Genomic DNA, 55,012 nt, shown 5'->3' with positions numbered 1-55,012 from the left:
TTTCATCCAGCGGATACTGGCCGCGCCAATGCAGCAGATAGAGGTCGATGTAATCGGTGTCGAGCCGGCGCAGGCTGCGCTCGCAGGCTTGGGCGATGCCTTTGCGGCTGGCATTGTGCGGGTAGACCTTGCTCACCAGAAACACTTGGTCGCGCAGACCGGCAATGGCTTCGCCGACCACGCTTTCGGCACCGCCCTCGGCGTACATTTCCGCCGTGTCGATGAGGGTCATGCCCAGTTCAATGCCTTGGCGCAGCGCGGACACTTCACGCGGGTGCGCCGAGCGATCTTCGCCCATGCGCCAGGTGCCCTGGCCGATCACTGGAACCTGCACGCCTGCCAGTTCGAGGGTACGCATTCAAACCTCCTGTGCTGATGGTCGATACCTTAGTGGGCAGCAGGATAGCGCAGGGGTTCCAATGGAGGGCGATGAACCTGTGGCGAGGGAGCTTGCTCCCGCTGGACTGCGCAGCAGGCCGCTGCTTTCCAACTTAATGAAAAGCGAGGGCCGCTTCGCGCCCCAGCGGGAGCAAGCTCCCTCGCCACAGGAGATGAGTGAGGTCAGTTATTTTGTGGTGAATTTCAAGACGACGCTTTGTGTATAAGCCTGTCCCGGATCCAGCCGCGTACTTGGGAAATCCGGCTGATTCGGCGAGTCCGGATAATGCTGAGTCTCCAGGGTAAACGCGCCCCAGTGCGGATAGACCTTGCCACCCTTGCCCTTGACCGTGCCGTCGAGGAAGTTGCTGGTGTAAAACTGCACCCCCGGCTCGCTGGTGAACAGCTGCAAATGCCGCCCGGACTGCGGATCGCTGACCTCGGCGGCGACCTTGCTCAGATCACCCTTGGTATCCAGCACCCAGTTGAAATCGAAGCCGCCCTGTTTCGGCTCGGCGAATTTCAGCTGCGGGTGATCAGCCTTGATGTGCGTGCCAATCGCGGTGGGCGTGGTGAAGTCCATCGGCGTACCGGCCACGGGTGCCAGTTCGCCGGTCGGGATCAGCTTGGCCGTGACCGGGGTATAGCGGCTGGCGTGCAGGGTCGCGACTTGTTTCAACACGTCGCCATTACCGGCGCCGGCGAGGTTGAAGTAGCTGTGGTTGGTCAGGTTGAGCACTGTCGGTTTATCGGTGCTGGCCTTGTAGTCGATGCGCAGTTCGTTGCTGTCGGTCAGGCGATAGGTCACTTGCGTGGTGAGGTTGCCAGGGAAGCCCATTTCGCCGTCCGCCGACAGGTAGGTCAGGGTCACGCCCACCGAATCCTTGTCTGTGACGGGCTCGGCTTTCCAGACCTTTTTGTCAAAGCCCAAAGTGCCGCCATGCAAGGCGTTGGACTTGTCGTTCTGCGGCACCTGATACCGCTTGCCGTCGAGTTCGAACGCGCCGTCGGCCAGTCGATTGCCGAAACGGCCGATGGTCGCGCCGAAATAGGCCGTGCCTTTCTGGTAGCCCTGGACATCGTCGAAGCCCAGCACCACATCGGCGGCTTTGCCGTGTTTGTCCGGCACCAGCAGCGATTGCAGGGTGGCGCCGTAGGTGATGACGGTCGCCTGCATGCCGTGGCTGTTGCGCAGGATGTATTGCTCGACGGGGGTGCCGTCATTGGTTTTGCCGAAGGCTTTGTGTTCGGCGCTGAGGCCGGCCGCGTTGGCGGAGAGGGTGGCGATCATCAGGGACAGTCCGAGGCCGGAGAGCAGGTGACGTGATTGAAGCATGGTTGACCTTCCTTTTTGTTGTTGTTTTCAAAACAGGTTAATAGTCATGCTAATTGTGAGTTGAGTCAGAATTTATAGCCGGTTAAAGGTTTAGCGCAAATATAAAGTCATACTAAATAGTTGCCGAAGGTCGGGAAATCGTGCCAGCGCTGCACTTTTCCGGATTCGACGGCTCTATCCATGGCCAGGATGCGGCGACGCCCGCCGCGCAGGAATGTGCCTGTTCGAGAATTCATGCCGAGAGTTTTTCCCCCGATCGCCCGATTCGTTCGCCGCCCGTGCCTGTTGCTGGCCTGCCTGTCGTCGCTGTTTGTCAGCGGTTGCACGCATCAGGACGGCAATGGCTTTTTCGCTCAGATGCGAGAGGGGCAGCCGCAGGAATTCCTGCAAACCAGCGTCGACCGCATGGCCACATTGGCGATGCGCGACAACCTCAACAGTCTGTATCGCCTGATGGGCAAGCTGTATTTGCGCAACCCGGAAGAACTGCGCAAGTCGGGCTTCCTCGACATCAACACGGCGGTGAAACAGGTGCGCCTGGCCGTCGAACAACAGCAACCGTTACCGGTATTGGGCGGGCGCAAAGATCTGGCGGCGCTCAGCTATGCGATGAGTCCGGAGTTTCTCGGGGATCGGGTCGGCGCCTTCATCTATGCCATCGGCAGCATGCTGGTCACCGCCCATGGCAATCGCATCGAGTTCTACATGACCGATGCGATCAACCCGACCTTCGTCCACAACGCCGCGCGCAACATCGAGAAAGCCACGTGGATTCTGTCCCAGCGCCAGAACAAGGAAGGCCAGCCTTTGTTGTTCTCCAACGAAATCTCGGAGGAGGGCAGCAACCTGAGTTTCGCCACCGAATTCGGCAAGATCGTCGCGCGCCTCGACTTGCTGACGCAGATGCTTGATGAGCGCTACCGGCGCATCGGCCTGAACTACGCGCAGAGTCTGCTGTTCTTGAATTTCCTTCCGGTGCAGTAAGTGCGGAGATCCAATGTGGGAGCGAGCCTGCTCGCGAAAGCGATCTGCCAGGCGCTGAATCTCTGATAGATCCACCGCATTCGCGAGCAGGCTCGCTCCCACATTGATCAAATTGTGAGTGGAATTTTTGTATACAATCCATCGCTGCTATTGATCCAAAGGGAGCTGCACCTGTCATGACCGACTCCGCAAGCACCGAATTCACCCGCCTCGACCACGCCACCCGTGCAGAAAAACTGCCCTATGCCGCGTTGCTGGCGTTCGCCATGACCGGCTTCATCGCCATCCTCACCGAGACCCTGCCTGCCGGGCTGCTGCCGCAAATTGGCGGCGGGCTTGGGGTCAGCGAAGTGCTCGCCGGGCAACTGGTGACGCTGTATGCGCTGGGCTCGATCGTCGCGGCGATTCCTCTGACCGTCGCCACCCGGGGCTGGCCACGGCGGCGGGTGCTGCTGATGACGGTCGGCGGTTTCCTGGTGTTCAACACCATCACCACGTTCTCCAGCCATTACGGTCTGACCCTCGCTTCGCGGTTTCTGGCCGGGATGGCAGCTGGCCTGTCATGGGGGATCATGGCCGGTTACGCCCGCGGGATCGTGCCGGCGCATCAACAGGGGCGGGCGTTGGCGATCGCCATGCTCGGCACGCCAGTGGCACTGTCGCTGGGCACACCGGCGGGGACTTGGCTGGGCAACCTGATCGGTTGGCGCGCTTCGTTCGGGATCATGTCGGCGCTGGCATTGGTGTTGGCGGCGTGGATCGTGCTGGCGGTGCCCGATCGTCCCGGCCAGACCAGCGCCGAACGCCTGCCGCTGCTGCAATCGCTGCGTCTGCCGGGCGTACGGCCGGTACTGTTCGTGGTACTGACCTGGATGCTCGGGCACAACATTCTCTACACCTACATTGCACCGTTCCTGATGCAGGCCGGGCTGGCCGAGCGGGTCGATCTGGTGCTGCTGGTGTTTGGTCTGTGTTCGCTGGTCGGGATCTGGATCATCGGCCTGCTGGTGGATCGCTGGTTGCGCTGGCTGACCCTGATCAGCCTCGCGGTGTTTGCCGTGACCGCCCTGGTGCTGGCGCTGATGTCACCGTCGCCGTGGCTGATCTATACCTGCATGGCCGTGTGGGGCTTGTCGTTTGGTGGCTCGGCGACGTTGCTGCTGACGGCTGCAGCGGATTCGGCTGGCGAGCATGTGGACGTGGTGCAGGCGATGCTCACCACCTCCTGGAACGTGGCGATTGCCGGCGGCGGTCTGTTTGGCGGGCTGCTGCTGGATCGGGCGGGGGCGATGTCGTTTCCGTGGGCGCTGTTGATCCTGTCGCTGATTGCGCTGGCGACGGTGTGGATCAACCGTCATCACAGTTTCAAACCGGGCCGGCGCGTGCATTGATCTACCTGGCACCCTATAACCCCTGTGGGAGCGGGCTTGCTCGCGAAGAGGGCGTGTCAGTCGATATCTATGTGAATGACACACTGCTTTCGCGAGCAAGCCCGCTCCCACTCAGATAAAGGCGGTGTAGCTGGAAGGCATAACGATAGACCGCATTGATATATGTGGTTATATGAAAAATCGCTATGCTGCGGGCCAGATTTTTCCTGTCGTTTTTTCTGGACGTCTTAATGGAATTGGCAAATTTCGGCCTGGTGATTGCCGGGCTGGTGGTGGGGTTTATTGTCGGCATGACCGGTGTCGGCGGTGGTTCCTTGATGACGCCGATCCTGCTGTGGTTCGGCATCAACCCGGCAACAGCGGTGGGCACTGATCTGCTGTATGCAGCCATTACCAAATCCAGTGGCGTGCTGGTGCACAAGAAGAACGACAACATCGACTGGGCCATCACCGGTTGGCTGACTCTCGGCAGCGTGCCAGCGGTGGCGATGACCTTGTGGTTTCTCAGCAGTCTGCACACCGCGCCCGAGGCGATGAACGCGATCATCAAACAAGCCTTGGGTTGGGTGCTGTTCGCCACGGCGCTGGCGATTCTGTTCAAGAAGCGCCTCCTCGAATTCGCCCACAAACGCGCTGGCGGCAACTACAACCCGAGCGGCGCGCGCCTGAATGTGATGACGGTGATCACCGGCCTGATCCTCGGCACCATGGTCGCCCTGACTTCAATCGGCGCCGGCGCCTTGGGCACGGTCGCGCTGTTCATCCTCTACCCGCTGTTGCCGACCCGGCGTCTGGTCGGCACCGAAATCGCCCACGCCGTACCGCTGACCCTGGTTGCGGGGCTGGGGCATGCGAGCATGGGCAACATGGATTGGGGCGTGCTGGGCTTCCTGCTGATGGGTTCGCTGCCGGGCATCTGGCTCGGCAGCCACCTGACCGGGCGCATTTCCGATGAATTGCTGCGCCCGTGCCTGGCGACCATGCTGCTGTTGATCGGCTACAAACTGGCGTTCTGATGTAGGAGCTGCCGCAGGCTGCGATCTTTTGACCTTCAAAATCAAAAGATCGCAGCCTGCGGCAGCTCCTACACTGGGGTATGAATGATGTTGAATTTCATGACGGTCACCGGCAGGTCTTCGTAAACCAGATCCTCGACCACCTCCCATCCCAGCCGCGCATACAGCGATTGTGCCGCGTCGGTGTACAGATACAACTCGGTCACTCCCAGCGCCGCGGCTTCATCGACGATCCTGTTGACCAGTTGCGAAGCAATCCCGCGTCCACGCTCTTCTGATTTCACGTAGACGCCCGCCAGCCATGGCGTCAGTTGGGGACGGATCTTCATGTCACTGTCGATCAACAGCGCGCCACCGAGCAATCTGCTGTCTTCAATGGCCACCACCACGCTGGGAATTGCACCTTTGCCGCAGGCGGCGCGCATCCGTTCGGTGCGGGCTGCAAGGGTGTCGCCGGGACGGAACTCGCCCCATTCCTGGAAATTGAGTTCGGCCAGTTCCTCAATCAAATGCGGGTGATCGCACAGGTAGTCGATGTGCATGGGGTGAACTCCATTTCGTGGGCAGAACGGCCACCCTAATGCGCTCATAAAAGGTAATCAAATCCGCGTCACGATTACGCCGATGCGGTTGCGCAATGACGGGGCTGACCTAAGCTTCTGACAAGGCGAAACATATTTGCCGGGCACGACCCCGGAACAATCGCCACGATGCGCAATCATTAGAGCGTGGATATCAAAAGGAGATGCGCATGCTCATCAGGTCACTGACCCTGACACTCTTGCTGGCGATTGCCGGCCCCTTGTTCGCCGCTGACAACGACTCGCCCATAGCCGGGGATATGGGACGGGCCCGACCGTTGATCGTGATCGCACAAAGCACCGCCGACCCGGTGTGGGTGGGGCTGAAAAAGTCGCTGGACGATCCGGCGAGCAAGAAAGGTGTGACTGATCGCAACATCAAGGTCTACACCATCCTCAATATGGCCGGTCAGCTCGATGGCAAAGACCTCGGCCAGCAAGACACCATGGCTTTGCTGCGTTCGCTGAAACTCGGTGCCGGCGCGTACCCGAAAGTGTTCCTGATCGGCAAGGACGGCGAAATCAAACTTTCGGCCTCGGGCGATGAAGCGAAGTCGGTGGACCTGAAGAAAATCTTCGACACGGTTGATGCGCTGCCGGCCAGCGAGAAAGACATCACCGTACCAACGGTCGCCGAAACCAAGGCCACTGCCGCCGAACCGGCAGCCAAGAAAGGCGAGAAGGGCGCCAAGCCAACCAAACCCGCGAAACCGAGCAAGCCGCCGGAAATGCCGGATGATTGACGGCATGGCCTGAATCAAAAAAATGGGCGACCTCTGCAGGGTCGCCCATTTTTATTGCCCGTTTGTGGAGAGGGGATAAATCCCCTCGCCACCGTTTCAACATCAGTCAGTCAGGGCGCTGAATATTTCGTGGACAATCTTCACCCGTTCCGCATTCGGGTAATTCTTGTTCGCCAGGATCACGATGCCGAGATCCTTCGACGGTACAAACGCCACATAGGCGCCGAAGCCTCCAGTCGCGCCGGTTTTGTTGTAAAGCACGTTGTCCGGTTCAGGCTGTGGCGAGGCCAGCCATTTGACCTTGTGCGCTTCCATGGCCATCGGCGTCGAGTTGCCGTTCTGCAATTTATCGAGGCTGATCGGATAGGCATAACGCTCCCAGCCCAAGCCTTGGGTCATGTCGCCAACGGTGTAGTAACCGGTGTGGGTCGCGGCGATAGCTTTTTGCAGCGGCGCTTCAAGGCTGGCCGGTTTCAGGTTGGCCTCGACATACCGCAGCAGATCCGCAGCACTGGTTTTAATACCGTAGGCTTCGGAATCCAGTGCGCCTGGACTGACCCGAACCGGTTGGTCTTTCTTGTCGTAACCTTGGGCGTAAAGCTTGGCTTCGGACGCGGGCACCTGGATGAAGGTGTGCTTGAGGCCGAGTTTCGGCAGCAGGGTTTCGCTCATCACCTGATCATATGGCTGACCGAGGGTCTTGGCGGCCAGATAACCGAACAGGCCCAGGCTCGGGTTGGAATACAGACGCTGGCTACCGGCCGGGAAGCTCGGTTTCCACTGTTTGTAGTAGCCGAGCATCTTGTCCGCCGAGTCCCACTCGTCAGGGAATTGCAGCGGCAGGCCGCCGGCGCTGTAGGTGCCCAGTTGCAGCACGCTGATGCCATCGAAGGCGCTGCCCTTGAGCTCTGGCCAGATCTGGCTGGCCTTGGTCGACAGGTCCAGTTTGCCCGTCGCCTGCGCATAGCCCGCCAGGGTCGCGGCGAAGGTTTTGCTCGCCGAGCCGATTTCGAACAGGGTGTTTTCGCTGACTTTCTGCCCGGTATCCTTGGCGGCGACGCCGTAATTAAAGTAATGCGGCTGGCCGTTGACGGTGATGGCCACGGCGAGGCCGGGGATGTTCTGCTGCTGCATCACCGGGGTAACGGCTTTTTGTACCAGGGCTTGCAGTTGCTCGTCGCTGGGCGTGGCAGCCATGCACGCTGCGGCGCCGAAAAACAGGCCGAATGCGCTGCAGGAAATGACTTTGCTCGGATTGATGAATGACATAAATGAACCACTCTCCATGAGTGTTGAGGGTGTTATCCCGCTAGACTGCGGGCAATTGTAATGTTGGGCAGCTGATCAGCGCCGACAATTTAGGCAGTCTGGCACTCGTCGACAAACGATGATATTTCGCATGAGCCATTAGAAAAATTTGGGACTGGGCATGATTCGACCTCAACTGCCGCTCAATGCACTGCGCGCGTTCGAAGCCTCGGCGCGGCATTTGAGCTTTACCCGCGCTGCCGTGGAACTGTGCGTGACCCAAGCGGCGGTGAGCCATCAGGTCAAAAGCCTTGAGGCGCAGCTCAATGTCACCCTGTTCAAACGCCTGCCCCGTGGGCTGATGCTGACCAGTGAAGGGGAAACCCTGTTGCCGGTGTTGACCACGTCGTTCGATCATATCGCGCAGATGCTCGAGCGGCTGGCCGGCGGTCAGTATCGGGAAATGTTGACCGTGGGCGCCGTAGGAACCTTTGCGGTCGGTTGGCTGCTGCCGCGACTGGCAGACTTCCAGGCGAAACATCCGCTCATAGATTTGCGGCTGTCGACCAACAACAATCGGGTCGACGTCGCCGCCGAAGGTCTGGATTACGCGATTCGTTTTGGCGCCGGAGCGTGGCATGGCATCGAGGCAACGCGTCTGCTCGACGCTCCACTATCGGTACTGTGCGTACCGGAAATTGCCCGGCAGCTGCACACCCCGGGCGATCTGCTGCAACAACGCTTGCTGCGTTCCTATCGCACCGATGAGTGGCCGGAGTGGTTTCACGCCGCAGGCCTGGCCACCCACGCGGCACCGCCGCAGAGCATTGTGTTCGATTCGTCGCTGGCGATGATGGAAGCGGCGCTGCAGGGCAGCGGGGTGGCCTTGGCGCCGCCGCTGATGTTCGCCCGGCAACTGGCGGCGGACGTGATTCGCCAGCCGTTTGCGATTGAAATCACCACCGGCAGTTATTGGCTGACGCGCTTGCAGTCGCGGCCGGAGACGGCAGCGATGACGGCGTTCAAAAACTGGCTGCTACAAATCTCTGCCTGAGACAAATCCCCCCTGTGGGAGCGGGCTTGCTCGCGAAAGCGGCGTGTCAGTCAATATTTGAGTTGAATGACACACCGCTTTCGCGAGCAAGCCCGCTCCCACATTTGAAGTACGGTGAGCTTGAGAATGTCAGCGCACCAGGCACGGCCGCTTGTTATCGAACGTCCATCCCGGAATCAAAAACTGCATCGCCACGCTGTCATCCCGCGCACCGAGGCCCATGCCTTTGTAGAGTTCGTGGGCCTTGGCCACCTGATCCATGTCCAGCTCCACCCCAAGACCCGGCTTTTGCGGCACTTGCACGCAGCCGTCGACAATCTGCAGCGGCGCCTTGGTCAGACGCTGGCCGTCCTGCCAGATCCAGTGCGTGTCGATGGCGGTGATGTTGCCCGGTGCCGCTGCCGCGACATGGGTAAACATCGCCAGCGAGATATCGAAGTGGTTGTTGGAGTGCGAACCCCAGGTCAGGCCCCATTCATGGCACAGTTGCGCGACACGCACCGAGCCTTGCATGGTCCAGAAGTGCGGGTCGGCCAAAGGGATGTCCACCGACTGCAACTGGATCGCGTGGCCCATCTCGCGCCAGTCGGTGGCGATCATGTTGGTCGCCGTCTTCAGTCCGGTGGCGCGGCGAAATTCGGCCATGACTTCACGCCCCGAGTAACCGTTTTCCGCACCGCAGGGGTCTTCGGCGTAAGCCAGCACGTGATGCTGGTCGCGGCACAGACGAATCGCTTCCTTCAATGACCAGGCGCCGTTCGGGTCAAGGGTGATGCGCGCCTCGGGAAAACGTTCGGCCAGGGCCGTCACCGCTTCGATTTCCGCATCGCCACTGAGCACGCCGCCCTTGAGTTTGAAGTCCTGGAAACCGTATTTCGCCTGGGCCGCTTCAGCCAGACGCACTACCGCTTCGGCGCTCATGGCCTTCTCGTGACGCACGCGGAACCAGTCGTTATCGGCATCCGGTTCGCTGCGGTAGGCGAGGCTGGTTTCGCGCTGGTCACCGACGTAGAACAGATAACCGAGCATCTTCACTTGATCGCGCTGCTGGCCTTCGCCGAGCAACGCCGCGATCGGTACGTCGAGGTGTTGGCCGAGCAGGTCGAGCAGGGCGGCTTCGAGTCCGGTCACTGCGTGAATGGTGATGCGCAGGTCGAAGGTCTGCAGGCCACGGCCGCCGGCATCACGCTCGGCGAAGGTCTGACGCACCTGATTGAGGATTTTCTGATAGTTGCCGATCGAGCTGCCGAGCACCAGACTGCGGGCGTCCTCCAGCGTCTGGCGGATGCGCTCGCCACCGGGCACTTCACCGACGCCGGTGTGCCCGGCGTTGTCCTTGAGGATGACGATGTTGCGGGTGAAAAACGGCCCATGGGCGCCGCTCAGGTTGAGCAGCATGCCGTCGTGGCCGGCCACCGGAATCACCTGCATGTCGGTGATGATCGGCGCTTTGGCGGTGTCGTGTGCGGTCATGATTTTTATCCTAATAAGACAGAATTCAGGCGTGCTTCGGCGCGGTTTCGGCCACGGCGAGGTCTGCAGCGGGTTTGGGCGTGGTGCGCGCGGCGAAGACGATGATGGCGGCGATGATCGAGGTCGCGGCCAGGCCATAGAGGCCGCCCTGAATCGAGCCGGTGTGCTCTTCGAGCAGGCCGAAGGTGGTCGGCGCGACGAAGCCGCCGAGGTTGCCCACCGAGTTGATCAGCGCGATCACTGCCGCAGCGATTCGCGCATCCAGATAGGCCTGTGGAATCGGCCAGAACAACGATGAAGCGGACTTGAAGCCCAGCGCGGCAAAACAGATCGCGACAAAGGCAAAAATCGGCCCGCCGGTGGTGGACATGAACATCCCCGCCGCCGCAATCAGCAGCGCGGTCGCCACCCAGGCCTGCTGGTGCTTCCACTTGGCCGAGAAAGCGGCGAAGGCGTACATGCCGACGATCGACAGCAACCACGGAATCGAGTTGAACAGCCCGACCTGGAAATCGCTCATCTCGCCCATTTTCTTGATGATGCTCGGCAGCCAGAACGTCGCGGCGTAGATCGTCAGTTGGATGAAAAAGTAGATCAGGCAAAACAGGATGATCTGCCGGTCCTTGAGCAGTTTGCCCATCGACGGGCGGATCGGCGTCGCGGCTTCGCGGGCCTTCTGTTCATCATCGATGGCGCTGACCAGTGCGTCCTGTTCGGCGCGGGTCAGCCATTTTGCGTCGTGCGGTTTGGCGTCGAGCCAGAACCACACGAACACACACAGCCCCACGGAAAACATCCCCTCGATGAAGTACATCCATTGCCAGCCGTGCAGGCCCAGGCCATTGATCTGCAAGAGCAGGCCGGACAGCGGGCCGGAGATCAGCGAGGCGACCGCTGAGCCGCTGAGGAAAATCGCGATTGCCTTGCCGCGTTCGGCACCCGGCAGCCAGCGCGTGAAGTAGTAGATCACCCCGGGAAAGAATCCGGCCTCGGCCACACCGAGCAGGAAACGCAGGATGTAAAAGTGCGTTTCGTTCTGGATGAACGCCATGCCGGCGGCGACCAGACCCCAGGTGAGCATGATGCGGGTCAGCCAGATACGCGCGCCGACTTTCTGCAGGAGCATGTTGGACGGGACTTCGAACAGCGCGTAACCGATGAAGAACAGACCGGCGCCGAAGCCGTAGGCGGCAGCACCAATGCCCAGGTCATGTTCCATGTGAGTGCGGACGAAACCGATGTTCACCCGGTCAATGTAATTGACGATGAACATGATCACGAAGAGCGGCAGAACGTGGCGTTTCACTTTCGAGATGGCGGACGCGAGTGTCGAATCGACGCCCTCGTTCATCCCGGAGACGGAGGTTTTCACTTGTTTTTCTCCCACTGATTATTTTTATGCGGGGGTAGTGCTGGGTGCTGCTTTGTTGATAGACATCATACAACCTGAATTTTTTGTCCTACAAGTGGGGTGGGGCGATTAAATTCATCTGGCAGGCAAGTTTCTTATGTCCTTTTTCGCAAAAGTAGTCGGTTTTATTGGGGTTTTTCGGTCATGGCTTTCTTTTCTCAGCGAACATATTCAGAATTTTTTAAATGTGCTTAACCGACTCTTTGAGGATAAAATCCCGATTTCCTGCATGTTGTCATACAAGATGGAGGCGATTTCAGCGCTAAAATCAATCTCGTCAGCGACTGCGTAGTGCTACGATCCGCGAGCCCCGATGCCCGGAACCGATCATGCAAGAAGACCTCGACACCCCTGCGCCTAAACGCACGCATAACCTTGCGCACGACCTGGTGGAAAAACTCACCCAGAAGATCCTGCTCGGCCAGATGTCACCCGGCGACAAGCTGCCGTCGGAGAACGCCATCGTTCAGGAGCATGGTGTGAGTCGCACAGTAGTGCGCGAGGCGATTTCCAAATTGCAGGCGTCGGGACTGGTCGAAACGCGGCACGGCATCGGCACGTTCGTCATCGAGCGCGCTGCGGAGCAGGGCTTGCGGCTGAATGTCGATACCGCTCTCGGGGTGCGCAGCATTCTTGAATTGCGCATGGGCCTGGAGACACAGGCCGCGGCGTTGGCCGCGTTACGGCGCAGCGAGCAGCAATTGCTGCAAATGCGTCAGGCGCTGGATGACTATCAGCGTCTGCTGGACAGCAACGACAGTTGCGTCGAGGCCGACCGACGCTTTCATCTGCTGATCGCCGAAGCCACCGGCAACGTCTGCTTCAGCGAAATCATGCAGCACCTGGGCAGCGCAATGATTCCGCGTCAGCGGCTCAATGCCGCCGAGCGGGGCGCGGCGGATCTGAGCAAGCTGGGGCAGTTGGCCAATCTCGAACACGAAGCGATTTTGAATGCGATCAAGCGCCAGGATCCGGATGCCGCGCGCGCGGCCATGTGGCTGCACCTGACCAACAGCCGCGATCGCTTCAGTGCTCAAGGCTGATTGCCGTTGGTCTGCTCGATAGCACGCCGTTTAGAGGCACGCTTCCAAGCTGTATGGCCCGGGTTTTCCGGACCTCCTCGGTGAGGTGTGTCATGGCTAATGATTTGCTGTTTCAGGGTGGTGTGCTGCCGACCGATCCAACCCGTCCGGTGCCCGGCACGGACGAGCCGACGCTGGCCGATCACGATGCGCCGCCGGGCATGAGCCCGGGGCGTGATCCGCTGAGTGATGCCGATCGGCCGGAAGACTGGAAGGATCCACCGGCTGCCGATGATGTGCCGTCGGCGGATGAGCCGACGCCGTTGTCGGATGACAGGCGCTGAGGCTAACTCGGCATGAGATATTTATAGTTTGTACCGAACCTTTTGCGAGCAAGCCCGCTCCCACAGGTAGAGCGCATCCCCCTGTAGGAGTGAGCCTGCTCGCGATGGGGTCATCAGCCTCAGTAAAATACCTCGATCAGACCTCAACCGGTCGACCCTCCACCCGCCGCTCCAGATTCAACGCCAGCACACTGAACAACACCACCGCCGCGCCAATCAGAACCATCAGCGCCGGCTGCTCGCCAAGGCCCACTGAAGCAATCCCCATCGCCGTCGGCGGTATCAGATAAAGCGTCATCGTCGCCCGGCTCAAATCCACATGCCTGAGCACAAAGCCCCAGGCCAGATAGGCCAGTGCACTGGGAAATACCCCTAGCGCCAGCACCGCCCACTGCACTCGAAGCGGTGCTTTGACTACCGCCGCACCCAGCCCTGGCAGATAAATCAGCAATAGCAGCGTCCCCGACCACACCGCATAACAGGCCAGACTGAAGCCGTCATAACGCCGGGCGTGATGTTTTTGCAGGGCGAAATAAACGCTCCATGACAGCGCCGCCAGTAGAATCAGCAAGCCATGCGCGTCGATCTGCCCCAGACCCTGATCGGCGCTGACTACTATCACCACGCCGACCAGTCCCAGCAACACGCAGCCCCAACGCCAGACACTGACCTGATCTTTGAACACGTAGCGTGCCAGCAGCGTACTGAACAACGGGCTCGACTGCGCCAGTACGCTGGAGGCGCCGGCACTGACGCTTTGCTGGCCGATGTTCAGCGCCACGTGATGCAGGCTGACGGCAAAAAATCCCAGGGCGAACAACAGCGGCACGTCGCGCCGTTGCGGCAGGCGAATGCCATTGAACGCCGCGATCACAGCCATGAACAGCGACGCCAGGAGAAACCGCAGTAACGCCAGATGCCCGGGGTCGTAGGCCAGCAGGCCGATGTGAATGCCGGTCGGCGAATAGGCCCAGCAGCTGACCACGAAGGTCATGGCCAGAATGATTTTCAAGGGAGAAGGAGACGGCATGATCGGCGCACCGCAGGGGTTGATGCGTCGAGTATCCGGGCGGCCAACAAGTCTCCACAACTGACTTATACTGCGCTGAATGTTCACTTTGAGTGATGAGTATGGAGCTGGCGCAGATCCGCATGTTCAAGACCGTGGCCGACGAGGGCAGCATTGCCCGGGCCGCTGAAAAGCTGTTTTGTGTACCGTCGAACATCACCGCACGGATCAAGGCGTTGGAAGCGGAACTCGGTGTGGCGCTGTTTCTGCGCGAGGGGCGCGGGCTGCGGATCAGCCCGGCGGGGCAGACGTTCCTGGCGTATGCCGAGCGGATTCTGGCGCTGACCGCCGAAGCCAAGCGCGCGGTGGATCCCGCCGCCGAACCGTCCGGTCCGCTGCGTATCGGCGCGATCGAGTCCTCGGCCACCGGGCGTTTGCCGCGGCTGTTGGCCAAGTTTCACCAGCGCTATCCTCAGGTGGCGCTGGAGTTGACCACTGGCACCTGGGGCCAATTGCTCGACGATACCGTCAGCCATCGCCTGGACGGCGCCATCGTCGCGGTGGACGTCGAGCGCGCGCAACTCAAACGCACGCCGATGTACCGCGAGGAGCTGCTGCTGATTGCTTCGACGTCGTTCGGCCCGGTGCGTGACATCCACGACTTGCAGGATAAAACCGTGTTCATGTGGCCGCAGGGTTGCCCGTATCGGGCGGCGCTGGAGCACTGGTTGTTGCGTCAGGGACAGGCGCTGCCGATTGTCAGCCTGGCGAGTTACGGGGCGATTGTCGGTTGCGTGAGTGCTGGCGCCGGCGTGGCATTGGTGCCTAAAGGCGTGTTCGAGCAATACGCCAAAGGCGCTGGATGCGTGGGCTATGAGTTTCCTGAGCTGACTGCGATCGACAACCTGTTTTACTGGCACGAAAACGCCGGGGTACACCCGGCGCGTGAGGCGTTCGTGGCGATGTTGCGCGAGGAATTCCTCTGAATACAGTGCTTCACTGTGGCGAGGGAGCTTGCTCCCGCAAGAGTGCGCAGCACTCTCAAAAAAAGCGATGATTGCGAAATCTTGGGGGCGCTTCGCCACCCGGCGCGAGCAAGCTCGCTCGCCACCGTTTATCCACGTATTTCAGTTCGATTGAGCAGTCAGGTCGCGCATCAGCAGGCCAAAGCGTAGATCTACTGCATCCGGAATTGGCAGGTAAACCGTGTGCCCGTCGCCGGGGGCGACTTCAATGGCTTCGCCCCTGGCACTCTGCAACTGGTGCAGATCGAAGTGGAAATTGCCCTTCGGAGTCATCAATTCCAGATGATCGCCCAAGGCAAAACGGTTCTTCACCTTGACCTCGGCCAACCGGTCGCGGCGCTCGCCGGTGAGTTCGCCAACGAACTGCTGGCGCTCCGACACCGAGCTGCCGTTCTGATAATTCTGGTATTCGTCATGCACATGGCGGCGCAGGAAACCTTCGGTGTAGCCGCGCTGGGCCAGTGATTCCAGGTCGGTCATCAGGCTGCGATCAAACTCGCGCCCGGCCATCGCGTCGTCAATTGCCCGGCGATAGACCTGAGTGGTGCGTGCGCAATAGAAGTGCGACTTGGTGCGGCCCTCGATCTTCAGCGAATGCACGCCCATGCGTGTCAGGCGCTCGACGTGCTGCACGGCGCGCAGATCCTTGGCGTTCATGATGTAAGTGCCGTGCTCGTCCTCAAAAGCCGGCATCAACTCTTCGGGCCGATTGGCTTCCTGCAGCAGGAACACCTGATCGGTCGGCGCGCCGATACCGAGGGTCGGCTCAAGCTGGAAGGTCTGCACGATCTCGCCGAGCTGATTTTCGGTGGCATCCTGCGCCGAATATTTCCAGCGACAGGCGTTGGTGCAGGTGCCTTGATTGGCGTCGCGCTTGTTCATATAGCCCGACAGCAGGCAGCGTCCGGAGTAAGCCATGCACAGCGCGCCGTGGACGAACACTTCCAGTTCCATGCCCGGCACCTGCTCGCGGATTTCACCGATTTCTTCCAGCGACAGCTCCCGCGACAGGATGATCCGGCTCAGCCCCTGTTGCTGCCAGAACTCGACACTCGCCCAGTTCACCGTGTTGGCCTGCACCGAGAGGTGGATCGGCATCTGCGGAAAGTGCCGGCGCACCAGCATGATCAATCCCGGATCGGACATGATCAGGGCGTCCGGTGCCATCTCGATCACCGGTGCCAGATCTTTGAGGAAAGTCTTCAGTTTGGCGTTATGCGGGGCGATGTTGACCACCACGTAGAAGCGCTTGCCCTGGGCCTGCGCTTCGCGAATGCCGAGGGCGAGGTTGGCGTGGTCGAATTCGTTGTTGCGCACCCTCAGGCTGTAGCGCGGCTGCCCGGCGTAAACCGCATCGGCACCGTAGGCGAAGGCGTAGCGCATGTTCTTCAGGGTGCCGGCAGGGGCGAGCAGTTCCGGGGCGGCGAGGGGGAGTTCTGGCTTCATGGCGGCATCGGTCGCAAAAGCGCGGCAGGGTAGTGCAGTGGCAAGTGCGGTTTATTGATCTGGATCTACGTTTGAGTCAGCGAGGCTGATCTGTGCAGCTCATTTGTGTAGGTCCTGCACAAATCATGTGGCGGTTTCACTGTGTTCGGTGCGACGGTGGCTTCTTAACATTCGCTCATCAAATCAACCGAAACAGGACTCTCCCATGCAGAACTTTACTCGTCGCTTTCTCACCGCTTGTGCGTTTTCCGGTGTCTTGGCCAGCACCGGGGCAATGGCTGACAGCCACCCGACCATTCGTGCGATGTCCGGCGCCACAGCGGCCGATCATTTGCCGGCCGGCAAATCCGCGCTGGTGGTGATCGATTTCCAGAATGAATATTTCAGCGGCCGGATGCCGATCCCGGACGGTGCCGCCGCTCTGGCGAAAACCCGTGAGCTGATCAGCTTCGCCGACAGCCACAAGATCCCGGTGTATCACGTGCAGCACGTCGCGCCGGCTGGCTCGCCGGTATTTGCCATCGATGGCGAGACCGTTAAATTTCACAAGGACATGCAGCCACGCCCGCAAGACGTGGTTCTGCAAAAGACCACGGTCAGCGTATTTGCCAGCACCGACCTTGACGAACGCCTGAAGAAGGCCGGCATCAATACGCTGATCATTTCCGGGTTGATGACTCACGCCTGCGTCGCCGGCGCCGCGCGGGATGCTGCGCCGCTGGGTTACAACGTGATCGTCGCCTCCGACGCCTCGGCCACCCGTGCGATTACCCGCGTCAATGGCTCGTCCATCGACAAGGATTCCCTGCACCAGGCTGCGCTGGCGGAAGTGGAAGACACCTTCGGTGACGTCATGACCACCGAGCAGATCGTCAAGCTGCCGGTGCGCTGAATGCTGGCCGTGATCGGCAACTATGCTCCATGAATAAAGATGGCACTCGTGCGCGTCCCGGCGGACTAAGGATCGGGGCGTGCACGACGCCTGACTGACATGGATCGGACATGAACGAAAAAAGCCTTCAATTCAAATCCCTCACGGTACTGCTGGTATTGGTGACGGTCGCTTTCATCTGGATTCTGCTGCCGTTCTACGGCGCGGTGTTCTGGGCGGTGATCCTCGGCATCCTGTTTGCGCCGATGCAGCGCCGGTTGCAGCAGAAGTTCGGCTGGCAACGCAATCTGACTTCTCTATGCACCCTGGGCATTTGTCTGGTGATCGCGATTTTGCCGGTGATCATCCTCAGCGTGTTGTTGGTCCAGGAAGGCGCGACGCTGTACACCAACATCGAAAGTGGCCAACTGGACATCGGCGCCTATATAGCGCAGTTCAAACACAGCCTGCCGCCGTACTTCCAGCATCTGCTCGATCGCTTTGGCATGGGCGAACTCAATGGTCTGCGCGAGAAAATCGTCAAGGCATCGATGCAGGGCAGTCAGGTGCTGGCGAGTCAGGCGTTCAGTTTCGGTCAAGGCACATTCGAGTTCGTGGTCAGCTTCGGCATCATGTTGTACCTGCTTTTTTTCTTTTTGCGTGACGGCGCCGAACTGGCGCGCAAAGTGCGCACCGCCGTGCCGCTGGAGGAACACCAGAAACGTCGTTTGCAGTTGAAATTCAATCGTGTGGTGCGCGCGACGGTGAAGGGCAATCTGGTGGTGGCCATCACTCAGGGTGCATTGGGCGGGGCGATTTTCTGGTTTCTCGGCATCCCCAGCGCATTGCTGTGGGCGGTGATGATGGCGTTTCTGTCGCTGTTGCCGGCGGTGGGCGCGGGGATTGTCTGGGCGCCGGTGGCGGTGTACTTCCTGCTCAGCGGGATGATCTGGCAGGGTGTGGTGCTGGGATTGTTCGGGGTATTTGTAATCGGTCTGGTGGACAACGTGCTGCGCCCGATCCTGGTCGGCAAGGACACGCGCATGCCGGATTACATGATCCTGATCTCGACCCTCGGCGGTCTGGCGGTGTTCGGCCTCAATGGTTTCGTGATCGGACCGCTGATCGCGGCGCTGTTCATGTCGAGCTGGGCGCTGTTCATTGAGACCAAACCGAAAATCCAGCTGCCTTAGGCGTGGAACGGGGTGCTGACGATTTTCCGCGACAACGCCTGCGCCGCCGGTAATGACGTGAGCGGGCCGCTGATCGGCTCGCCATCGCGCACCAGATACCAGCAGGCGAGCAATCCCGATGCTCTGAGCGATGCGGGAACAGCGCTGCCAACTACCGACATGATTTGAACCTGAGCCATGACAAGTACCTCCATCAATCTGTGGAGCTACCTTAGGGATTCGCTGCGCTCAGGGACAATCAACGCTTTCGATAGTGGTCATTGATAACAGTGAGGGCTGTTTCAATCGACAACCTGGTCGAGCATGTGCACCACTTCGCGCTCATTGAGCAAGCCCTTGTGCACCAGATGCTCCGCCAGCAGCGAAAGAAACTTGGCGCAGCGGTGGCCTTCCAGGTGCTTGAGCTCAGTCAGCGTGTTGTACACCTTGCCTGAGGTGCATAAACCGACAATGCGATGCGGGTTTTGTGTAGGCATATCGTCGTCCTTGTTGTTATCAACCTGTTGTTTACGGACGGATTCAGATTGCGGCTCCGTCATGACAAATAGATGACCGTTTTCCCCAGCATCAGGAAAGGGCGCTGTATTCATCATGCCGATTCTAGTCGCCAGCATTGTCCTGGTAGCGACCTTCGCAAGATTTATTCAGACATACCTGAACGAAAACAGGCCCCGCCTTGCGGCGGAGCCTGTTTCATTTACAGCCTTTACGCTACAGACGTCGGCCTTAGTAGCGAGGCTGAACGTAATAGCCCGGTGGCTGGTAGTAAACCGGTGGAGGTGGTGGCTGGTAGTAGACCGGTGGCGGTGCGTAAACCGGCTGCGGCTGTACATACACCGGTTGCTGTACGTAAACCGTGCGCGGTGAGGACATCACCGAACCCGCTACCACTGCGCCCAACACTGCACCGACAGCGGCCGGACCAACCCAGCCAGCGTGCCCGCCGCCCCAGCAGCAGCCGCCGTGACCGTGATAATAGTAACCACCGGCTTGCGCCTGTCCGGTAACAGCCAATGCACCGATCAGCAAAGCTAAGACAGGAAGTTTACGGATCATGATAATTCCTCGTTATTCAACCCGGCGCTTGAATCTGCAATTAGACCCAAGGACTATCGCGGGGATACTTCTAAGACAACGTGTTTTTGTAAATCAGCACAGCGTCTGGGTAAAGTTTGTGTAAGGTCTGTACCGGCTTCTTTACCGTAGGGCCAAAGCCTCGCGAAGCCCGTTGCAGATAGTGCTTATGATCGTTCACAACACGATGGAATGGCTAACTCCGTCCATCCGAAAGTCGGTTTTCAGGAGAAGTTTCATGCAGATGAATCCCAACAAAGACACCCAGCTGTGCATGTCCCTGTCCGGGCGCCCCGGGAACTTCGGTCTGCGGTTTCATAACCATTTGTATGAGCAGTTGGGCCTGAACTTCTATTACAAGGCGTTCAGCAGTCAGGATCTGCCGGGGGCCGTTGGCGGGATTCGTGCGCTGGGGATTCGCGGTTGCGGTGTGTCGATGCCGTTCAAGGAAGCGTGCATCGCGCTGGTCGATGAACTGGATGCGTCGGCGGCGGCGATCCAGTCGATCAACACCATCGTCAACACCAACGGCCACCTCAAGGCCTACAACACCGACTACATCGCCATCGCGCAATTGCTGGAAACCCACGCGGTGCCGAAGGATTCGACGTTCGCCCTGCGCGGCAGCGGCGGCATGGCCAAAGCGGTGGCCAGTGCCTTGCGCGATGGTGGTTACAGGAATGGGTTGATCGTTGCGCGCAATGAGCGTGCCGGACGGGCGTTGGCGGATTCGCTGGGCTATCGCTGGCAGGCGGAGCTGGGCGAAGAGCGGCCGCAGATGCTGATCAACGTCACCCCGGTGGGTATGGACGGCGGCCCGGAGGCCGGGCAACTGGCGTTCGAGCCTGAAGTGATCCAGTCTGCCGAGACCGTATTCGATGTGGTGGCGATTCCGTCGGAGACACCGCTGATCGTGCGGGGTCGGGCCGAGGGTAAAAAGGTCATCACTGGGCTTGAGGTCATTGCGATCCAGGCGCTGGAGCAGTTTGTGCTGTACACCGGGGTGCGGCCGAGTGAAGAACAGTTTGCGGCAGCGGTGGCGTTTGCTCGCAGCTGATCATTGAGTTTTGCGCTGAGCCAGCGGGCCCCTTCGCGAGCAAGCCCGCTCCCACAGAGGAATGCATTTCAATGTGGGAGCGGGCTTGCTCGCGAAGACTGCGACTCGGTTGTGAGTCGGGATGCCTATACTGCGGCCTCAGCAAGCCAAGACTTGCCCCTCACAAAAACCTGATCGAGGCGCCACCATGCATCCGCCCATCCTCAACCTGCACCAGGTCGAACTCGAAACCCTGCCCGAAGCTCTGGCCCCGGAAGGCGAAACCGCTGGTCGCTATCAACAACGCATGGCCCGCATCGGCCAGCATCTCGGCGCACAGAAGCTCGGTTATCGGCTCTATGCCCTGCCGCCGGGCATGCGCGGCAGTCCGTTTCACAGCCATCGGGTCAACGAAGAGATGTTCTACGTGGTAGCCGGGGAGGGCGAGGTGCGGCTGGGTGCCGAGCGCTTTCCGATCCGCGCAGGCGACGTGATTGCCTGCCCGCCGGGCGGCCCGGAAACCGCGCATCAGATCATCAACACCAGCGACGCGGAGCTGCGTTACCTCGCGGTCAGCACCCAGCAGCAACCGGATATCTGTGAGTACCCGGACTCCAACAAATACGCGGTGATGGACAACTTCAAGGTTGATGCCGAGGGCAATACGTCAGGCTTTGTTGCCGTGGCGCGGCAGGCGGACGGGGTGGATTACTGGGAGGGTGAATAAACAGACCCTGTGGGAGCGGGCTTGCTCGCGAATGCGGTGGGTCATTCACAGGGATGTGACTGACACGGCCTCTTCGCGAGCAAGCCCGCTCCCACAATAGGATTGTGGTGATTATTCGAGACGCGCCAGACGTTCTTCCAGCGCTGCAATCCGCGCTTCCAGTTCTTCGATGCGCTCAACCGAAACACCGCCGCTAGAGCGTTCCCCGGGATTCTGCCGCGCCGCCAGGATCGCCTCAATATCCGCCGGATCGCCCAGCGCATGGGTGTAGCGGTCTTCGCGTTGCCCGGCCTGACGCGGAATCAACACCGCCAGCCCGCGCGCGATCAGGCGTTCAAGCTGATGCACCACCTGCTCGGCATCTTCGAAGTCATGCATGCGACCGCTGCGGGTCAGCAGCTCATTGACCGTTTGCGGGCCACGCAGGAACATCAAACCGGTGAGAATCACTTGGGCCGGCACCAGTTCCAGCGCCTTGTCGAGCTTGTGCTCCCAGCGATCGGCGCGACTGCCCATGACCAGTTTGGCGTAACCGTGGCTTTCCAGCGCCCGCAGGCTCTGGCCAACCTGGCCTTGAGTCAGGTTCATCACCGGCTCGCGGCTGGTTTTCTGATTGCAGGCCAGCACCAGTGCATTGAGGGTCAGCGGGTAGGTTTCCGGGCTGGTGGCCTGTTTTTCGATCAACGAACCCAGAATGCGGATTTCCGTGGCGTTGAGCCGGGGTTCGTCGGTGGTGGTTTCAAGTTCGGTGGTCATCGCGCGTTCCCTCTGCAGTCGAAGGCGCCTAGCCTAATCCTTGGCTAACAAAAGGCAAGCCGTGTGGTCATCAAGCATGGCTATAATCGCCTCCACGTTCCACCCAGCCATCATACGAGACTGCCATGACCATTTCCCTGTACGCCGCATCCGTCCCGGTTTTTCAACAAATGCTCAACGCCCTGAGCGATGTCCTGAAAAAGGCTGAAACCCACGCCACCGAGAAAAACATCGACCCGAACGCCTTCCTGCAAGCACGCCTGTACCCGGACATGTTCCCGCTGGTGCGTCAGGTGCAGATCGCCGTCGACTTCGCCAAGGGTGTTTCCTCGCGTCTGGCTGAAGTCGAAATTCCGAAATATGACGACACCGAAACCACCTTCGCCGAGCTGCAGGCGCTGATCGCCAAGGTCCTGGCTTACATCGGCGAGATCAAGCCAGAGCAGATCAACGGCAAGGAAGGTATCGAAATCGTGACCCGTCCGGGCACTCCGAAAGAGAAGCGCTTCAGCGGCCAGGCTTACCTGCTGAGCTACGGTTTGCCGCAGTTCTTCTTCCACGTCACCACCACCTACGCGCTGCTGCGTCACAACGGTGTTGAAGTGGGTAAACGCGATTTCATGGGCGCGTACTAAAACACCCAGCTACAAAAAAGCCCGCCAAGGTTTACGCCTTGGCGGGCTTTTGTTTTTTGTAGGGGTTATGCGGTGCGCTGGGCTTTCGCCTCTTCACCCAGGCAAGCCGCCGCCGTAAATAGCACATCGGTGGACGAATTCAGCGCAGTCTCCGCCGAATCCTGCAACACGCCAATGATGAAGCCCACCGCCACCACCTGCATGGCAATCTCGCTCGGAATGCCGAACAGGCTGCACGCCAGCGGAATCAGCAGCAGCGAACCGCCGGCCACACCCGAGGCGCCACAGGCACAGATCGCCGCGACGACGCTGAGCAGGATCGCGGTCGGGATGTCCACGGCAATGCCCAGCGTGTTCACCGCCGCCAGGGTCAGCACGGTAATGGTGATCGCCGCGCCGGCCATGTTGATGGTCGCGCCCAGCGGGATCGATACCGAGTAGGTGTCTTCATGCAGGCCCAGACGCTTGCTCAGTTCCAGGTTGACCGGAATATTCGCCGCCGAGCTGCGGGTGAAGAAGGCGGTGATCCCGCTTTCGCGCAGGCACTTGAGGGTCAGCGGGTACGGGTTGCGACGCAGTTTCCAGAACACGATCAGCGGGTTCATCACCAGGGCGACGAACAGCATGCAGCCCAGCAGTACGGCCAGCAGATGTGCATAACCGATCAGCGCGCCAAAGCCCGAGGTCGCGAGAGTCGAGGCCACCAGACCGAAAATGCCCAGCGGCGCGAAGCGAATCACCACGCGCACGATCAGTGTCACGCCGTTGGACAGATCGCCGAGCACTTCGCGGGTGGTGTCACCGGCGTGGCGAATGGCAACGCCCATGCCGATCGCCCAGGCCAGAATGCCGATGAAGTTGGCATTCATCAGGGCGCTGACCGGATTGTCGACCACGCTCAAAAGCAGACTTTGCAGCACCTCGGCGATGCCGCCCGGCGCGGTGACTGACACGTTGTCGGTGGACAGCACCAGATGCGAGGGGAATGCCATGCTGGCGACAACCGCGACTACGGCTGCGGCGAAGGTGCCGAGCAGGTACAGGAACAGGATCGGTCGAATGTGGGTTTCCTGACCGTGCTTGTGGTTGGCAATCGACGCCATCACCAGCACGAACACCAGAATCGGCGCCACGGCTTTCAGCGCCGAGACAAACACTTTGCCGATGAACGCCGAACCTTTCGCCGCTTCCGGAGCGAACAGCGCCAAGGCAATACCGGCAATCAGGCCGATCAGGATCTGTGTGACCAGGCTGAGGTTTTTCAGGCGTTGCAGGAGAGAAGGGGATGAAGCAGTCATAACGGCATCTCTGTTTTTATACGGTTCAGGGTTGCGTGAAACCGGTGATACATCGGGGGCAGGTCACCGGCACGAAACGAAAGGGCTGACGCGACATCAACGCCATTAAACTGGTCGTTGATCAGGGTGTACGTTTTTCGGGGCGCGGACTTTATCACAGGGCAGGCCTTATCCTTCAGGCCTGTGACGATCTGCCACCGGATTGATCGGCAAGTCGGCAGGTTTGTGCAAGTCAGCCCGGAAACACTCTGTTAAGATTCGCCATCCTCATTTTCATAGTCTGCCAGCGGGCCTCTCGGTCATCGCTGGTGTCGTCGTTTTGCTGGAGTTGCTCATGCTGTTGCCCATTCTTCTGTTGTCCGCCGCCGGCTTCACGGTGCTGACCACGGAATTCGTCATCGTCGGCCTGTTGCCGGCAATCGCCCGAGACCTGGCGGTGACCATTCCGCAGGCCGGTCTGCTGGTGACTTTATTCGCTTTCACCGTGGCGATGTTCGGTCCATTCTTGACCGCGTATTTCGCCCGCTTCGAGCGGCGCAAGCTGTTCATCACCATTCTGATCATGTTCGGCCTGGCCAACACGGTGGCGGCGCTGGCGCCGAACATCTGGGTCATGGCGATCGCCCGGTTGATCCCGGCGCTCGGTCTGCCGGTGTTCTGGGCCTTGGCCAGTGAGACGGCGGTGGACATCGTCGGCCCGGATTACGCTGGCCGTGCGATTGCCAAGATCGGCTTCGGCATCGTTTGCGCGACGGTGTTCGGCATTCCGGTGGGCACGTTGATTTCCGATGCGTTCGGCTGGCGCAGCGCGTTCGCGATTCTGGCGGTCATCGCTTTCGCCAAGGCCTTGTTGCTGTTTGTGTACCTGCCGAAAACCAGCCTGCACCAGCATCAGGTCAGCTTCGCCTCGCAGTTCAAGATCCTGCGCAACCCGCTGATGATCGGCCATGTTGTGTTGTCGATTCTGGTGTTCAGCGGCATGTTCACGGCCTACACCTATCTGGCCGACATTCTTGAACGGCTGGCCGGGTTCAACGGCACGGTGGTTGGCTGGTGTCTGATGGGCTTCGGTGCGGTCGGGCTGATCGGCAACTCGCTGGGCGGCCGCGCCGTGGATCGACATCCGCTGGGCGCTTCGGTGCTGTTCTGCGCGTTCATGATTGCCGGCATGGTGTCGCTGGTGCCGAACATTCATTCGACGGTGGGACTGGCGGTGGCCATGGGCATCTGGGGCATCACTCAGGCTGCGCTGTTCCTGGTCAGCCATGTGCGTCTGATGAAAGCCGCGCCGCAGGCACCGGCGTTTGCCGCTTCGTTGAATATCGCCGGGGCCAATCTCGGGATCGGCCTGGGCGCGATGATCGGCGGTCGGGTGATCGATAGTGCCGGCCTCGGCTTTCTGGGGTTCGCCGCTGCCGGATTCATTCTGTTGTCGGTGTTCCTCGCCATGGTATTGATGACGCTCAAGCCGCGCGAAGAGTGCGCGCAGGCTTCATAACGCGGTAAACAGCTCGCGTCGGGCACCTTCGGTAATCGCAACGATGCCGGGGTGCTTGACCTTGCGCTCCACCGAAATGGCATAGAACGACTCAGTCACCGCGTCGGTCTGGCCAATCACTTCGACGCCGTACTGGCGTCTGACTTCATCGGCAATCACGCTCGGACCGATGAAAATCCCGCTGCCCGATTGGCCGAAGGCCTGCATCAGGGCGCTGTCATCGAACTCCCCGACGATTCGCGGCTGGATCTGCTGCTCGGCGAACCAGCGCTGCAAACGGCTGCGCACCACGGTTTCCGCCCCGGGAATCAACAGCGGTGCGCCGTTGAGGTTGCGCGGAAAATCCTCCCCGTATTGCGCCGCAAGTTCTGCGGTGGCGAAGAAACTGATCCCGCATTCGCCAAGCTTCTGGCTGTAGCCCTTGATGTCGAGGTGCGACGGCATCGGGCTGTCGGAAATCACCAGGTCCAGACGCTGGATCGCCAGATCCGCCAGCAGACGTTCGAGTTTGTCCTCGCGGCAGGTGATGCGCAGCGGCTCGTTCAGCTCCATGGTCGGTGCGATCAGGCGATAGACGATGGATTTGGGCACCACATCCGCCACGCCGACGCGAAACAGGATCTGCTGTTCATTGGGCTGGGCGCGCAGCATCAATTCCAGCTCGCCGCCCAGCTGGAACATTTGCTCGGCGTAGGGCAGGGCCTGACGTCCGGCCTCAGTCAGCTCAAGCTGCCGGCCGACCCGTTGAAACAGTTCAATGCCGTAGGTTTGTTCGAGCAACGAAATCTGCCCGCTGATGGTTTGCGGCGTCAGGTTGAGTTGCTCACAGGCACGCACGATGCTGCCGGTCTTGGCGACCACCCAGAAGTAATGCAGTTGTCGGTAATTCAGCATCGAGCAATGACCTCTGTGTGGATTGTGCTGGATTCGTAAAAAACGAAGTATAGTCGCTAAAAATACGAATTTTCCTGAAGTGTTTGTCTCCCTAGAATGCCCAGCCATCGACGGGCGGTCTGTGACCCTGTCTGTTCATTCGAAGGAAAGCCTCATGAAATACACAATCCCTGCATTGATGTTTACGTCTTTACTGCTTATGGCCGGTTGCGATCAGGCCGAGAAAAGCGCCCAGCAATTGATGGGCAAGGCTGCCGAAAGCGCCAAACAGGCAATCGACGATACGCACAAGGCTGCTGAACAGGCGCTCAGTGACGCCACCGGCGGCCTGATCGAGAACAAAGAAGCACCGGAAAAAGATGCGGAAAAATCCGAATCGACCTCCAAGAACATCTAAACCGTCATACAAAGAGTCAGGACTGACCCATGGAATATCTGTTAGAACTCGCCGCCAGCCCCGCCGCCTGGGTTGCTTTGGCCACACTGGTGGTGATGGAGATCGTGCTCGGCATCGATAACCTGATCTTTATTTCGATCCTGACCAACAAACTGCCCGTGCAGCATCGGCAGAAGGCGCGTCGAATCGGTATCGGCATGGCGCTGATCCTGCGTCTGGCCCTGTTGAGCACCATCGCCTTCATCGTGCAGTTGACCGCCCCTGTGCTCGAAATCATGGGTCAGGCGTTCTCCTGGAAGGACATGATCCTGATTGCCGGTGGTCTGTTCCTGGTGTGGAAAGCCACGACCGAGATCCATCACAGCATGGACCCGGCGCCGGAAGACCCGAAAACCGCGACATCGACTGTGACTCTGGGCTTCGCTGCCGCAATCGGTCAGATCCTGATGCTGGACATGGTGTTCTCGATCGACAGCATCATTACCGCGGTGGGCATGACTGAACACCTGCCGATCATGGTAATCGCGGTGGTGGTGTCGGTGATGGTGATGCTGTTTGCGGCTGAGCCGCTGGCCAAGTTCATCAACGACAACCCGACGGTGGTCATGCTGGCGCTGGGCTTCCTGATCATGATCGGCATGACGCTGATTGCCGAAGGCTTCGGCGCCCACGTACCGAAAGGTTATGTGTATGCGGCGATGGCGTTCTCGGCAGCGATTGAAGTGCTGAACATGATGTCGCGCCGGGCGAAGCAGAGGAAACTGGCTGAGCAGGCGTAATCGCTGACCAGTCAAAAGCCCCCTGAACCTTTGAGTTCAGGGGGCTTTTTTACGGGGGAAGGTTTTCGGCTTTCAGTGCGCGGTCGCGTGGCGTGCGTTGTGCTTTTGCGGAGTCTCGACCGCCACAGGCGGCAGCGGATGATGGTGGCGCCGGGCGATGCGCAGCACGCCCCACAACATGGCGGTGGCCACAGCCAGCCAGCCGGCAATCAGCATTACGATAGTCATGGTCAGGCTCATCAGTGCCTCCTCTTTGCCCTGCATCGGGCACCCACTTTTTTCATTTAAGTCTTTTTCACTGACAGTCTAGTCATTGGCGTGTTTCAAGCTATTGACCAAAGGTCGGTGGTGACCAATCACTTTGCTCTATGTAACCACTGCATCTGCCGTTTAAGGCTATACCGCTGACCTGTGTCGACCTATGATCGGGGCTTTGCCGGAACAAGATGACCGGCGTCTGAACAGAGAGCGATGATGGGCCAGGTATTTTCTCGAATTCGTGCGGCATTGCTGGTAGCCGGTTGCGCGGCGGTGTTGGCAGGGTGTGCGGGCAGTGTGGCGCCGCAGGTCAAGCGCTTGCCGGAGCGGGTCGAGCTCAGTGGTACGTTTTATCGCGGCGAGGCTAACCAGAGCGGGCCGCAGGTGTTGGCGAGCCTGTTGTCGCAGCAGGGCATCGTGATAACCCCGGGTTTGCTGGAAAAGCCGCTGCATCTGCCGGGCGCCGAAGACAAGTTGCAACAGAACCTGCAGAGCCTCGCGCGTGAATACGGAATGGTCGTGTACCCGCTGGACAGCAATCTGCCAGCCTTGCTGACCCAGGTCGCGGCCGGCTATCCAGTGATGGTGCGATTCAGCGAGGGCTCGGCCTTCTGGGCTGAACCGCGTTACGCAATCCTCTCCGGTTACGACCGACGCAAGCAGAAAGTATTGTTGCGCGCCGGCATGAACCATCGCGAATTGATGAGTTTCAGTTCCTTTGAGTCGGCGTTCGAGAAGTCGGGTGGCTGGGCGGTGCTGATCCAGAAACCGTCGCAGATTCCCGCCGAAGTCGACCGTCAACGCTGGCTCAAGGCTGCGGACGAGCTGGCGCAGGCAGGGCAGGAACGTGAAGCTGCGCAAGCTAAAAAGGCGCTGGCAGCACATTAAACTTCCGTTCGTCATCTGCCGGGCACCCTCACGCCCGGCACGCCTCTTAATGATAGAGCCCGAATTGGCGGGTGATTCAGGAGGCGAGCATGGCAGATTCCCCATCCCCCAAAGGCCCGCACTCGAGCGAGCATTCCTCTGGTCACGAGCTGGGCTTCGACCCGGATTCGCCGGACCTCGACGATCCGCAGGTCGATCCGGTTGGCCCCGCCAAGGCGCCGAAGGACGTGGAGTCCGGCGAAGACAGCAAGCGCCCGGCCAAACCCTATGACCCGTTAGCCGATCTGAAACCTTGAAGTGAGGTGCGTATGAGTACCGATTCCAGTTTCGACGATAAGCATCCGGACAGTGTGCCGACCACGCCCGAGGAAGAGCTGGACCCCGTGCTGGACCCTGACAGCCCGCTGCGTGATCCGCTGGCGCGGCCTAATGTGATGACGCCAGATCCGAGCGCTGGTGACGGCATTCCGGACGACGACAAAATGCCGTTACCCAATGATTGAATAACGGGTATTCAACAATTGGCTGAATACCTCTGTGGCGAGGGAGCTTGCTCCCGCTGGACTGCGCAGCAGGCCTTTTCTTGTTAAAAAAGAAGGTCCGCTACGCGCCCCAGCGAGAGCAAGCTCCCTCGCCACAGTTGAGTGCGTCGTTTACTTGGAGGCTTCGACCACGCCGCTCTGGCGACCCTTGAGGTTTTTCTCCGCCTTGTATTGTTGCGCCACCGCCGGCACGTTGGTACTCCTGCCGGTTTCCATCCAGCTGCGGATACGGCTGGCGTCGGCGAAGTGGGTGTACTTGCCGAACGCATCGAGAATCACCAGAGCGACCGGACGGTTGCTCATCCGCGTCACCAGCACCAGGCAATGGCCCGCCGGGTTGGTGAAGCCGGTTTTAGTGATCTTGATGTCCCAGTCGGCCTTGTTCACCAGATGGTCGGTGTTGCGAAAACCCAGGGTGTAATTGGGTTTGCGGAACGACACGGTTTTTTCCTTGGTGGTGGTCAACTCGCTGAGGATCGGATGCTTGCTCGCGGCCACCAACAGTTTGCTCAGGTCGCGGGCGGTGGAAACGTTGCGTTCCGACAAACCGGTCGGCTCGACGTAGTGAGTGTTGGTCATGCCCAGCGCTTTGGCCTTGGCATTCATTGCCGCGATGAACGCGGCATAGCCACCCGGATAATGGTGGGCGAGGCTGGCTGCTGCGCGGTTTTCCGAGGACATCAGGGCAATCAGCAACATCTCGCGACGCGGCAGTTCGCTCTTGAGTTTGACTCGGGAGAACACGCCTTTCATTTCCGGCGTGTGGCTGATGTCGACGTCGATCCATTCGTCCATGTTCTGGTGCGCCTCGACCACTACCAGGCCAGTCATCAACTTGCTCACCGAAGCGATCGGCACGATCACATCCGGGTTGCTCGAATAGATGACTTTATTGGTCTGCAAATCCATAAGCAGGGCGCTGCCGGAAGCGATCTTCAGTTGCGAAGCGTCGCGCGGCGCGGCGGTGGTTTCAGCGGCGTTGACGGTTGGCGTGACGAATGTGCCTGAAAAAGCGAAAAACAGGCTCAGGATCGAAAGACGAATTTTCACGCGGGCGAACTCATAAAGGTTGGATATTCCGTTATTTTGTAACGGGTTATTTCTTAGAAACGGCGCATTTTAGGAGTATGGCTGAAGAACTGTCGATGGTTGTTTGAATGACCTGAAAATCTCGTGAAAAGGCCTGTGAAAAGAGGGGTTTCCGTCGAACGGTTAGAGTTTTTTCTCAGGAACAAAAAACCCCGCACGCGGCGGGGTTCCTGTTTTGCGAAAAAACGACTCAGGCGTGCAGGGTTTCTGCCGCGTAAAGAGTATTTTCCAGCAGGCAGGCGCGGGTCATCGGACCAACGCCGCCCGGTACCGGAGTAATCCAGCCGGCGCGGGGCAGGGCGGTTTCGTACACCACGTCACCGACCAGCTTGCCGTCGTCCTGACGGTTGATGCCGACGTCGATCACGATCGCGCCTTCCTTGATCCACTCGCCCTTGACCAGACCTGGCTTGCCGGCGGCTACCACTACCAGGTCGGCACGACCAACGTGGCCGGCCAGATCCTTGGTGAAGCGGTGCGTGACGGTCACGGTGCAACCGGCCAGCAGCAGTTCCATCGCCATCGGGCGACCGACGATGTTGGACGCGCCAACCACCACCGCATCCAGACCATAAAGGTCAACGCCGGTGCTTTCCAGCAAGGTCATGATGCCTTTCGGAGTGCACGGGCGCAGCAGCGGAATGCGTTGGGCCAGGCGGCCGACGTTATAAGGATGGAAACCATCGACGTCTTTGTCCGGGCGGATGCGCTCCAGCAGTTTGGAGGCATCCAGGTGCTCCGGCAGCGGCAATTGCAGCAATACGCCGTCGATGGCCGGGTCGTCGTTGAGGCGATCGATCAGATCGGTCAGCGCTTCTTGAGTGGTTTCGGAAGGCAGGTCGTAGGCTTGAGAGAGGAAGCCGACCTCTTCACAGTCTTTACGCTTGTGCGAGACATAAACCTGAGAGGCAGGATCGCTGCCGACCAGGATCACCGCGAGGCCGGGAGTGCGCAGGCCTTGCTGGCGACGCTCGGCAACTCGTTGGGCGATCTGCTGGCGCAGGCTGGCGGCGATCGATTTGCCGTCGATTAGTTGTGCAGTCATTGCGCGTGATTAACCATCGAGAGGGGAAAAAAAGAGAACGCATTCTCGCATGTCAGGCGGTGAGGGCAAAGGCGCTTGGTCAGCAAATTCCCCTAACTCCTTTAATTAAATGAATTTTTTTCAAAAAAGATTTGACGACCTAAAGGTCGCTCTATACTATTCGTCGCACTTGTCGGGCACAGCCTAGCACTGGTTAAGAAGGTCGAGCGGAATTACGGTTCTGCGAAGCTGGAAAGCACTTAGTTTGTAGTCCTCCAAGGGTACAGATTAACAAGGCGCCCGTAGCTCAGCTGGATAGAGCATCCGCCTTCTAAGCGGATGGTCGCAGGTTCGAGTCCTGCCGGGTGCGCCATTAGGCAGCTTTGGCACAAGTAACGCGATATGGTGGGCGTAGCTCAGTTGGTAGAGCACGGGATTGTGACTCCCGTTGTCGTGGGTTCGATCCCCATCGTCCACCCCATATTTCGAAAGGCGCCAGATGTAACAGTCTGGCGCCTTTGCTTTAAAAAGCTTCATCTGCGGATGTGGTGGAATTGGTAGACACACTGGATTTAGGTTCCAGCGCCGCGAGGCGTAAGAGTTCGAGTCTCTTCATCCGCACCAATTAAAGCTTCATTCATGCCGCAGGCCTGATGAAGTTCAGCAAAGAAGTTGAATGGCTTTTTTGTGACGCAATATGGTGGGCGTAGCTCAGTTGGTAGAGCACGGGATTGTGACTCCCGTTGTCGTGGGTTCGATCCCCATCGTCCACCCCATATTTCGAAAGGCGCCAGATTTAACAGTCTGGCGCCTTTTTTGTTTTACGGCTTGTGGTTTGTTGCGCTGGGTTTCGGCTCGAAGGGCGAGGCGTTTCGTCGTGTTCAGGGGCTTGCGGCCAGCGTGCCGACCACCGGCCATGTTCGCTGGATCGGCCGTCAGGGAGATGGCTCGCGGTCTCTTCTATATATAGAAGCGGTTGAAGCAGAGCCCTGGCGTGATGGTCTTTATTCATCTTCGGGGTGGAGTGCATTGATGCATTCACACCTATAAATGGCCTGCTGTTTTTTTACCCGTTTTCAGTAGGGTGACTTCTTGAGTTTGACCCACTAGAATGCATGCCCTTGATTCTGGGGTCGGAAACGGCCGGCTAACGTCTGTGCAACGAGGAATATCCATGCAAGTTTCTGTTGAAAATACTACTGCTCTTGAGCGCCGCATGAGCGTCACCGTGCCGGCTGAGCGCATTGAGAGCCAGGTCAACAAGCGTCTGCAGCAGACTGCCCAAAAGGCCAAGATTGCTGGCTTCCGTCCAGGCAAAGTGCCAATGAGCGAAATCAAGCGCCGTTTCGGTGCTGACGCTCGTCAGGAAGCTGTTGGTGATGTCATCCAGTCCTCCTTCTACGAAGCTGTGGTTGAGCAGAAGCTGAACCCTGCCGGTTCGCCTTCGATCGAGCCTAAGTCGCTGGAAGCTGGCAAGGACCTGGAATACGTTGCCGTATTCGAAGTGTTCCCTGAGTTCACCGTTGCCGGTTTCGACGGCATCACTGTCGAGCGCCTGAGCGCTGAAGTGGCTGACGCTGATCTGGATAAAATGCTGGACATCCTGCGCAAGCAGAACACCCGTTTCGAAGTGGCCGATCGTGCCGCTCAGAACGAAGACCAGTTGAACATCGATTTCGTTGGCAAGGTTGACGGCGAAGCCTTCGCTGGCGGCTCGGCCAAAGGTACTCAGCTGGTGCTGGGTTCCGGTCGCATGATCCCGGGCTTCGAAGAAGGACTGGTTGGCGCTAAAGCGGGCGAAGAGCGCGTTCTGAACCTGACCTTCCCAGAGGACTATCAGAACCTGGACCTGGCCGGCAAAACCGCCGAGTTCACCGTGACTGTAAACACCGTTTCCGAGCCAAAGCTGCCAGAGCTGAACGAAGAGTTCTTCGCTCAATTCGGCATCAAGGAAACCGGTCTGGAAGGCTTCCGCACCGAAGTTCGCAAGAACATGGAGCGTGAGCTGCGTCAGGCCATCAAGTCCAAGGTAAAAAATCAGGTTATGGACGGTCTGCTGGCCACCAACCCGATCGAAGTACCTAAGGCTCTGCTGTCCAACGAAGTTGACCGTCTGCGCGTGCAGGCTGTTCAGCAGTTCGGTGGCAACATCAAGCCTGACCAACTGCCGGCCGAGCTGTTCGAAGAGCAAGCCAAGCGCCGCGTAGTGCTGGGTCTGATCGTGGCTGAAGTGGTCAAGCAATTCGACCTGAAGCCTGACGAAGCCCGCGTTCGCGAAATGATCCAGGAAATGGCTTCTGCTTACCAGGAACCTGAGCAGGTTGTGTCCTGGTACTACAAGAACGAGCAGCAACTGAACGAAGTCCGTTCGGTTGTGCTGGAAGAACAAGTTGTGGATACTGTTCTGCAGAAAGCTAGCGTGACCGACAAATCGGTCTCTTACGAAGAAGCGGTCAAGCCGGTAGAAGCTCCAAAAGCCGACTGATTGTTTTTGCGTTAAGAAGTACACACATAAGCCAGCCTTCGAGCTGGCTTATGCGTATTCAAGACATAACTATTTGGGAGTGACTGCAGAGCATGTTCCGTAATTCGTATATTCAGCAGAACTCTGATATCCAGGCCGCCGGCGGCCTGGTCCCGATGGTTGTCGAGCAATCTGCTCGTGGCGAGCGCGCCTATGACATCTACTCGCGCCTTCTGAAGGAGCGTGTAATCTTTCTGGTGGGTCCTGTAGAGGACTACATGGCCAACCTGATCTGTGCGCAATTGCTGTTCCTTGAAGCGGAAAACCCGGACAAGGACATCCATCTCTATATCAACTCCCCGGGCGGTTCGGTGACAGCGGGCATGTCGATCTACGACACCATGCAGTTCATCAAGCCAAACGTATCGACGACCTGCATTGGTCAGGCGTGCAGCATGGGTGCATTCCTGCTGACGGCCGGTGCTCCTGGCAAGCGTTTCTGCCTGCCGAACTCGCGTGTGATGATTCACCAGCCTCTGGGCGGTTTCCAGGGTCAGGCTTCGGATATCGAAATCCATGCCAAGGAAATCCTCTTCATTCGCGAGCGTCTGAACACGCTGATGGCCAAGCACAGCGGTCGTACCCTTGAAGAAATCGAGCGCGACACCAATCGCGACAACTTCATGAGTGCAGAAGCTGCGAAGGAATACGGCCTGATCGACGAAGTCATCAGCCAGCGTCCTGCGTAAAATAAGCAGCTCAAAATAAGGTTGGTCGGCAGGTCCGACCACCAGCGGGCTTGAAAAAGCCCGCAATAGCCTTCATCTTGTGTTGCAAGCCTATCGGATTTGGATCGAACGAATGACTGACACCCGCAACGGCGAGGACAACGGCAAGCTGCTCTATTGCTCCTTCTGTGGCAAAAGCCAGCATGAAGTACGCAAATTGATTGCCGGCCCCTCGGTCTTTATCTGCGACGAGTGCGTCGACCTGTGCAATGACATCATCCGCGAGGAGGTGCAGGAAGCCCAGGCCGAAAGCAGCGCGCATAAATTGCCTTCGCCTAAAGAAATCAGCGGCATCCTTGATCAGTATGTAATCGGTCAGGAGCGTGCGAAAAAGGTTCTGGCCGTAGCGGTGTACAACCACTACAAGCGCCTGAATCAGCGTGACAAGAAGGCTGACGACGTCGAACTCGGCAAGAGCAACATCCTGCTGATCGGCCCGACAGGCTCCGGTAAAACCCTGCTGGCCGAAACACTGGCCCGCCTGCTGAACGTTCCGTTCACCATCGCCGACGCAACCACCCTCACCGAGGCCGGTTACGTAGGTGAAGATGTCGAGAACATCATTCAGAAATTGCTGCAAAAGTGCGATTACGACGTGGAAAAGGCCCAGATGGGCATTGTCTACATCGACGAAATCGACAAGATTTCCCGCAAGTCCGACAACCCGTCGATCACCCGCGATGTTTCCGGTGAAGGCGTGCAGCAGGCCTTGCTCAAGTTGATCGAAGGCACGGTCGCTTCCGTTCCGCCGCAAGGTGGCCGCAAGCATCCGCAGCAGGAATTCCTGCAGGTCGACACCCGTAACATCCTGTTCATCTGTGGTGGTGCGTTCTCCGGTCTGGAAAAGGTTATTCAAAACCGTTCCACCAAGGGCGGCATCGGTTTCAACGCAGAAGTACGCAGCAAGGAAGAAGGCAAGAAAGTCGGTGAATCCCTGCGTGAAGTCGAGCCTGACGATCTGGTCAAGTTCGGTCTGATCCCGGAATTCGTCGGTCGTCTGCCGGTGCTTGCGACGCTGGACGAGCTCGACGAGGCTGCGCTGATGCAAATCCTCACCGAGCCGAAAAATGCTCTGACCAAACAGTATGCCAAGCTGTTCGAGATGGAAGGCGTGGATCTGGAGTTCCGGACCGACGCACTGAAATCGGTCGCCAAGCGTGCCCTGGAACGTAAAACCGGTGCTCGTGGCCTGCGCTCGATTCTCGAAGGTGTGCTGCTCGACACGATGTACGAAATCCCCTCGCAGTCCGAGGTGAGCAAAGTCGTCATCGATGAAAGCGTGATTGAAGGCAAGTCCAAGCCACTGTATATCTACGAAAACAGTGAGCCGACGGCCAAGGCAGCGCCGGACGCGTAAGCGTCCACACTGCCGGAACACAGAAGGGGCCTTCGGGCCTCTTTTTTTTATGTCGTTTTTTACATCCGCTTAGCGCTTGTTTTTTTTCAAGGCAGCCCCCATCTTGGTTTCAAGCTTAATTCCATCTGATTACGGCCATATGGCCGCCGTAGAGGCGAAATCATGAAGACAACCATCGAATTGCCTCTCCTGCCATTGCGCGATGTCGTGGTTTATCCGCACATGGTTATCCCGCTGTTCGTGGGGCGCGAGAAATCCATCGAAGCCCTCGAGGCCGCGATGACGGGCGACAAGCAGATCCTGCTGCTGGCCCAGAGAAACCCGGCTGACGATGATCCCGGTGAAGACGCTCTCTATCGCGTAGGTACGATTGCTACTGTGCTGCAGCTGCTGAAGCTGCCGGATGGCACGGTCAAGGTTCTGGTCGAAGGTGAGCAGCGCGGCGCTGTAGAGCGCTTCAGTGAAGTCGACGGGCATTGCCGCGCCGAGGTCTCGCTGATCGATGAAGTTGATGCCGCCGAGCGCGAATCCGAAGTGTTCGTGCGCAGCCTGCTGTCGCAGTTTGAACAATATGTGCAGTTAGGCAAGAAAGTCCCGGCTGAAGTCCTGTCGTCGCTCAACAGCATCGATGAGCCTGGCCGCCTGGTCGACACCATGGCCGCGCACATGGCGCTGAAGATCGAGCAGAAGCAGGAAATTCTCGAAATCATCGATCTGTCGGCCCGGGTCGAGCACGTGCTCGCGTTGCTGGATGCCGAGATCGATCTGCTGCAAGTCGAAAAACGCATTCGCGGCCGCGTCAAAAAGCAAATGGAGCGCAGCCAGCGCGAGTACTACCTGAATGAGCAGATGAAGGCCATTCAGAAAGAGCTCGGCGACGGTGACGAAGGTCACAACGAAATCGAAGAGCTGAAAAAGCGCATCGACGCTGCCGGTTTGCCAAAAGATGCCCTGGCCAAGGCCACCGCCGAGCTGAACAAACTCAAGCAGATGTCGCCGATGTCCGCTGAAGCCACCGTGGTGCGCTCCTACATCGACTGGCTGGTGCAGGTGCCGTGGAAGGCACAGAGCAAGGTACGCCTCGACCTGGCGCGTGCTGAAGACATTCTCGACGCCGATCACTATGGCCTTGAAGAGGTCAAGGAACGCATCCTTGAATACCTCGCCGTGCAGAAGCGCGTGAAGAAGATTCGTGGCCCGGTGTTGTGCCTGGTCGGTCCTCCTGGCGTGGGTAAAACCTCGCTGGCGGAGTCGATTGCCCACGCCACCAACCGTAAATTCGTGCGCATGGCCCTTGGTGGCGTGCGTGACGAGGCGGAAATTCGTGGTCACCGCCGGACCTACATCGGTTCGATGCCGGGAAGATTGATTCAAAAGATGACAAAAGTGGGTGTGCGCAACCCGCTGTTCCTGCTCGATGAAATCGACAAAATGGGCAGCGACATGCGTGGCGACCCGGCGTCGGCGTTGCTGGAAGTGCTCGATCCGGAGCAGAACCACAACTTCAACGATCACTATCTGGAAGTCGATTACGACCTGTCCGATGTGATGTTCCTGTGCACCTCGAACTCGATGAACATACCGCCGGCACTGCTGGACCGGATGGAAGTCATTCGCCTGCCGGGCTACACCGAAGACGAAAAGATCAACATCGCCGTCAAGTACCTGTCGCCGAAGCAGATTGCCGCCAACGGTCTGAAGAAGGGCGAGCTGGAATTCGACGAAGAAGCGATTCGCGACATCATCCGTTACTACACCCGCGAAGCCGGTGTGCGTGGCCTCGAACGTCAGATCGCCAAGGTCTGCCGCAAGGCCGTCAAAGAGCACGCGCTGGAAAAACGCTTCTCGGTAAAAGTGACAGCTGATCTGCTGGAGCATTTCCTCGGCGTGCGCAAATTCCGTTACGGTCTGGCTGAGCAACAGGACCAGATCGGTCAGGTGACTGGCCTGGCGTGGACGCAGGTGGGCGGCGAACTGCTGACCATCGAAGCGGCTGTGGTGCCGGGTAAAGGTCAATTGATCAAGACCGGTTCGCTGGGCGATGTAATGGTCGAATCGATCACTGCCGCGCTGACTGTTGTACGCAGCCGTGCCAAGAGCCTGGGCATTCCTCTGGACTTCCACGAGAAGCGCGACACCCACATTCACATGCCGGAAGGGGCGACCCCGAAGGACGGCCCTAGCGCTGGTGTGGGCATGTGCACGGCACTGGTGTCGGCATTGACCGGGATCCCGGTACGCGCCGATGTCGCCATGACCGGCGAAATCACTCTGCGTGGTCAAGTGCTGGCAATTGGTGGTCTGAAGGAAAAACTGCTCGCGGCTCATCGCGGCGGAATCAAGATTGTGATTATTCCGGAAGAGAACGTGCGCGATCTGAAGGAGATTCCTGACAATATCAAGCAGGATCTGCAGATTAAACCGGTTAAATGGATTGACGAGGTCCTGCAAATTGCGCTGCAATACGCGCCGGAGCCCTTGCCGGATGTGGCTCCGGAGATAGTTTCCAAGGACGAAAAACGTGAGTCTGATTCAAAGGAAAGAATTAGCACGCATTAATCCGTTTTTGCCTGGGGGGCTTCCTTGACAGCTTTTTAGAGCCCTTGTTATAAAGCGGCTCTTAAGTGTCTGTAGGCCATTCAGCACTGTTTTTGCTTTCACCAAAAAACTTAGAATCATCTCAAAATAGATATAAGGGGACTTAGAGTGAACAAGTCGGAACTGATTGATGCTATCGCTGCATCCGCTGATATCCCGAAAGCTGCTGCTGGCCGTGCGCTGGACGCTGTAATCGAATCCGTCACTGGCGCTCTCAAGGCTGGCGACTCCGTTGTTCTGGTTGGTTTCGGCACTTTCTCCGTGACTGATCGTCCAGCTCGCGTTGGTCGTAACCCACAGACCGGCAAGACGCTGCAAATCGCTGCTGCTAAAAAGCCAGGTTTCAAAGCCGGTAAAGCACTGAAAGAAGCTGTCAACTAAGTTAGTTTGTTTCAGGTTTTTACCCATCCGGGTCGGGGTCAAGCCTGACTTGGCAGCGGAGCGGTAGAGCAGGTCGCTGGAACAGCCGCCTGTTACGCCGGGATCGAGGGTTCGAGCCCTGTCCGCTCCGCCAGTTACGAGAAGGCGCATCCTCGGATGCGCCTTTCTTCTATCCGGATTCTACCCACGCTCCACGGTTGCCTAATTTTTGAAGTTCAACCGTTTCTGGGGGACGCATGCTGCAGAATATCAGGGACAATTCACAAGGCTGGATTGCCAAGACCATTATCGGGGTCATCGTTGCACTGATGGCTTTGACCGGTTTCGATGCCATTTTCAAGGCCACTACGCACTCCAACGATGCGGCCAAGGTCAATGGTGAAGAAATCAGCCAGAACGAGCTGAGCCAGGCCGTTGACATGCAACGTCGCCAGTTGATGCAACAGCTGGGCAAGGACTTCGATGCTTCCTTGCTTGACGAAAAAATGCTCCGCGAGTCGGCCCTCAAGGGGCTGATCGATCGCAAGCTGCTGCTGCAAGGCGCAGAACAATCGAAATTCGCTTTCTCCGAAGGCGCACTGGATCAGGTGATCCTGCAGACCCCTGAATTCCAGGTGGACGGCAAGTTCAGCTCCGAGCGCTTCGACCAGGTGATCCGTCAACTGGGCTACTCCCGTATGCAATTCCGCCAGATGCTGGCTCAGGAAATGCTGATTGGTCAGTTGCGCGCCGGTGTTGCCGGCAGCGGCTTCGTCACCGACGCCGAAGTGCTGGCATTCGCCCGTCTGGAAAAACAGACCCGCGACTTCGCTTCGCTGAACGTCAAGGCCGATCCGGCCGCGGTCAAGTTGACCGACGATGAGGTCAAGGCCTACTACGACGAGCACGCCAAGGAGTTCATGACCCCTGAGCAGGTGGTTGTCGACTACGTCGAGCTGAAGAAGTCCTCATTCTTTGACCAGGTTGCGGTCAAGGACGAAGACCTGCAGGCGGCGTATCAGAAAGAGATCGCCAACCTGTCGGAGCAGCGTCGCGCGGCGCATATCCTGATCGAAGTCAACGACAAGACGACCGACGCTCAGGCCAAGGCGAAGATCGAAGAAGTCCAGGCGCGTCTGGCCAAGGGCGAGAAATTCGAAGCGCTGGCCAAGGAGTTCTCGCAGGACCCGGGTTCGGCCAACAATGGTGGTGACCTCGGTTTCGCAGGTCCTGGCGTCTATGACCCAGCCTTCGAAAAAGCCCTGTACTCGTTGAACAAGGACCAGGTGTCCGAGCCGGTGCGTACCGATTTCGGTTACCACCTGATCAAGCTGCTGGGTGTTGAAGCGCCGGAAGTCCCGACCCTGGCCAGCCTGAAAGACAAGCTGACCCGCGAGCTGAAGACCCAACAGGTCGAGCAGCGTTTCGTCGAGGCGACCAAGCAACTGGAAGACTCGGCGTTCGAAGCGTCTGACCTGGCCCAGCCTGCGGCAGATCTGAAACTGACCGTGCACACCTCCAAACCATTCGGCCGCGAAGGTGGCGAAGGCATCGCGGCCAACCGTGCTGTGGTGGCCGCTGCATTCAGCCAGGAAGTGCTGGAAGAAAATGCCAACAGCACCGGCATCGAGCTGGATCCGGAAACTGTGGTCGTGCTGCGCGCCAAGGAACACCTGAAGCCTGAGCAACTGCCGCTGGAAGCTGTCAACACTGCTATTCGTGCCCAGCTGACCAAAGAGCATGCCAGCGCTGCGGCCAAGACCAAGGCTGAACAGTTGATCGCCAGTCTGCGTGATGGCAAGACTCCGCTGGACAAGGCGGTTGATGGCCAGAGCTGGAAGGTTGTGACGGCGGCGACCCGTGCTCAGGAAGGCATTGATCCGACTGTGCTGCAGGCGTTGTTCCGCATGCCGAAACCTGCAGCCAAGGACAAACCGACGTTCACCAGCGTGACCTTGCAGGACGGCAGTCTGATGATTGTGCGTCTGAATGGTGTCAACGAGGCGGTGGCGCCGACTGAAGAAGAGAAGGCTCAGTACCGTCGCTTCCTCGCATCGCGTGAAGGTCAGCAGGACTTTGCGGCGTTCCGTAAGCAGTTGGAAAGCCAGGCTGATATCAAGCGGTATTGATGTTTGACTGAGTGGTAGCAGGAAAGCCCTGACCTTATGGTCGTAATGCTGTTCACTTAAGCATTTGAGTCTCAGCAGGGCTTACTTGAAAATCCGATGCCAGACCTCTGGCATCGGATTTTTTATGTCTGTTCAGCAAGACCTGCTCGACCTTGGCGATCTTTTTAACTTCTGCGATCTGAGTACCTTTACCCAACATATTCCGGTTGAGTGGGTAGCGTCTGCACTGGATCTCTCCAGTCAGGCGACCATTCGCCGACGTCGCTTGCCCGCCGATCAAGTGCTTTGGCTGGTACTCGGCATGGCGCTGTTTCGTGACGAGCCGGTCCACGAAGTGGCCAGGCGTTTGAACATTTGTGCCCAAGGGCTGGCCTCTGACCAGCTATTAGCACGAAGCGGTGTAACCGAAGCGCGTAAGCGGCTCGGTGCCGATCCTGTTGAATGGTTATTTCGCAAGACAGGTCATCAATGGGGCGCGGAGCGTTATACCGATGATGCTTGGCAGGGCCTGCAAGTGTTTGCAGTGGACGGTGCGCTTTTGCGTACTCCGGATACGCCCGAACTTCGAGATCATTTCGGGTCGGGAAACACCCGGACCGAGCGCCAGACTCCGTTCCCCATGCTGCGCTTGGTGGCGTTGATGAATGTGCGTTCGCACGTAATCCTGGATGCCCAATTGAGCCCTTACCGACGCAGTGAAATGCGCTTGGCCGACGAGTTTTTGCAGCAGGTTCCCGATCACTCGGTGACGTTATTCGATAAAGGGTTCTGGGGTGCCGAACTACTGTCGAATCTGAATAAAGCCGGTACACATCGGCACTGGTTGATTCCAGCCAAAAAAGGCACGGTTTGTGAGGAAGTGGCTCGTTACAACCCGCATGATCGCCTGGTGCGCATGAAGGTCTCACCGCAAGCCAGAGCCCGAAATCCGGCCCTCTCAACACATTGGGAGGCCCGCGAAGTCAGCTATGAAATTCAAGGCAAACTCAAGACAGTCATGACGTCACTGCCGGCGAGCACCTACAGCACCGAAGCCGTTGCCCGGCTTTATCAGGAACGCTGGGAAATCGAGTTAGGCTTCAGAGACATCAAAAGCTCAATGCAGCAGAACGCAGTGACCTTGCGTAGCAAAAAGTCGACTTGATCTATCAGGAAGTCTGGGGACTGTTGCTGGCTTACAACGTGGTTCGTCGGGAAGCCAGTCAAGCGGCAGTTGCATTGGGTCGCCTCCCTTCGGACATCCGCTTCAAACCAGCCTGTCAGTACATCGCGGTCCAACTGATCGTAATGGCAGCAGCCAATCCGATTTCAGCGACAGGGAGGCGGCTATCAGAGTTGAGGGCAGGTATTGGAGGATTGTTTCTGGATCACCGCCCAAGGCCTTCGAGACCTAGGACGGTGAAAATTTCAAAGACCCGGTTTCCTGTGGATCGTAAGGCTGCTCCACTTAAGTGAACAGCATTATGACCTTATGGTCGGGGCTTTTTTTATGGTTGGGATTTGGGTGTATATCCGTTGCTTCGGGTGTTGCGGCTGGCGGTTTCGCCCTTACGGCGAGTCACTTTGGCAAACGCCCCAAAGTAACCAAAAGTCTGGGCCCCGGCGTTCGGCCCTCGCTTAGGCTCGGGTTCCTTCGCTCCGGAATTCATCCGGGGGCATCGCCTCCGGTTTGCTTCGCTGCACCTCCTCTCGATGTGTTCGACTGCGTCGAACGGTCGCTGCGCTCCCACCCCCGGATAAATCCCTCCACTCAGCCTGCCGATGGGGCCGACACGGCAAGATCAAGAGCTTTCGGCGAGCTGACACTCGGCCATTTGAGTGGGGCGGCTTCGCCGCATGCGGGGCACGCTTTCTAAACTGTAGGAGCCAGCCAGCCAGCCAGCCTGCTGGCGAAGGCGGCCTGACAGCCGACCAACCTCTTACTGATGTACTCGGCCCCACTGTGGGAGCGGGCTTGCTCGCGAAGGCAGCCTAGCAGCCACCCACTCCCTCACAGTCCCAATCAAGCCAACCCATTCCCCCGAGCCCTGAGCGCCGCATACAAAGTCAAAACCAGCAACCCCACAACAATCCATGGAAACGCGCCAACCCCCAGATTCCCCAGCAGTAATCCCCCCACCAGTCCGCCGCCGGCGATCCCGACATTCCACAGCGTTACCAGCATCGACTGCGCTGTATCAGCGGCATCCCCGGCGGTTTTCGCTGAAGCTGTCTGCAGCAGCGAGGGCATCGCACCGAACGCCAGGCCCCACACGGCGACGGCGATGTAGACCACGGTCGCCGATTCTCGCCACAGGCCCAAGGCGATGGCTGAGAGCATGAACAGCAGCGTACTGATCAGCACCAGCTCGCGCAGCCAGTGGTCGATCAGGCTGCCGACGATCCACAGGCTCAGCACTGAGGCGAGGCCGAAAACCAGCAGCACCCGGTCGATATCGCTGGCCAGTCCCGACGGTTGCAGGAACGGTGCGATGTAGGTGTACAGCAGGTTGTGAGCAACCACGTAGGACAGGGTCACGAACAGTACCGGTCGCACGCCGGGCAGGGTGAAGACCTGACGCAGGGGCAGTTGTTTTCCCACGCGCTCGCCGGGGAAGTCCGGCACTTGCCAGCGCACCCAGGCCACCAGCAGCAGCGTCAGTGCGGTCATGATCGCGAAGCTCAGGCGCCAGCCGACCATCGTGCCGAGCAACGTTCCCGCCGGGATGCCCAGCGACAGTGCAAGCGGCGCGCCCAGCATGGCGACGGTGATGGCCCGGCCTTGCAGGTGGGGCGCAACCATGCGGCTGGCATAGCCTGCCAGCAATGCCCAGAGCAACCCGGCGAAGACCCCGGCCAGCAGTCGTGCGATCAAGGTCAGCCAGTACAGCTCTGACAGGGCGGTGATGCTGTTGGCGATGGCGAAGCCGCCGATGGCTGACAGTAACAATGGGCGCCGGCGCCAGCTGCGGGTGGCGATGGTCAGCGGAATGGCGGCGAGCATCGAACCAATGGCGTACAGCGTGACCAGTTGGCCGACCAGCGCTTGCGAGACATTCAGCCCAGCGCTCATCTGTGGGAGCAGGCCGGCGGGGATGGCTTCGGTCAGCACGGTGATGAAGCCGGCGGTGGCCAGGGCCAGCAGGGCGCCGAGGGGCAAGCGTTCGGGTTCTTCAAGTGCAGTGCCGAGGTTTGGTGAGGTGAGTTGTGCGTCGTTCATGATTCAGCGTCCATGTGCCGAAGGGGATGAAGGCCATAGGCTAGGGCGCTGCGCATTGGAGAAAAATGGGTTACGGTTCCGAACATATCGGACACGGATGTCGTGAATGGGAGGAGTGGAATGGACAGCCTGGGCAGTATTTCGGTGTTTGTGCAGGTTGCCGAGACCCGCAGTTTTACCGAAGCGGGGCGGCTGCAGGGCGTGTCGTCTTCGGCGGTCGGCAAAAGTATCGCGCGGCTGGAGGCGCGACTTGGCGTGCGGCTGTTTCATCGCACGACTCGCAGCATCACCCTGACCAGCGAGGGTGCGCTGTTCCTCGAGCGCTGTCGCAAGATTCTCGCCGAGGTGGAAGCCGCCGAGTTCGAACTTTGCAATTCCGCGTCGCAACCCCATGGCAAGTTGCGTATCAGCCTGCCGCAGGTGCATGGGCTGGTGATGCCGGTGATGAACGAGTTCATGGCGCTGTACCCGCAGATCGAGCTGGATCTGGACCTGACCGATCGCATGGTCGATATGGTCGAGGAGGGCTTCGATGCAGTGATTCGCACCGGCAAGCCTCGGGATTCACGGCTGATGGCGCGGCCCTTGGGCGAGTTTCACATGGTGCTGGTGGCGAGCCCGCTGTATCTGCAGCAACGTGGCGTGCCGCAGATCCCAGCCGATCTGGCGGATCACGCCTGTTTGCGGCATACCTTTCACGCCACCGGCAAACTGGAACCGTGGCCGTTGATTCGCGAGGAGGGTGGGGCGGAGCCGGTCTTGCCGGCCCGACTGGTCAGTACATCGATCGAAGCCGTCAGCCATGCAGCCATTGCCGGCATGGGCATCGCCTGCCTGCCGGACTTCATGACCCATGAGGCAGTGGCGCAGGGGCGCTTGCAACGGGTGCTGGATGCTCATCTGCAACACGTCGGTCAGTTCTGGGTGTTGTGGCCGTCAAGCCGCCATGCAACCGCCAAATTGCGGGTATTTATCGATCATTTATCGACGCGGCTTTTTCCCGACGCTCATCCTCGGTAAAGTTGTAACTGTTTTAAGACACTAATCCGTGCGCCGCGGGGCCGCGATCTGTTGCACAATACGCCCCGGACCGTTTTCCCTCAGGATGTTTAATGTTGATTTCAACTCCCATGCGTGTCGTTGGGTTGGCGCTGTTGTTGACCGCTGTGGCCGGCTGTTCGAAAGACAAGCCGATCTATGAGCATGAGAATTTCGACGATTCCGGTACGTATTCTCGCAATTACCCGGTTGCCGATGTCGCCAGTTGTGAGGCGGCCCGTCGTGCGTTGCTCAGCCAGGGCTACATCATCACCAGCAGCGACCCGAAACTGGTCAGTGGCCACAAGAGCTTCCAGCAAACCGGTGAAACCCACCTGGAGATCAGCTTCAACGTGGTCTGCGCCGAAGATGGCAGTGCCAAGCACCATGCCACAGTGTTCGCCAACGCCTTGCAGGATCGCTACGCGCTGAAGAAAACCAACAACTCCGCCAGCCTCGGAGTCGGCGTGTTGGGTTCGGTGTCGATGCCGATCGGTTCCTCCGATGATTCGATGGTCAAGGTCGCCAGTGAGACCGTGACCTCGCAGAAGTTCTACGAGCGATTCTTCACCCTGGTCGAACTGTTCCTGCCGGCGGATGCGAAGAAAGCGGCGCACATCGAAGAAAAACCCAAGACCGACCTCGGTGTGCCGGAGCCGAAGCCTGCCGCTGTAGCGCCGGCAACCCCGGCAACCCCGGCACCGGCGGTAGAGACAACGCCTGCACCGCCGCCAGCCGGGATTGTCGAGCCAGCCCAGACCACGGCGCCGGCAGCACCGGCAGCGACCCCAGCGCCGGCCCCGGTTGCACCGACGCCAGTGGGTTCCGAACCCGTGGTGCCGCCTGCCGAGCCCGCGCCGATCACCCCGGCACCGAGTGCTGAACCTGCTCCGGCCACCGAAACGATTACGCCGCCGGCCAACCCGACCAATATCCCGCCGCCGTCCGAACCGATTCCGGCAATGCAATAAGCTGCGCGCAGCCCACCTGTGGGAGCGAGCAAGCCCGCTCCCACATTTGTTTTGTGGTGTACTCAAATCTCGTTACATTCCCCCGACAAAAATCCTGCGATAAATTCCTGACCACCTGCTACGTTTTATTTCATGAAGGAAGGGTTTCACTTTTCCTTCACACGGGCACGTTATGCTCGAAGCACTGGTTATTTGACCGGGCTATTTTTCAAGCGAGCAGCAGGGGGATGACACGATGGATGACTATCAAGAAGAACTGCTCGAATACCAGGCCTTTGAGCTCGATCAGCCAGAACCGGCAGAAGACGCCACCGAGCTGTAAGGCGTCAGGCGGTTTTGCGGTGACTGCGGCGAAACTCGCCAGGGGTCTGCCCGCTCCAGCGTTTGAAAGCGCGCTGAAACGCCTCGGCTGAAGCAAAGCCCAGCAGGTAGGCAATTTCGCCGAACGCCAGTTCGGTGTCGCGGATGTAGGTCATCGCCAGATCACGGCGGGTGTCATTGAGGATCGCACGAAACTGCGTGCCTTCCTCGGCCAGTTTGCGCCGCAACGTCCAGGTCGGCAGCTTCAGACGCGCCGCCACTTCTTCCAGGTCGGGTTCCCGGCCACCATTGAGCAACGGCCCCAACAGCTGAGTGATGCGTTCACGCAGACTGCGGGTGCGGGTCAATTGCTCCAGCTCCCGTTCGCACAACGCGAGCAAATGCTTCCAGGTGCTCGGGCAGTGCTCCGGGTTGCGCTGAGCGAGGCTGGTGAGGCTTAAGCGCAGTTGATTGCGTTCGGCGCCGAACTGCAGCGGACAGTCGCCCAGCACGCTGTAGGCGTCGCGATAGGTTGGCTCGTCAAATTCGATTTCGATGCGTTCCGCTCGCAGTTGCTCGCGGCCGACGCTGGACAGCTGATGCAGCCAGCCAGCGATGATTGAATCCACCACAAAGCGGTTATAGGCGTTGTACGGGCTGATCGAATAGAAGCGCAGCCAGGCGCCATTCGCGTCTTCATGAAAACTCGACTGTCCGCGATAGTTGGAACCGTACAACGGCTCGAAGCGGATCAGGCAACGGGCGGCCTCGCGCACGGTCGGCGCCTGAGCGGCGGTGACCCCGGCGAGCCCAGCCTGACTCAAACGACTGAGCAGGCCCATGCGCAAGCCAAGTGCCGGGTCGCCGGTCAACTGAATCGCGCTGTGCCCCAGACGCATGTAGCGCGGGATCGACAGCCGCGCGCCGGCCTCGGCCAGTCGAGCGGCGTCCAGTCCGTATTGTTCCAGCAGCGGTTGCGGGTCGACGCCATGGCTGCGCACGGCATCGGCAAGGCTGTGGACGAAGCCAACCGACAGATCCCCAAGGCGCATCGGCATTGGTTTCATGGGTTACAACCAGATGTTCAGCAGACGCGCGCCACGGGCTTCGCCATCGGCGAATTGCTGGCCGTTGCTGCTGAGGAAGCTTTGTCCCGAACCGGGTTTGTCCCAGAACTGGCCGCGCAGGAACACACTCATCCCGGCAATCGCGCGACTGCTCGGCGGCTGCGCGGTCAGCGTCAGGCGATGCCAGGCCTGACCCTCACTGATTTCCCCGGGCTTGAGGCTGACCGAACCCGGTGTGCTCGAACCCTTGTAGCCGGCCCACGGCTGATTCCAGGCGTCGTGACCGACGACGAAGGCGGGCACCGCCACCAGTTGCGCGCCTTGCTCGTCGAGTCGGCGATAGTTGTCGGGGTACCAGCTGTCGCTGCCGATCAGCACACCCAGACGCCCGGCCGGGGTCTCGATCACGTTGATCGCATGCTCGTCTTCGCTATTGATCACGTCGCGCTGTTCGAAAATCGGGTGCATCTGCCGCTGGGGCTGGCCCAGCGGCACACCATCACGGCCGAACACCACGCTACTGTTGAACAGCGCGCCGCTGCCGGGTTTGAGCTGGCCGTCGCGGATGCTCGGTTCGGGCAAGACGATAGAACCGGCCACCAAGGTCACGTGGAATTCCTTGGCCAGCCCGCCGAACAGCGCCTGGTAATCCTTGGCCATGACTTTGGACTTCATGCGCAGGTGCGCGTCGTCGAGGCGATTTTCGCCCTTGGCAGTGAGCCAGGCGCGAGCAAATAGCAGCGGATTGCTCGCCGCCAGCCAGTTCATCGCTTCGACGAGAGTCGGGGCCTGGTACAGCTCGTCTTTCTCACCGCTGATCATCAGCCAGGTGCCGACATGCTCGGGCAGGACCACCACGGTTTTTTCGTTCAGCAGCCCCTGATCCTGCGCCTGCTGCAGATAAGCCGCGAGTTTGCGGTGCAGGCGCTCGGGACTTTGGTAGTCGGTGGGGAACAGTTCCGGCTGGATGCCCAGCAGGTTGCCTCGATCAGCTGGGGTGCCCTGATCGACCGCCAGTTTGATGCGCAGGTCCGACAGGTAATGGCCCGCCGGCCGGTCCGCCGCCCACATGGCGTAGGTGGTCAGGGCGGCAACGATGGCCATGGAGAAAAACAGGTACAGAAGTTTGCGCATGAAAACCAACAACAGCCGGGTACAGGGTGTGGCGACTAGGGTAGGGCGCATACCTGCGCTTGCCAAGGGGCGCTGCGCATTTGGATCAATAAGTTGTCAGTTTCGGTCATTGAGTGACAGCAGTGCGACTCTTAGTCTGTCGAACATGACTGACGGGGGACGCAGAGCTCCCGCAATTTCCGTGATCGCTCGTTGTGGAGTTACCGATGACCGCCCATTACCCGCACCTGTTGGCCCCGCTGGACCTGGGATTCACCACGCTGCGCAACCGCACCCTGATGGGTTCGATGCACACTGGCCTCGAAGAAAAACCGGGCGGCTTCGAACGCATGGCGGCGTACTTCGCCGAGCGCGCCCGGGGTGGTGTCGGCCTGATGGTCACCGGCGGTATCGGCCCGAACGATGAGGGCGGCGTGTACTCCGGCGCAGCCAAACTGACCACCGAGGAAGAAGCGCTCAAGCACCGCATCGTCACTCGCGCGGTGCATGAGGCGGGCGGCAAGATCTGCATGCAGATCCTCCACGCCGGGCGTTATGCCTACAGCCCGAAACAGGTCGCGCCGAGTGCGATTCAGGCACCGATCAACCCGTTCAAGCCCAAAGAGCTGGACGAGGAAGGCATCGAGAAACAGATCAGCGATTTCGTCACCTGTTCGGTTCTGGCGCAGAGCGCCGAGTACGACGGCGTGGAAATCATGGGCTCGGAAGGTTATTTCATTAACCAGTTCCTCGCCGCGCACACCAACCACCGTACCGACCGCTGGGGTGGCAGCTACGAAAACCGCATGCGCCTGCCGGTGGAAATCGTCCGTCGTGTACGTGAAGCGGTGGGCCCGAACTTCATCATCATTTTCCGCCTGTCGATGCTCGATCTGGTCGAGGGCGGCAGCACCTGGGAAGAAATCGTGACCCTGGCCAAAGCCATCGAGCAGGCCGGCGCGACCATCATCAACACCGGCATCGGCTGGCACGAAGCACGCATTCCGACCATCGCCACCAAAGTGCCGCGCGCCGCGTTCAGCAAGGTCACCGCCAAGTTGCGTGGTTCGGTGAGCATTCCGCTGATTACCACCAACCGCATCAACACCCCGGAAATCGCCGAGCAGATCCTCGCTGAAGGTGATGCCGACATGGTCTCGATGGCCCGGCCGTTCCTCGCCGATCCGGACTTCGTCAACAAGGCCGCGGAAGGCCGCGCCGACGAAATCAACACCTGTATCGGTTGCAACCAGGCGTGCCTCGATCACACCTTCGGCGGCAAGCTCACCAGTTGCCTGGTCAACCCGCGTGCCTGCCACGAAACCGAGCTCAACTACCTGCCGGTGCAGCAGATCAAGAAGATCGCGGTGGTCGGTGCCGGCCCTGCCGGTCTGTCCGCCGCGACCGTGGCCGCCGAGCGCGGGCACCAGGTGACGTTGTTTGATTCGGCCAGCGAAATCGGTGGCCAGTTCAACATCGCCAAGCGTGTGCCGGGCAAGGAAGAGTTCTTCGAAACCCTGCGCTACTTCAAGCGCAAGCTGCAGACCACCCATGTCGAGGTGTGCCTGAACACCCGTGTCGACGTGGCGAAACTGGTCGAGGGCGGTTACGACGAAATCATCCTCGCCACCGGCATCGCGCCACGTGTGCCGGCGATTCCGGGTGTCGAAAATGCCAAGGTGCTGAGCTACCTGGACGTGATCCTCGAGCGCAAACCGGTGGGCAAACGCGTGGCGGTGATCGGCGCGGGCGGTATCGGTTTCGACGTCTCGGAATTCCTTGTGCACCAAGGCGTGGCCACCAGTCTGGATCGCACCGCGTTCTGGAAAGAGTGGGGCATCGACACGAATCTGGAAGCCCGTGGTGGCGTGGCCGGGATCAAACCGGCGCCACATGCACCGGCCCGTGAAGTGTTTCTGTTGCAGCGCAAGAAAACCAAGGTCGGCGACGGTCTGGGCAAGACCACCGGCTGGATTCACCGCACTGGCCTGAAGAACAAGCAGGTGCAGATGCTCAACAGCGTCGAATACCTGAAGATCGACGACGAAGGCCTGCACATCCGCATCGGCGAAACCGGCGAGCCGCAAGTGCTGGCAGTGGACAACATCGTGATCTGCGCCGGCCAGGATCCGCTGCGTGAGCTGCAGGACGGTCTGGTGGCGGCGGGGCAGAACGTGCACCTGATCGGCGGCGCCGATGTGGCGGCGGAGCTGGATGCCAAGCGCGCGATCAATCAGGGATCGCGTCTGGCTGCTGAACTCTAAGCCCCACAAATCTCCAATGTGGGAGCGGGCTTGCTCGCGAAAGCGGAGTGTCAGCCAATACACATGTCGACTGACACGACGCCTTCGCGAGCAAGCCCGCTCCCACAGTAGATTTGTGGTGTTCGCAGAATTTATGGATGGCGCGGATCCTGTAGGAGTGAGCCTGCTCGCGATGGCGTCCTGTGAGCGATTAGAATGCCGGCTCAGTCCAGAATGATCAGTCGCCCATGCTTCTCCCTCCCGCCAACTGGCTACCCCAAGCCCCCCTCGAACGACTTCAGCTCGACTGGCTCAGCACCGCCGGTATCGAGGTCGCCATCCTGCGTCTGGACCGGATCGACCCGCTGATCAGTGGCAACAAGTGGTTCAAACTCGTTGAGCACCTCAAGGCCGCCGATCGCGCCGGGGCGCGAGGCATCATCAGTCTTGGTGGCGCACATTCCAATCATCTGCATGCGCTCGCAGCGGCGGGCAAACGTCTGGGCTTCAAAACAGTCGGCCTGTTGCGCGGGCATCCGCAGCAGACGCCCACGGTTGCAGATTTGCAGGCGTTCGGCATGCAGCTGCACTGGCTGGGGTTTGGCGGCTATCGGGATCGGCATGCGCCGGGGTTCTGGCAGCCGTGGCAGACACAGTATCCGGACCTTCATGCGGTGCCGGAGGGCGGCGGCGGATTGCCCGGGGCGCTCGGTTGTGCGGCGCTGAAGGCGCAGGTCAACGCGCAATTGGCCGGATTGGGCTGGAGCGATTATCACGGCTGGTGGCTGGCCTGCGGCACCGGGACGACGTTGGCTGGGCTGGTGCTCGCCGAGGCGGGAGAGCATCCGGTGTACGGTGCGCTGGCGGTGCCGAAGGATCATGGCGTGGCGCCGCAGGTTGAGGCGATTGTTCAGGAGGCGGGGCAGGTTGCGGTGGACTACGCGCTGTTCGACGCGAGCCGGGGTGGTTTTGCCAAGGTTGATGCACAGTTGCTTGAATTCATCGACAGCACTGAGCGCAGTAGCGGCGTTCCGCTGGAGCCGCTGTACACCGGCAAGGCGTTATTGGCGCTGAAGCAACAGGTTGAAGCGGGCAGATTCGAGCACGGCACGCGGCTGATCTTCGTGCATACCGGTGGCTTGCAGGGGCGCCGCGGATTCAGTTCCTGCAGTTGAACTTATGTGGCGAGGGAGCTTGCTCCCGCTCGGCGGCGCAGCCGTCGCAAGTCCAGCGACAGCGCTCTGCCTGACTGTCCGCATTTTCAGAATTTGGGTCTGCTGCGCAGCCCAGCGGGAGCAAGCTCCCTCGCCACAGGGCATGTCACTGAACCAATGTTCAATTGCGCTTGGGCATCATCCGCAACAGGGTGTTATCGCCGACCACATAGTGGTGATACAGCCCCGCCAGCGCATGTAGGCCGATCAGCCAGTAGCCGATGTTGCCGATCAACACGTGCCAGTGTTCCACCTGCTTGGCGAAAGCCTTGTCTTCATTGACCAGCAGTGGCAGATCGAAGCCGTAGAACATCACCTGATGCCCCTCGGCGCTGGTGATCAGCCAGCCGAGGATCGGCATGCTGATCATGAACAGGTACAACAGCCAGTGCATCACCCGCGCCAGCAAGGTCTGCCATTGGGGCGACGCCGGGAAGATTTTCGGTGCCGGGCCGATGCTGCGGGCTACCAGACGAAACCACACCAGCACGAACACGGTCAGGCCAAGCATGTAATGCACTTCGCGAATCAGCGAGCGGCCGCCACTGCCCTTGGGAAAGATCCCGCGCAACTCCATGCTGGCATACACCAGGATCAACAGGACCAGCATCAGCCAGTGCAGCAGCACGGACACGGTGCTGTAGCGGGATTCGGAACTTGTCCACGGCATACGGTATTTCCTCACGGATCAGAGTCGCTGCGTGCCGTTCTTGTGCGACGGCATGCTTTAACTGTAATCCGCTTTGACGGATTTGCCTGATGCTGATCGGTCTTTTAATGCGCTGAATCAGGTGTTGTGCTGCTTTTTCATAAAAAAACGCCAGTGTCACGAAGACACTGGCGTTTTTTCTTTTAACGCAGCGGCGATCAGCTCGATTGTGGCATTTCACCGTTGGCCAGGCGCTTGTTGATATCGGCAATCACCTCCGGCAAGTCGCTGATGGTGTCGATCATGTAGTGCGGGCGCGAATCGGCGAACAGCGCGTGGATGCGTTTGCGTTCGCTGGCCAGTTCGTCGCTGCCCAGCGCACGGTAGCCCGCGTAATCCAGGCCCAGCGCGTTGCCCGAGCAGATCAGCGCCACAGTCCACATGCCGGCGCGACGGCCTTCGAGGATGCCCGGCACGGTGTCGTCGATCTTCACGCAGGCGCCGACGTCGTCGATGCCCAGGGCGATCACGTTGGCCAGGGCCTGGGCCGGCCATGGACGGCCATTTGGCACTTCGTCGGTAGCCACCACGTGGTCGGCGACGTAGCCATTAGTGGCAGCGAGTGCCACGACCTTGTCCATCACCTGTTTCGGGTAGCCGGAGCAGGACCCGATCTTGATCCCTTGCTGACGCAGGTTGGCGATGGTGTCCAGTGCGCCGGGAATCAGCGCCGAGTGTTCGGCGATCTTTTCGATCTGCAACGGCATGAAGCGGTTGTAGATGGCGGTGACGTCGTCATCGGTCGGCGTGCGGCCGAACGCTTTGCGATAACGCTCGGCCACTTGCGGCTGATCGCACAGGGTGCGGATGTGGTCCCACTTGCCCATGCCCATCGGGCCGCGGGCTTCTTCGATGGACACCTGCACATCAAATTCGGCGAAGGCTTCGACGAAGATCTGGGTCGGCGCGAACGAGCCGAAATCGACCACGGTACCGGCCCAGTCGAGGATGGCGGCTTGCAGCTTGCTTGGGTTGGTGTAGTTCATGGCAATCAATTCCTGAGTTGGCAATACGGTTCAAAACTGTGGGAGCGGGCTTGCTCGCGAAGGCGTTGTGTCAGTCGACATTAATGTTGAATGTTCAACCGCTTTCGCGAGCAAGCCCGCTCCCACAGGGGGATTGGGGTGTTGTTCAGATCTCGAGGACTTCCATCTCGCGCAGCACTTCACCCACTGCCGCGACGGCTTGGCGCATTTCGTCCGGGCTGACGTGGCCGATGCAGCCGACGCGGAAGGTTTCGACCTGGGTCAGCTTGCCGGGGTAGAGGATGTAACCCTTGGCCTTGACCCGTTCGTAGAAGTCCTTGAACTGGTAGCGGGGGTCCTTCGGGGCATGGAATGTGGCGATGATCGGCGCCTGGATCGCCACCGGCAGGAAGCTGCGCAGGCCGAGCTTGCCCACCTCTTCCATCAGCGCCTGGCAGTTGGCGGCGTAGCGCGCATGGCGAGCGGGGAGGCCGCCTTCTTCGTTGTATTGCAGCAGCGCTTCGTGCAGCGCCGCGACCACGTGGGTCGGCGGGGTGAAGCGCCACTGGCCGGTCTTCTGCATGTAGCTGTGCTGGTCGTACAGGTCCATCGCCAGCGAGTGCGAGTTGCCGGCGGCGGCAGCCAGCGATTCCTTGCGAGCAAAGACGAAACCCATCCCCGGCACGCCCTCCAGACACTTGCCGGAGGCGGCGATCAGCGCGTCGAACGGCACTTTTTGCGCGTCCACCGGCAGTGCGCCGAACGAGCTCATGGCGTCGATGATCAAGCGCTTGCCGTGTTGCGCAACGACGTCAGCGATCTCCGGCAACGGGTTGAGGATGCCGGTGCTGGTTTCGCAGTGAATCAGCGCGACGTGGCTGATGTCGCCGTCGGCGCGCAGCAGACGGTCAACGTCGGCGGCGGTAGTCGGTTCGTCTTCGGCAGTCTCAAAGGTGCTGAACGAGCGGCCGAGCACTTCGCAGATCTTCGCCAGACGCTTGCCGTAGGCGCCGTTGATCAGCACCAGGACTTTACCGTCACGCGGCACCAGGGTACCGATGGCAGCTTCGACGGCGA

The 55,012-nt window shown here is 59.5% G+C and carries 52 protein-coding genes, 4 tRNA genes and 1 pseudogene (2 of these 57 cut by a window edge); 34 read left to right on the top strand and 23 right to left on the bottom strand.

The window, feature by feature from the left end; genetic code table 11:
* Together JFU48_RS26760 and JFU48_RS26755 are read right to left on the bottom strand one after the other, a co-directional pair.
* Nucleotides 1-358: the 5' end (the start) of an aldo/keto reductase gene (locus JFU48_RS26760; RefSeq protein ID WP_201138200.1), read on the bottom strand. It extends 464 nt beyond the left edge of the window; the window shows 358 of its 822 coding nt (coding positions 1-358); it begins with the start codon at nt 356-358; its stop codon lies beyond the left edge, outside the window.
* A 207-nt stretch (nt 359-565) separates the two neighbouring features.
* Complete coding sequence (locus tag JFU48_RS26755; protein WP_201138199.1) at nt 566-1,714, bottom strand: aldose epimerase family protein; 1,149 nt, start codon at nt 1,712-1,714, stop codon at nt 566-568.
* 234 nt (nt 1,715-1,948) lie between these two features.
* On the opposite strand from JFU48_RS26755, the gene JFU48_RS26750 reads away from it, so the two are divergent.
* The 3 genes from JFU48_RS26750 to JFU48_RS26740 all read left to right on the top strand — a co-directional run bounded on the left by JFU48_RS26750 (nt 1,949) and on the right by JFU48_RS26740 (nt 5,105).
* On the top strand, nt 1,949-2,698 hold the full coding sequence (locus JFU48_RS26750) for a hypothetical protein (RefSeq protein WP_201138198.1): 750 nt from the start codon (nt 1,949-1,951) through the stop codon (nt 2,696-2,698).
* 176 nt (nt 2,699-2,874) lie between these two features.
* Nucleotides 2,875-4,089, top strand: a complete 1,215-nt coding sequence (locus JFU48_RS26745; protein ID WP_201138197.1) for an MFS transporter — start codon at nt 2,875-2,877, stop codon at nt 4,087-4,089.
* A gap of 230 nt (nt 4,090-4,319) precedes the next feature.
* Entirely contained in the window at nt 4,320-5,105 is a 786-nt protein-coding gene (locus JFU48_RS26740; protein WP_045122371.1) for a sulfite exporter TauE/SafE family protein, read from the top strand.
* A gap of 68 nt (nt 5,106-5,173) precedes the next feature.
* Here JFU48_RS26740 and JFU48_RS26735 read toward each other — a convergent pair whose 3' ends face one another.
* Nucleotides 5,174-5,647 (bottom strand): GNAT family N-acetyltransferase, encoded by a 474-nt coding sequence (locus JFU48_RS26735; RefSeq protein ID WP_201138196.1) that lies wholly within the window; start codon nt 5,645-5,647, stop codon nt 5,174-5,176.
* A 209-nt stretch (nt 5,648-5,856) separates the two neighbouring features.
* Between JFU48_RS26735 and JFU48_RS26730 the strand changes: the two genes are divergently transcribed.
* A complete protein-coding gene (locus JFU48_RS26730; RefSeq protein ID WP_201138195.1) occupies nt 5,857-6,429 on the top strand; it encodes a DUF4174 domain-containing protein in 573 nt (190 codons plus the stop codon).
* A 102-nt stretch (nt 6,430-6,531) separates the two neighbouring features.
* Here JFU48_RS26730 and ampC read toward each other — a convergent pair whose 3' ends face one another.
* The gene (gene ampC, locus JFU48_RS26725; protein ID WP_201138194.1) at nt 6,532-7,698 is read right to left on the bottom strand and encodes a class C beta-lactamase; all 1,167 of its coding nucleotides are present in this window, start codon (nt 7,696-7,698) and stop codon (nt 6,532-6,534) included.
* A 160-nt stretch (nt 7,699-7,858) separates the two neighbouring features.
* Between ampC and JFU48_RS26720 the strand changes: the two genes are divergently transcribed.
* Nucleotides 7,859-8,731 (top strand): LysR family transcriptional regulator, encoded by an 873-nt coding sequence (locus JFU48_RS26720; protein ID WP_045122372.1) that lies wholly within the window; start codon nt 7,859-7,861, stop codon nt 8,729-8,731.
* A 129-nt stretch (nt 8,732-8,860) separates the two neighbouring features.
* On the opposite strand, the gene gudD is transcribed toward JFU48_RS26720, so the two are convergent.
* Both gudD and JFU48_RS26710 read right to left on the bottom strand, forming a co-directional pair.
* The gene (gene gudD / locus JFU48_RS26715; RefSeq protein WP_201138193.1) at nt 8,861-10,204 is read right to left on the bottom strand and encodes a glucarate dehydratase; all 1,344 of its coding nucleotides are present in this window, start codon (nt 10,202-10,204) and stop codon (nt 8,861-8,863) included.
* Nucleotides 10,205-10,229: 25 nt separating this feature from the next.
* Nucleotides 10,230-11,576, bottom strand: a complete 1,347-nt coding sequence (locus JFU48_RS26710; RefSeq protein WP_201138192.1) for an MFS transporter — start codon at nt 11,574-11,576, stop codon at nt 10,230-10,232.
* Nucleotides 11,577-11,944: 368 nt separating this feature from the next.
* On the opposite strand from JFU48_RS26710, the gene JFU48_RS26705 reads away from it, so the two are divergent.
* Both JFU48_RS26705 and JFU48_RS26700 read left to right on the top strand, forming a co-directional pair.
* Complete coding sequence (locus JFU48_RS26705; RefSeq protein ID WP_201138191.1) at nt 11,945-12,658, top strand: FadR/GntR family transcriptional regulator; 714 nt, start codon at nt 11,945-11,947, stop codon at nt 12,656-12,658.
* Between the two features lie 92 nt (nt 12,659-12,750).
* Nucleotides 12,751-12,981, top strand: coding sequence for a hypothetical protein (locus tag JFU48_RS26700; protein WP_201138190.1), 231 nt, complete (start codon nt 12,751-12,753; stop codon nt 12,979-12,981).
* A gap of 136 nt (nt 12,982-13,117) precedes the next feature.
* On the opposite strand, the gene JFU48_RS26695 is transcribed toward JFU48_RS26700, so the two are convergent.
* On the bottom strand, nt 13,118-14,011 hold the full coding sequence (locus JFU48_RS26695; RefSeq protein ID WP_201138189.1) for a DMT family transporter: 894 nt from the start codon (nt 14,009-14,011) through the stop codon (nt 13,118-13,120).
* A gap of 101 nt (nt 14,012-14,112) precedes the next feature.
* Between JFU48_RS26695 and JFU48_RS26690 the strand changes: the two genes are divergently transcribed.
* Nucleotides 14,113-14,976 carry a LysR family transcriptional regulator gene (locus tag JFU48_RS26690; RefSeq protein WP_201138541.1) on the top strand — a complete coding sequence of 288 codons (864 nt, stop codon included), beginning with the start codon at nt 14,113-14,115 and terminating at the stop codon, nt 14,974-14,976.
* A gap of 141 nt (nt 14,977-15,117) precedes the next feature.
* Here JFU48_RS26690 and trhP read toward each other — a convergent pair whose 3' ends face one another.
* The gene (gene trhP / locus JFU48_RS26685) at nt 15,118-16,461 is read right to left on the bottom strand and encodes a prephenate-dependent tRNA uridine(34) hydroxylase TrhP (protein WP_201138188.1); all 1,344 of its coding nucleotides are present in this window, start codon (nt 16,459-16,461) and stop codon (nt 15,118-15,120) included.
* A 205-nt stretch (nt 16,462-16,666) separates the two neighbouring features.
* Between trhP and JFU48_RS26680 the strand changes: the two genes are divergently transcribed.
* Both JFU48_RS26680 and JFU48_RS26675 read left to right on the top strand, forming a co-directional pair.
* Nucleotides 16,667-17,353 (top strand): isochorismatase family protein, encoded by a 687-nt coding sequence (locus JFU48_RS26680; RefSeq protein ID WP_201138187.1) that lies wholly within the window; start codon nt 16,667-16,669, stop codon nt 17,351-17,353.
* Between the two features lie 110 nt (nt 17,354-17,463).
* Nucleotides 17,464-18,525 carry an AI-2E family transporter gene (locus JFU48_RS26675; RefSeq protein WP_003223602.1) on the top strand — a complete coding sequence of 354 codons (1,062 nt, stop codon included), beginning with the start codon at nt 17,464-17,466 and terminating at the stop codon, nt 18,523-18,525.
* Here JFU48_RS26675 and JFU48_RS26670 read toward each other — a convergent pair.
* The 3 genes from JFU48_RS26670 to JFU48_RS26660 all read right to left on the bottom strand — a co-directional run bounded on the left by JFU48_RS26670 (nt 18,522) and on the right by JFU48_RS26660 (nt 19,581).
* Nucleotides 18,522-18,704, bottom strand: a complete 183-nt coding sequence (locus JFU48_RS26670) for a hypothetical protein (protein ID WP_201138186.1) — start codon at nt 18,702-18,704, stop codon at nt 18,522-18,524. The genes JFU48_RS26675 and JFU48_RS26670 overlap by 4 nt on opposite strands.
* Nucleotides 18,705-18,806: 102 nt before the next feature.
* Nucleotides 18,807-19,001, bottom strand: coding sequence for a hypothetical protein (locus JFU48_RS26665; RefSeq protein WP_003223604.1), 195 nt, complete (start codon nt 18,999-19,001; stop codon nt 18,807-18,809).
* Between the two features lie 250 nt (nt 19,002-19,251).
* A complete protein-coding gene (locus JFU48_RS26660) occupies nt 19,252-19,581 on the bottom strand; it encodes a hypothetical protein (protein WP_003223605.1) in 330 nt (109 codons plus the stop codon).
* Nucleotides 19,582-19,837: 256 nt separating this feature from the next.
* Between JFU48_RS26660 and JFU48_RS26655 the strand changes: the two genes are divergently transcribed.
* Entirely contained in the window at nt 19,838-20,656 is an 819-nt protein-coding gene (locus tag JFU48_RS26655; protein WP_201138185.1) for a shikimate 5-dehydrogenase, read from the top strand.
* 187 nt (nt 20,657-20,843) lie between these two features.
* Nucleotides 20,844-21,362 (top strand): cupin domain-containing protein, encoded by a 519-nt coding sequence (locus JFU48_RS26650; protein ID WP_201138184.1) that lies wholly within the window; start codon nt 20,844-20,846, stop codon nt 21,360-21,362.
* A 111-nt stretch (nt 21,363-21,473) separates the two neighbouring features.
* Here the strand turns inward: JFU48_RS26650 and JFU48_RS26645 are convergent, their stop codons facing one another.
* Nucleotides 21,474-22,118 carry a YceH family protein gene (locus tag JFU48_RS26645; RefSeq protein ID WP_003223608.1) on the bottom strand — a complete coding sequence of 215 codons (645 nt, stop codon included), beginning with the start codon at nt 22,116-22,118 and terminating at the stop codon, nt 21,474-21,476.
* Between the two features lie 125 nt (nt 22,119-22,243).
* Here JFU48_RS26645 and JFU48_RS26640 point away from each other — a divergent pair, with 125 nt between their 5' ends.
* Nucleotides 22,244-22,753, top strand: a complete 510-nt coding sequence (locus JFU48_RS26640) for a DUF1993 domain-containing protein (protein WP_201138183.1) — start codon at nt 22,244-22,246, stop codon at nt 22,751-22,753.
* A gap of 65 nt (nt 22,754-22,818) precedes the next feature.
* Here JFU48_RS26640 and sstT read toward each other — a convergent pair whose 3' ends face one another.
* On the bottom strand, nt 22,819-24,051 hold the full coding sequence (gene sstT / locus JFU48_RS26635) for a serine/threonine transporter SstT (RefSeq protein WP_201138182.1): 1,233 nt from the start codon (nt 24,049-24,051) through the stop codon (nt 22,819-22,821).
* Nucleotides 24,052-24,385: 334 nt separating this feature from the next.
* Between sstT and JFU48_RS26630 the strand changes: the two genes are divergently transcribed.
* Nucleotides 24,386-25,549: an MFS transporter gene (locus JFU48_RS26630; RefSeq protein WP_003223612.1), complete on the top strand. Its 1,164-nt coding sequence runs from the start codon at nt 24,386-24,388 to the stop codon at nt 25,547-25,549.
* Here the strand turns inward: JFU48_RS26630 and nhaR are convergent.
* Nucleotides 25,544-26,443, bottom strand: coding sequence for a transcriptional activator NhaR (gene nhaR, locus JFU48_RS26625; RefSeq protein WP_045122374.1), 900 nt, complete (start codon nt 26,441-26,443; stop codon nt 25,544-25,546). The two genes, JFU48_RS26630 and nhaR, sit on opposite strands and share 6 nt — an antisense overlap.
* 154 nt (nt 26,444-26,597) lie before the next feature.
* On the opposite strand from nhaR, the gene JFU48_RS26620 reads away from it, so the two are divergent.
* Nucleotides 26,598-26,840, top strand: a complete 243-nt coding sequence (locus JFU48_RS26620; RefSeq protein WP_103521274.1) for a hypothetical protein — start codon at nt 26,598-26,600, stop codon at nt 26,838-26,840.
* Between the two features lie 29 nt (nt 26,841-26,869).
* Nucleotides 26,870-27,619 carry a TerC family protein gene (locus tag JFU48_RS26615; protein WP_103484112.1) on the top strand — a complete coding sequence of 250 codons (750 nt, stop codon included), beginning with the start codon at nt 26,870-26,872 and terminating at the stop codon, nt 27,617-27,619.
* 72 nt (nt 27,620-27,691) lie between these two features.
* Here JFU48_RS26615 and JFU48_RS26610 read toward each other — a convergent pair whose 3' ends face one another.
* Nucleotides 27,692-27,847: a hypothetical protein gene (locus tag JFU48_RS26610; protein ID WP_400496312.1), complete on the bottom strand. Its 156-nt coding sequence runs from the start codon at nt 27,845-27,847 to the stop codon at nt 27,692-27,694.
* 246 nt (nt 27,848-28,093) lie between these two features.
* Here JFU48_RS26610 and JFU48_RS26605 point away from each other — a divergent pair, with 246 nt between their 5' ends.
* From JFU48_RS26605 to JFU48_RS26595, 3 genes are all read left to right on the top strand, one after another.
* Nucleotides 28,094-28,765 carry a peptidase C39 family protein gene (locus JFU48_RS26605; protein ID WP_201138180.1) on the top strand — a complete coding sequence of 224 codons (672 nt, stop codon included), beginning with the start codon at nt 28,094-28,096 and terminating at the stop codon, nt 28,763-28,765.
* An 89-nt stretch (nt 28,766-28,854) separates the two neighbouring features.
* On the top strand, nt 28,855-29,061 hold the full coding sequence (locus tag JFU48_RS26600) for a DUF6021 family protein (RefSeq protein WP_201138179.1): 207 nt from the start codon (nt 28,855-28,857) through the stop codon (nt 29,059-29,061).
* 12 nt (nt 29,062-29,073) lie between these two features.
* Nucleotides 29,074-29,268, top strand: coding sequence for a hypothetical protein (locus tag JFU48_RS26595; protein WP_003223623.1), 195 nt, complete (start codon nt 29,074-29,076; stop codon nt 29,266-29,268).
* A gap of 150 nt (nt 29,269-29,418) precedes the next feature.
* On the opposite strand, the gene pbpG is transcribed toward JFU48_RS26595, so the two are convergent.
* Nucleotides 29,419-30,357 carry a D-alanyl-D-alanine endopeptidase gene (gene pbpG / locus JFU48_RS26590; RefSeq protein ID WP_003223625.1) on the bottom strand — a complete coding sequence of 313 codons (939 nt, stop codon included), beginning with the start codon at nt 30,355-30,357 and terminating at the stop codon, nt 29,419-29,421.
* A gap of 229 nt (nt 30,358-30,586) precedes the next feature.
* On the bottom strand, nt 30,587-31,441 hold the full coding sequence (gene folD, locus JFU48_RS26585; protein ID WP_003223627.1) for a bifunctional methylenetetrahydrofolate dehydrogenase/methenyltetrahydrofolate cyclohydrolase FolD: 855 nt from the start codon (nt 31,439-31,441) through the stop codon (nt 30,587-30,589).
* Between the two features lie 275 nt (nt 31,442-31,716).
* On the opposite strand from folD, the gene JFU48_RS26580 reads away from it, so the two are divergent.
* The 11 genes and pseudogenes from JFU48_RS26580 to JFU48_RS26530 all read left to right on the top strand — a co-directional run bounded on the left by JFU48_RS26580 (nt 31,717) and on the right by JFU48_RS26530 (nt 42,571).
* Nucleotides 31,717-31,793: transfer RNA gene (locus JFU48_RS26580), tRNA-Arg, on the top strand.
* 32 nt (nt 31,794-31,825) lie between these two features.
* Nucleotides 31,826-31,901 (top strand) — tRNA-His (locus JFU48_RS26575).
* 58 nt (nt 31,902-31,959) lie between these two features.
* A tRNA-Leu gene (locus JFU48_RS26570) sits at nt 31,960-32,044 on the top strand.
* 76 nt (nt 32,045-32,120) lie between these two features.
* Nucleotides 32,121-32,196: transfer RNA gene (locus tag JFU48_RS26565), tRNA-His, on the top strand.
* A 398-nt stretch (nt 32,197-32,594) separates the two neighbouring features.
* Entirely contained in the window at nt 32,595-33,905 is a 1,311-nt protein-coding gene (gene tig, locus JFU48_RS26560) for a trigger factor (RefSeq protein WP_003223629.1), read from the top strand.
* Nucleotides 33,906-33,997: 92 nt separating this feature from the next.
* On the top strand, nt 33,998-34,633 hold the full coding sequence (gene clpP, locus JFU48_RS26555) for an ATP-dependent Clp endopeptidase proteolytic subunit ClpP (RefSeq protein ID WP_003223631.1): 636 nt from the start codon (nt 33,998-34,000) through the stop codon (nt 34,631-34,633).
* A gap of 112 nt (nt 34,634-34,745) precedes the next feature.
* The gene (clpX, locus tag JFU48_RS26550) at nt 34,746-36,029 is read left to right on the top strand and encodes an ATP-dependent Clp protease ATP-binding subunit ClpX (protein WP_003223632.1); all 1,284 of its coding nucleotides are present in this window, start codon (nt 34,746-34,748) and stop codon (nt 36,027-36,029) included.
* Between the two features lie 162 nt (nt 36,030-36,191).
* Complete coding sequence (gene lon / locus JFU48_RS26545; RefSeq protein ID WP_003223634.1) at nt 36,192-38,588, top strand: endopeptidase La; 2,397 nt, start codon at nt 36,192-36,194, stop codon at nt 38,586-38,588.
* Between the two features lie 147 nt (nt 38,589-38,735).
* The gene (locus JFU48_RS26540) at nt 38,736-39,008 is read left to right on the top strand and encodes an HU family DNA-binding protein (protein ID WP_008077714.1); all 273 of its coding nucleotides are present in this window, start codon (nt 38,736-38,738) and stop codon (nt 39,006-39,008) included.
* 236 nt (nt 39,009-39,244) lie between these two features.
* Nucleotides 39,245-41,116, top strand: coding sequence for a SurA N-terminal domain-containing protein (locus JFU48_RS26535; protein ID WP_003223636.1), 1,872 nt, complete (start codon nt 39,245-39,247; stop codon nt 41,114-41,116).
* A gap of 124 nt (nt 41,117-41,240) precedes the next feature.
* Nucleotides 41,241-42,571 (top strand): annotated as a pseudogene (locus tag JFU48_RS26530) (IS4 family transposase).
* A 547-nt stretch (nt 42,572-43,118) separates the two neighbouring features.
* Here JFU48_RS26530 and JFU48_RS26525 read toward each other — a convergent pair.
* The gene (locus JFU48_RS26525; protein ID WP_201138178.1) at nt 43,119-44,315 is read right to left on the bottom strand and encodes an MFS transporter; all 1,197 of its coding nucleotides are present in this window, start codon (nt 44,313-44,315) and stop codon (nt 43,119-43,121) included.
* Nucleotides 44,316-44,435: 120 nt separating this feature from the next.
* Here JFU48_RS26525 and JFU48_RS26520 point away from each other — a divergent pair, with 120 nt between their 5' ends.
* Nucleotides 44,436-45,335 (top strand): LysR family transcriptional regulator, encoded by a 900-nt coding sequence (locus JFU48_RS26520; protein ID WP_201138177.1) that lies wholly within the window; start codon nt 44,436-44,438, stop codon nt 45,333-45,335.
* A gap of 92 nt (nt 45,336-45,427) precedes the next feature.
* Nucleotides 45,428-46,324 carry a DUF2242 domain-containing protein gene (locus JFU48_RS26515; RefSeq protein ID WP_201138176.1) on the top strand — a complete coding sequence of 299 codons (897 nt, stop codon included), beginning with the start codon at nt 45,428-45,430 and terminating at the stop codon, nt 46,322-46,324.
* Nucleotides 46,325-46,650: 326 nt separating this feature from the next.
* On the opposite strand, the gene JFU48_RS26510 is transcribed toward JFU48_RS26515, so the two are convergent.
* Both JFU48_RS26510 and JFU48_RS26505 read right to left on the bottom strand, forming a co-directional pair.
* On the bottom strand, nt 46,651-47,691 hold the full coding sequence (locus JFU48_RS26510; RefSeq protein WP_003223644.1) for an AraC family transcriptional regulator: 1,041 nt from the start codon (nt 47,689-47,691) through the stop codon (nt 46,651-46,653).
* A 3-nt stretch (nt 47,692-47,694) separates the two neighbouring features.
* A complete protein-coding gene (locus tag JFU48_RS26505) occupies nt 47,695-48,825 on the bottom strand; it encodes a nitrilase-related carbon-nitrogen hydrolase (protein WP_201138175.1) in 1,131 nt (376 codons plus the stop codon).
* 206 nt (nt 48,826-49,031) lie between these two features.
* Here JFU48_RS26505 and JFU48_RS26500 point away from each other — a divergent pair, with 206 nt between their 5' ends.
* On the top strand, nt 49,032-51,068 hold the full coding sequence (locus JFU48_RS26500; protein WP_201138174.1) for an oxidoreductase: 2,037 nt from the start codon (nt 49,032-49,034) through the stop codon (nt 51,066-51,068).
* A 227-nt stretch (nt 51,069-51,295) separates the two neighbouring features.
* Nucleotides 51,296-52,222, top strand: coding sequence for a 1-aminocyclopropane-1-carboxylate deaminase/D-cysteine desulfhydrase (locus JFU48_RS26495; protein WP_201138173.1), 927 nt, complete (start codon nt 51,296-51,298; stop codon nt 52,220-52,222).
* A 160-nt stretch (nt 52,223-52,382) separates the two neighbouring features.
* On the opposite strand, the gene JFU48_RS26490 is transcribed toward JFU48_RS26495, so the two are convergent.
* The 3 genes from JFU48_RS26490 to JFU48_RS26480 form a co-directional block, all read right to left on the bottom strand.
* The gene (locus tag JFU48_RS26490; protein WP_103486576.1) at nt 52,383-52,931 is read right to left on the bottom strand and encodes a cytochrome b; all 549 of its coding nucleotides are present in this window, start codon (nt 52,929-52,931) and stop codon (nt 52,383-52,385) included.
* A gap of 197 nt (nt 52,932-53,128) precedes the next feature.
* On the bottom strand, nt 53,129-53,956 hold the full coding sequence (gene phnX, locus JFU48_RS26485; protein WP_003223652.1) for a phosphonoacetaldehyde hydrolase: 828 nt from the start codon (nt 53,954-53,956) through the stop codon (nt 53,129-53,131).
* A gap of 145 nt (nt 53,957-54,101) precedes the next feature.
* Nucleotides 54,102-55,012: the 3' portion of a 2-aminoethylphosphonate--pyruvate transaminase gene (locus JFU48_RS26480; RefSeq protein WP_201138172.1), read on the bottom strand. Its footprint extends 199 nt past the window's final position; the window shows 911 of its 1,110 coding nt (coding positions 200-1,110); its start codon lies off the right edge, out of view; the stop codon is at nt 54,102-54,104.

This window comes from Pseudomonas sp. TH49 (genome assembly GCF_016650625.1).
GTDB classification, from domain to species: domain Bacteria; phylum Pseudomonadota; class Gammaproteobacteria; order Pseudomonadales; family Pseudomonadaceae; genus Aquipseudomonas; species Aquipseudomonas fluorescens_H.
The sequence above is the reverse complement of the archived record's forward strand: the minus strand, read 5'-3'. Positions and strand labels throughout refer to the sequence as shown.

What these genes read in the sequence shown, in the direction of transcription:
- JFU48_RS26755 (WP_201138199.1), bottom strand. Translation starts at nt 1,714, where the DNA reads ATGCTTCAATCACGTCACCTGCTCTCCGGCCTCGGACTGTCCCTGATG.
- JFU48_RS26750 (WP_201138198.1), top strand. Translation starts at nt 1,949, where the DNA reads ATGCCGAGAGTTTTTCCCCCGATCGCCCGATTCGTTCGCCGCCCGTGC.
- JFU48_RS26745 (WP_201138197.1), top strand. Translation starts at nt 2,875, where the DNA reads ATGACCGACTCCGCAAGCACCGAATTCACCCGCCTCGACCACGCCACC.
- JFU48_RS26740 (WP_045122371.1), top strand. Translation starts at nt 4,320, where the DNA reads ATGGAATTGGCAAATTTCGGCCTGGTGATTGCCGGGCTGGTGGTGGGG.
- JFU48_RS26735 (WP_201138196.1), bottom strand. Translation starts at nt 5,647, where the DNA reads ATGCACATCGACTACCTGTGCGATCACCCGCATTTGATTGAGGAACTG.
- JFU48_RS26730 (WP_201138195.1), top strand. Translation starts at nt 5,857, where the DNA reads ATGCTCATCAGGTCACTGACCCTGACACTCTTGCTGGCGATTGCCGGC.
- ampC (WP_201138194.1), bottom strand. Translation starts at nt 7,698, where the DNA reads ATGTCATTCATCAATCCGAGCAAAGTCATTTCCTGCAGCGCATTCGGC.
- JFU48_RS26720 (WP_045122372.1), top strand. Translation starts at nt 7,859, where the DNA reads ATGATTCGACCTCAACTGCCGCTCAATGCACTGCGCGCGTTCGAAGCC.
- gudD (WP_201138193.1), bottom strand. Translation starts at nt 10,204, where the DNA reads ATGACCGCACACGACACCGCCAAAGCGCCGATCATCACCGACATGCAG.
- JFU48_RS26705 (WP_201138191.1), top strand. Translation starts at nt 11,945, where the DNA reads ATGCAAGAAGACCTCGACACCCCTGCGCCTAAACGCACGCATAACCTT.
- JFU48_RS26700 (WP_201138190.1), top strand. Translation starts at nt 12,751, where the DNA reads ATGGCTAATGATTTGCTGTTTCAGGGTGGTGTGCTGCCGACCGATCCA.
- JFU48_RS26695 (WP_201138189.1), bottom strand. Translation starts at nt 14,011, where the DNA reads ATGCCGTCTCCTTCTCCCTTGAAAATCATTCTGGCCATGACCTTCGTG.
- JFU48_RS26690 (WP_201138541.1), top strand. Translation starts at nt 14,113, where the DNA reads ATGGAGCTGGCGCAGATCCGCATGTTCAAGACCGTGGCCGACGAGGGC.
- trhP (WP_201138188.1), bottom strand. Translation starts at nt 16,461, where the DNA reads ATGAAGCCAGAACTCCCCCTCGCCGCCCCGGAACTGCTCGCCCCTGCC.
- JFU48_RS26680 (WP_201138187.1), top strand. Translation starts at nt 16,667, where the DNA reads ATGCAGAACTTTACTCGTCGCTTTCTCACCGCTTGTGCGTTTTCCGGT.
- JFU48_RS26675 (WP_003223602.1), top strand. Translation starts at nt 17,464, where the DNA reads ATGAACGAAAAAAGCCTTCAATTCAAATCCCTCACGGTACTGCTGGTA.
- JFU48_RS26670 (WP_201138186.1), bottom strand. Translation starts at nt 18,704, where the DNA reads ATGGCTCAGGTTCAAATCATGTCGGTAGTTGGCAGCGCTGTTCCCGCA.
- JFU48_RS26665 (WP_003223604.1), bottom strand. Translation starts at nt 19,001, where the DNA reads ATGCCTACACAAAACCCGCATCGCATTGTCGGTTTATGCACCTCAGGC.
- JFU48_RS26660 (WP_003223605.1), bottom strand. Translation starts at nt 19,581, where the DNA reads ATGATCCGTAAACTTCCTGTCTTAGCTTTGCTGATCGGTGCATTGGCT.
- JFU48_RS26655 (WP_201138185.1), top strand. Translation starts at nt 19,838, where the DNA reads ATGCAGATGAATCCCAACAAAGACACCCAGCTGTGCATGTCCCTGTCC.
- JFU48_RS26650 (WP_201138184.1), top strand. Translation starts at nt 20,844, where the DNA reads ATGCATCCGCCCATCCTCAACCTGCACCAGGTCGAACTCGAAACCCTG.
- JFU48_RS26645 (WP_003223608.1), bottom strand. Translation starts at nt 22,118, where the DNA reads ATGACCACCGAACTTGAAACCACCACCGACGAACCCCGGCTCAACGCC.
- JFU48_RS26640 (WP_201138183.1), top strand. Translation starts at nt 22,244, where the DNA reads ATGACCATTTCCCTGTACGCCGCATCCGTCCCGGTTTTTCAACAAATG.
- sstT (WP_201138182.1), bottom strand. Translation starts at nt 24,051, where the DNA reads ATGACTGCTTCATCCCCTTCTCTCCTGCAACGCCTGAAAAACCTCAGC.
- JFU48_RS26630 (WP_003223612.1), top strand. Translation starts at nt 24,386, where the DNA reads ATGCTGTTGCCCATTCTTCTGTTGTCCGCCGCCGGCTTCACGGTGCTG.
- nhaR (WP_045122374.1), bottom strand. Translation starts at nt 26,443, where the DNA reads ATGCTGAATTACCGACAACTGCATTACTTCTGGGTGGTCGCCAAGACC.
- JFU48_RS26620 (WP_103521274.1), top strand. Translation starts at nt 26,598, where the DNA reads ATGAAATACACAATCCCTGCATTGATGTTTACGTCTTTACTGCTTATG.
- JFU48_RS26615 (WP_103484112.1), top strand. Translation starts at nt 26,870, where the DNA reads ATGGAATATCTGTTAGAACTCGCCGCCAGCCCCGCCGCCTGGGTTGCT.
- JFU48_RS26610 (WP_400496312.1), bottom strand. Translation starts at nt 27,847, where the DNA reads ATGACTATCGTAATGCTGATTGCCGGCTGGCTGGCTGTGGCCACCGCC.
- JFU48_RS26605 (WP_201138180.1), top strand. Translation starts at nt 28,094, where the DNA reads ATGGGCCAGGTATTTTCTCGAATTCGTGCGGCATTGCTGGTAGCCGGT.
- JFU48_RS26600 (WP_201138179.1), top strand. Translation starts at nt 28,855, where the DNA reads ATGGCAGATTCCCCATCCCCCAAAGGCCCGCACTCGAGCGAGCATTCC.
- JFU48_RS26595 (WP_003223623.1), top strand. Translation starts at nt 29,074, where the DNA reads ATGAGTACCGATTCCAGTTTCGACGATAAGCATCCGGACAGTGTGCCG.
- folD (WP_003223627.1), bottom strand. Translation starts at nt 31,441, where the DNA reads ATGACTGCACAACTAATCGACGGCAAATCGATCGCCGCCAGCCTGCGC.
- tig (WP_003223629.1), top strand. Translation starts at nt 32,595, where the DNA reads ATGCAAGTTTCTGTTGAAAATACTACTGCTCTTGAGCGCCGCATGAGC.
- clpP (WP_003223631.1), top strand. Translation starts at nt 33,998, where the DNA reads ATGTTCCGTAATTCGTATATTCAGCAGAACTCTGATATCCAGGCCGCC.
- clpX (WP_003223632.1), top strand. Translation starts at nt 34,746, where the DNA reads ATGACTGACACCCGCAACGGCGAGGACAACGGCAAGCTGCTCTATTGC.
- lon (WP_003223634.1), top strand. Translation starts at nt 36,192, where the DNA reads ATGAAGACAACCATCGAATTGCCTCTCCTGCCATTGCGCGATGTCGTG.
- JFU48_RS26535 (WP_003223636.1), top strand. Translation starts at nt 39,245, where the DNA reads ATGCTGCAGAATATCAGGGACAATTCACAAGGCTGGATTGCCAAGACC.
- JFU48_RS26525 (WP_201138178.1), bottom strand. Translation starts at nt 44,315, where the DNA reads ATGAACGACGCACAACTCACCTCACCAAACCTCGGCACTGCACTTGAA.
- JFU48_RS26520 (WP_201138177.1), top strand. Translation starts at nt 44,436, where the DNA reads ATGGACAGCCTGGGCAGTATTTCGGTGTTTGTGCAGGTTGCCGAGACC.
- JFU48_RS26515 (WP_201138176.1), top strand. Translation starts at nt 45,428, where the DNA reads ATGTTGATTTCAACTCCCATGCGTGTCGTTGGGTTGGCGCTGTTGTTG.
- JFU48_RS26510 (WP_003223644.1), bottom strand. Translation starts at nt 47,691, where the DNA reads ATGAAACCAATGCCGATGCGCCTTGGGGATCTGTCGGTTGGCTTCGTC.
- JFU48_RS26505 (WP_201138175.1), bottom strand. Translation starts at nt 48,825, where the DNA reads ATGCGCAAACTTCTGTACCTGTTTTTCTCCATGGCCATCGTTGCCGCC.
- JFU48_RS26500 (WP_201138174.1), top strand. Translation starts at nt 49,032, where the DNA reads ATGACCGCCCATTACCCGCACCTGTTGGCCCCGCTGGACCTGGGATTC.
- JFU48_RS26495 (WP_201138173.1), top strand. Translation starts at nt 51,296, where the DNA reads ATGCTTCTCCCTCCCGCCAACTGGCTACCCCAAGCCCCCCTCGAACGA.
- JFU48_RS26490 (WP_103486576.1), bottom strand. Translation starts at nt 52,931, where the DNA reads ATGCCGTGGACAAGTTCCGAATCCCGCTACAGCACCGTGTCCGTGCTG.
- phnX (WP_003223652.1), bottom strand. Translation starts at nt 53,956, where the DNA reads ATGAACTACACCAACCCAAGCAAGCTGCAAGCCGCCATCCTCGACTGG.